Source organism: Pseudomonas sp. NPDC098740 (genome assembly GCF_044760065.1).
GTDB lineage: Bacteria > Pseudomonadota > Gammaproteobacteria > Pseudomonadales > Pseudomonadaceae > Aquipseudomonas > Aquipseudomonas rossensis.
Map to the genome: position 1 here is coordinate 1 of NZ_JBIWAM010000033.1, position 56524 is coordinate 56524.

Below are 56524 nucleotides of genomic sequence, written 5' to 3' on the forward strand. Positions count from 1 at the left end.
TACATAGATGCAACGGGGCGGCGGTTTTTCAAAAGCGGGTAGACAGTGGGGGCGAGTCCATACATAGCAGCTGGCGAAGCCTGCGTTCGGCTGCGGAGCAGTCGTAAAACCTGAGCGCGAGGTTTTCCTGAAGCACCTCGTCGTCTGATTTCACGACTGCTCCGCAGCCGAACGCAGGCTTCGCCAGCTGCTACAAGGTTTGCGTTGCGGCTGAAATGGCTTAACTGATCAGCATTAGCCCTAAGGCTGCCTTTTGTTCATCCGGTAAATCGGATCAGGACAAGAACCCACCATCCACATTCAACGAAACCCCAGTGGTGTAACTCGACGCATCACTGGCCAGATACAACACCGCTCCCGCCATCTCACTCGGATCCGCCACACGCTTGAGCGGAATCTGTTGCAACGCGGTGTTCAAAATAGCCTCGTTTTTCACCAGCGCCGAAGCAAATTTGGTGTCGGTCAGACCCGGCAGCAGCGCATTGCAGCGAATGCCGAACTGCGCGCATTCCTTGGCGAAAACTTTGGTCATGTTGATGACCGCCGCTTTGGTCACCGAATAGATGCCCTGGAAGATCCCCGGCGAGATGCCGTTGATCGAGGCGACGTTGATGATGCTGCCGCCGCCGTTTTCGCGCATCAGCTTGCCGGCTTCCACCGACATGAAGAAGTAACCGCGGATATTCACGTCGACGGTTTTCTGGAAAGCGCTGAGGTCGGTGTCCAGTACATTGCAGAACTGCGGGTTAGTCGCCGCGTTGTTGACCAGGATGTCCAGGCGCCCGAACTGTTCGCGGATGCCGGCGAAGACCTGGCTGATCTGTTCCATTTCACCTATGTGGCAAGCCACTGCAGTGGCTTTGCCGCCAGCGGCGATGATCGCGTCGGCCACGTGCTGGCAGCCGTCGAGTTTGCGGCTCGAGACGATGACGTGGGCGCCTTGCTGGGCCAGCAGTTTGGCGATGGCTTCACCGATACCACGGCTGGCGCCAGACACGAATGCGATTTTGCCGTCGAGGTCGAACAACTGAGTCTTGGACATGGTTTTTCCTTGTTATTGGGGCCAGTGGCGTGATCAGAGGCTGGATTTCGAAATGACTTGCAGGCTCATCTGCTCCAGCAGTTTGTTCATGTGAATGAACTGCGCGAAGCGTTTGTCCTGGGTCTGACCATGGAAGAAGCGGTAGTAGATCTGCTGCACGATGCCGGCCAGGCGGAACAGGCCGTAGGTGTAGTAGACGTCGAAGTTGTCGATCTGGATGCCTGAACGCTCGGCGTAGTAGTCGACGAACTCGCGGCGGGTCAGCATGCCCGGGGCGTGGCTCGGCTGGCGACGCATCAGTTGCACCGGTGCCGGGTCGTCGGCTTCGATCCAGTAGGCGAGGGTGTTGCCCAGGTCCATCAGCGGGTCGCCGAGGGTGGTCAGTTCCCAGTCGAGCACGCCGATGATGTCCATCGGGTTGTTCGGGTCGAGGATCACGTTGTCGAAGCGGTAGTCGTTGTGGACGATGCTGGAGGTCGGGTGATCGGCCGGCATCTTGTCGTTGAGCCAGGCTTTGACTGCTTCCCACTTCGGCGCGTCCGGGGTCAGGGCTTTCTCGTAGCGATCGCTCCAGCCTTTGATCTGTCGCGCGACATAACCTTCGGGTTTGCCAAGGTCGCCCAGGCCATAGGCTTTGTAGTCGACCCGGTGCAGCTCAACGAATTTGTCGATGAAACTCTTGCACAGCGTTTCGGTTTTCGCCGAATCCAGACCCAGTTCCGGCGGCAGTTCGGAGCGCAGGATGATCCCCTTGACCCGCTCCATCACATAGAACTCGGCGCCGATCACCGATTCGTCAGTGCAGTGCACGTAGGCTTTGGGGCAGTACGGAAAGCCATCACGGAGCTGATTGAGGATGCGAAATTCGCGGCCCATGTCGTGGGCGGACTTGGCCTTGTGGCCAAAGGGCGGCCGACGCAGGACGAACTCCTGTTCGGGGTATTCCAGCAAGTAGGTGAGGTTCGACGCACCGCCTGGAAACTGGCTGATCTGCGGCAAACCACTCAGGCCCGGAATGTGGGCCTTGAGGTACGGATCGATCAGGCTGGCATCGAGTTCTTCGCCGGTGCGGATACGGGTGGACTGATCAGTAAGCGCCATGCTTATCCCTTCTGCTTATTTTGGAGGCCTGAGACTATTGGCTAATCTAATGCGCACGCCCGACACCCACAACCACGAACGGCCCTTATAGGTGAGCGTGTTGCCGGGCAATCATTGTTTTTGATACACCTGTTTGAATGGTGGTCAGATCATGCTCGTCGTCGATGGCAGGGCAATCGGGGTCAATACCGGATTGCCGGTGAAGAACGCCACCAGATTGCGACCTACCAGCTCCACGGTGCCTTGAGTGGCTTCCGGGGACAAGCCGGCGACATGCGGGGTGAGGATCACATTGGCCAACGCCTTGAAGGCGTTGGGTATTTGGGGTTCTGTGTCGAAGACATCCAGCGCAGCGCCGGCGATCCTGCGCTGCTCGAGCGAGCTGATAAGGTCTGCGGTGACGATCACGCTGGCCCGGGCGATGTTGACGATGAACCCCTGGGGGCCCAAAGCGTCGAGTACTTGTCGGTTGATCAGGTGCTTGGTGCCCAGGCCGCCGGGGGTGGCGACGACCAAAAAGTCTGATTCCCGTGCCAACTCGGTGGGCGTCGAGCGGAAGCTGTACGGCACATCGCTGCGATGCTGGCGGTTGTGGTAACTGACCGTCATGTCGAAGCCGTGGGCGGCGCGTTTGGCGATGGCCATGCCGACCGCACCGAGGCCCAGAATGCCCAGGTGCTTGCCGGCCAGGGACGGGCGCATGATTTTCGGCCACTCACCCCGGCGCACGGCGGCGTCGCAACGGGGAATGTCACGTACCAGAGACAGCAGCATCGCCATGGCATGGTCGGCGACTGAAGAGGCATTGACTCCGGCGCCATTGGTGACCGTAATGCCCCGGTTGGCGGCCGCTTGCAGGTCGACGTGTTCGTAGCCGGCGCCGATCACGCAGATGATCTTGAGATTGGGCAGGGCGGCGATTTCGTCGGCATACAGGCCCAACGGGCCGCGGGTCAGCACTGCATCGATCTGCGCGCCATGGCGTTTAATGGCATCGGCGCGCTCGGCAGGTGTGGGAGCCAGAATCAGGTGAAAACCCTGATGTTCGAGAATCGGCAGGTAATCATTGATGGTTTCAACCAGTACCAGAACGGTTGCAGGCATGCTGGGCTCCTGTGGGCATCGGAAAGTCGGGGCTCGAAAGTTGCTTCAAAACGGTGCTTCAAATTGCTGATTGCGCAACGGTTTGGCATTTACCAACGATAGCAGGCTTGTGGCCTTCGACCTCAGTGTAGGAACGTTCCGTAGCGCTTACCTATCCACGGTGTTCAACACCTTTGCGAAGGCACCGTTCGGGAGAAACAACAAGGCCCCGTCCATTGCTGGCGGGGCCTTGGGTTCGCTGCGCTGTGTTTATCTCAGCCAGTCGGCGTCGCGGCCTTTTCAACGGCCGTGTCCGAGGTGAGAAATGTCCGGGCTGCGTCGAGAATGTCATCTGACAAGGCGTCACCCCGGGTTGCACGGGCCAGGGTCAGGGCGCCGACCATCAGCGAATAGTCCACCAACGCTTTTTGCCGATTGGTTTCGGGCTGATCTGCGCCCATCAGCGGTGCCAGCATCTGCAACAATGCCTCCAGCCCTTGGGTGTAGGTCTGGTGCAATCCGCTTTCAGCGGTTTCATGGCACATGTCGCCGGCAAACGCGGTCACCGGGCAGCTTTCGCCCGGATTATCGCGATTGGCCGCGGACAGGTAGGGCGCGATGATGCTCTCGCGAGCCGAGAGACTGTCGTCGTTATCCTCTATTTTCTGCTTCCAGCGTTCCATCGATTGGGTGAACGCCCGGCTGCACGCCTCTTGCGCCAGCGCTTCCCTGGATTCGAAGTGACCATAGAACCCGCCATGGGTGAGGCCGGCCGCGCCCATCACATCGACGACACTGATCCCGTGCAGGCCACGTTCGCGAAACAGACGCGTGGCGGCCTCGACGATGATCTCGCGGTTGAGTTCTGCTTGTTTGCGGGAGACTCGGGGCATTGGCGGCTCACAGGTATATAAAAGGTAGAAATCAGCTGGCGTATTGAGCAATGCCGTTGCCAAACGACCAGTTCTCTTTCTTTACCTCCACCAGATTGATGAATACATCTTCCAGGCGCACCGCCAGTTCCGCGTTAAGGCTCTCGGCAATGGTTTTGTAGAGGAGTTTTTTCTGCTCGATGGTGCGTCCTTCGCTCAGGGTGATCTGAATCACCACCAGATTGTCGGTGCGATTGATGCCCAGGTAGCCGGGATCAAAGATGAAATGCTGTTCATCGTGCTCGGCCAGAATCTGGAAGTTATCGTTCTCCGGCACGCCAATGGCGCTGTGCATGGCGGCGTAGATCAATTGCCCGACACGTTTGGCGTGAGTCGGGTCTTGATGCTTCTTGATGTCGACGCGAACGAGTGGCATGAGAGGGCTCCGAAATTAGGGTTGCCGGTCAGCAGTCGGGATCGAAATTACATGACGGCAATCCTTTATTAAATAGATTTTTTAAAACATCTATTTAATAACGGGTGCCAGAGGATCTGATCCGCACAACCACTCCTCAGCTAAGTCTTTGCTTCTGCTCATTAATCCCGGACAATCGCGCCCCTGTTTCGGCCAGGGCGTTGCCTGTCGGATTTTTCCGACTCGTCCTGACCGGGTAGCAACTGACCGGAATGCGGAGATCCCACCGGATGAATGATCAGGCCAATAGCGTCGACGAACGCTATGTATCGGCGACACCAGCGACGCTTGAGAGCTGGAATCGCCATGACACCACCTGGATGCTGGGCCTGTTTGGCACGGCCATCGGGGCTGGCACGCTGTTTTTGCCGATCAACGCGGGTCTGGGCGGCTTCTGGCCGTTGCTGGTCCTGGCGGTGTTGGCGTTCCCTATGACGTTTTACGCACACCGTGGCCTGACACGTTTTGTGTTGTCCGGACGCGAAGGCGCGGACATCACTGAAGTCGTGGAAGAGCACTTCGGGATCAAGGCTGGCGCGCTGATCACCTTGCTTTACTTCTTCGCGATCTTCCCGATCCTGCTGATCTATAGCGTGGCCCTGACCAATACCGTGGGCAGTTTCCTCGAGCATCAACTGCACATCATGCCGCCACCGCGCGCCGTGCTGTCGTTGGTGCTGATCCTCGGCCTGTTGGCGGTGGTACGTTGCGGCGAGCAGGTGATCGTCAAGGCCATGAGCCTGATGGTTTATCCGTTCATTGTTGCGCTGCTGTTCCTCGCGGTGTTCCTGATTCCCCACTGGAACGGCGGCATTCTCGCCACCGCGTCGACGCTGCCAGAACCGTCGGCACTGCTGCACACGCTGTGGCTGGCGATTCCGGTGATGGTGTTCTCGTTCAACCATTCACCGATCATCTCGGCGTTCGCGGTGGACCAGAAACGTCGTTATGGCGATCACGCCGAAGAGCGCAGCTCGCAGATCCTGTCCCGCGCCCACGCCTTGATGGTGGTGATGGTGCTGTTCTTCGTGTTCAGTTGCGTGCTGACACTGTCACCGGCGCAATTGGCCGAAGCCAAGGCGCAGAACCTGTCGATCCTGTCGTACCTGGCCAACCACTTCAGCAACCCGACCATCGCCTTCGCGGCACCGTTGATTGCGTTTGTGGCCATTTCCAAGTCGTTCCTGGGTCACTACATCGGCGCCAGCGAAGGTCTTAAAGGTCTGATCGTGAAGAGTGGCAAGCGCCCGGCACCGAAGACCCTGGATCGCATGACTGCCGCCTTCATGCTGGTGGTCTGCTGGATTGTTGCCACGCTGAACCCGAGCATTCTCGGGATGATCGAAACCCTCGGTGGCCCGATTATCGCCGCGATCCTGTTCCTGATGCCGATGTACGCGATTCGCAAGGTTCCGGCCATGGCGCGTTATCGCGGTCAGGCTTCCAACGTCTTCGTGACGGCGGTGGGCCTGGTGGCGATTTCGGCGTTGATCTATTCGCTGAGCGCCTGATAGGCAAAGATCAAAAGATCGCAGCCTGCGGCAGCTCCTACTGGGATCGGGGTTGTATGCGGTCTGTGTAGGAGCTGCCGCAGGCTGCGATCTTTTGATTCCGGGGCATAAAAAACGCCGCTCATCTCACGATGGGCGGCGTTTTTTATTGCGTTGCAGCGTTAGGCTTGAACGACCGGGATGTTGGCGTTCGCAGCGGCTTCACGGAACTCGGCGATCTGGTCGAAGGACAGGTAGCGGTAAACATCGGCCGCCATGCTGTCGATCTTGCCAGCGTATTCCATGTACTCCTCGACGGTCGGCAGGCGACCCAGGATGGAAGCAACAGACGCCAGCTCGGCCGAAGCCAGGTAGACGTTCGCGCCGTCACCCAGACGGTTCGGGAAGTTACGGGTCGACGTCGACACAACAGTCGAGTTCGGCTCTACACGTGCCTGGTTACCCATGCACAGCGAGCAGCCCGGCATTTCCATGCGAGCGCCGGCCTTGCCGTAGATGCCGTAGTAGCCTTCTTCGGTCAGCTGGTGAGCGTCCATTTTGGTCGGCGGCGACAGCCACAGACGGGTTGGAAGCTGACCTTTGACCTGTTCCAGCAACTTACCGGCAGCGCGGAAGTGGCCGATGTTGGTCATGCACGAACCGATGAACACTTCGTCGATCTTCTCGCCAGCAACGCTGGACAGCAGACGGGCGTCGTCCGGATCGTTTGGCGCGCAGAGCACAGGCTCTTTGATGTCGGCCAGGTCGATTTCGATGATTTCAGCGTATTCGGCGTCAGCATCGGCAACCATCAACTCAGGGTTGGCGATCCAGGCTTCCATCGCTTGAGCACGACGTTCCAGGGTACGCGCATCGCCGTAGCCTTCGCCGATCATCCAGCGCAGCAGGGTGACGTTGGAGCTCAGGTACTCGGTGATCGACTCTTTCGACAGCTTGATGGTGCAACCGGCAGCCGAACGTTCGGCCGAGGCGTCGGACAGCTCGAACGCTTGCTCGATGCTCAGGTTGTCCAGGCCTTCGATTTCCAGAATGCGGCCGGAGAAGGCGTTCTTCTTGCCTTTCTTCTCGACGGTCAGCAGGCCAGCCTGAATCGCGAAGTAAGGAATGGCGTGAACCAGGTCACGCAAGGTGACGCCCGGTTGCATTGTGCCTTTGAAGCGCACCAGGATCGATTCCGGCATGTCCAGCGGCATAACGCCGGTGGCGGCGGCGAACGCTACCAGACCGGAACCGGCCGGGAACGAAATGCCCATCGGGAAACGGGTGTGCGAGTCACCACCGGTACCGACGGTGTCCGGCAGCAGCATGCGGTTCAGCCAGCTGTGGATGATGCCGTCGCCCGGACGCAGGGAAACGCCGCCGCGGGTCATGATGAAGTCTGGCAGGGTGTGGTGGGTGGTCACGTCGATCGGCTTTGGATAGGCCGCGGTGTGGCAGAAGGACTGCATCACCAGATCGGTCGAGAAGCCCAGGCACGCCAGGTCTTTCAGTTCGTCACGGGTCATCGGACCGGTGGTGTCCTGAGAACCGACGGTGGTCATTTTCGGTTCGCAGTAAGTACCTGGGCGAACGCCTTTGCCTTCTGGCAGGCCACAAGCCTTGCCGACCATTTTCTGCGCCAGGGTGAAGCCCTTGCCGGTGTCGACAGGTGCTTCAGGCAGTTTGAACAGGTCGGTAGGGCCCAGGCCCAATTCGGCACGGGCCTTGTCGGTCAGGCCGCGGCCGATGATCAGCGGGATACGGCCGCCAGCACGAACTTCGTCCAACAGCACCGGCGTCTTCATTTCGAAGGTGGTCAGGACTTCGTCAGTGCCGTGTTTGCAGACTTTGCCAGCATGCGGGTACAGGTCGATCACGTCGCCCATGTTCATGTTGGTAACGTCGAACTCGATTGGCAGTGCGCCAGCATCTTCCATGGTGTTGTAGAAGATTGGAGCGATCTTGTTGCCGAAGCAGAAACCGCCAGCACGCTTGTTCGGGATGAACGGAACGTCGTCGCCGAAGAACCACAGCACCGAGTTGGTGGCGGATTTACGCGAAGAACCGGTACCGACCACGTCGCCGACGTAGGCGATCGGGAAGCCTTGACCGCGCATCTCTTCGATCTGCTTCATCGGACCGGTGACGCCCTGGGCGTCAGGCACGATGCCTTCACGGGCCATTTTCAGCATGGCGAGGGCGTGCAGCGGGATGTCCGGGCGGGACCAGGCGTCCGGGGCAGGGGACAGGTCGTCGGTGTTGGTTTCGCCGGTGACCTTGAACACGCGCAGGCTGATCTTGTCGGCCAGGACAGGGCGGTTTTTGAACCACTCGCCGTCAGCCCAGGATTGCAGCACGCCTTTAGCGTGAACGTTGCCGTTCTTGGCTTTTTCAGCGACGTCGTGGAAAGCGTCGAACATCAGCAGGGTGTGCTTGAGTTCTTCGGCAGCGACTGGTGCCAGTTCGGCGTCGTCCAGCAGATTAACCAGAGTCACGATGTTGTAGCCGCCCTGCATGGTGCCGAGCAGTTCAACAGCGCGTTTCTTGTCGATCAGAGGGGATTTTGCTTCGCCTTTAGCAAGGGCAGACAGGAAACCGGCCTTTACATAGGCTGCTTCGTCCACACCTGGTGGAATGCGATTGGTGATCAGGTCAACGAGGAAAGCTTCTTCGCCAGCCGGGGGATTCTTCAGCAGCTCGACCAGGCCTGCAGTTTGTTCGGCGTTAAGCGGCTGGGGAACGATACCCAGTGCTGCACGCTCTTCGATATGTTTGCGGTAGGCTTCAAGCACAGTTATTACCCTCATCAGTGGTCCCAAATGGGTGTCCGGGACGCTCATCCCGAAATTGCCGTACTCATGCGCTGCGTGGCGTTGTGGGCCACTTAGCCAGAATTACCGACAATTCCTTACAGAAGCTGCTTTCAAAGTTTTACGCCTGCAGAACGGGGAGCTGATGAGGGTTGGCGTAGAGCTTTTCCCCGCTGGAAAAACCCTTCGCCAACTCCGCTCTGAAGGAACGACTGTGCTCGTGACGCTTTGAAAACAGCTTCTAACGGACATTGGCGCCTTAAAAGGCTGGCTGATTCTACGGCAAAAAAAAATTAAAGGTAAGTTAGGCCCTCAAGATTGAGGGGTGATGAATGTTAGACAAAGGGCTAACATGCCGACCTGTTCTGCTTTCCCGTGCTCTCCCAACCTATGCCCAATCAGACCATCAAGACCCCCTGCGTCGGCCTCTGCTCCACTGTTTACGGTGATTTGGTGTGCCGTGGCTGCAAGCGTTTCCATCATGAAGTGATCAACTGGAATGGTTACAACGAGGAGGAAAAGCGCGCGGTGTGGCTGCGTCTTGAGCTGCTGCTGTCCCAGGTGATGGCCAGCAAGCTTGAAGTTTTCGATCCCCAGCGCCTGCGTCTGCAACTGGAGCAGCGCAAGATCCGCTTTGTGCCGCATCAGTCGGAATATTGCTGGGCGTATCAGCTGATCGCCCGGGGCGCGCGGGTCATCAACAACCTGGAAGCCTACGGGATGGTGCTGATGCCGGAGTTTCGCGACTGGAACCTGCCGGAACTGCGGGATGCCATTGATCGGGAGTTCTTTTTGCTCTCCGAGGCGCATTACCAGCGCTACATTGCGCCGGGCTTTCTCAAAGACGCCTTCGGCGGCTGATTTTTAAAGTCAAAAGATCGCAGCCTTCGGCAGCTCCTACAGAGGGATGCGATTCATGTAGGAGCTGCCGAAGGCTGCGATCTTTTGATCTTGCTTAATGCTGGGTCACAATCTCCTCCAGATGGTCCATGATCGTATCCGGCTTCAGCACCAGCACATCGCTCTCCACCGCATCCAGCACCACTTCCGCCGTGTTACCGATCAACGCTCCCGACAACCCGGACCGCGCGACAGTGCCAATCACCGTCACCGCCGCCTGCAGCTTGTGAACAATGAACGGAATCAACACATCCGCCGGACCTTCCTCGATATGCAGGTGCTCGTCATCAATGTCGAACTCGGCCTGAAACGATTTGCACTGTTCGCGATAGCGCGCCTCGATGGTTTCGCTGAGCTGCAACGTCGGGTCGGCCGCCGACAGCATCGGCGACGGATGGGCGCTGACCACGTGTAAATGGGCCTTGGCCAGGCTGGCGATGTCATAACCGTGATCGATGATGGCGGCGTGCAGCGTACGGTGTTCGGCGTCGGTATTACCGACATCGATCGCCGCCAGAATGACGCCGCCTGTCCAGGGTTTCGAGGTTTTGACCAGCAGCACCGGCGTCGGGCAGTAACGCAGCAGTTTCCAGTCCGCCGGGGTCAGCAGGGCTTTTTTCAGCGGACTGTCGGGGTAATGCTGCTTGACCACCAGTCCGCAGCCTTCAGCCTGCTGCACATCGACGATGGTTTCGTGCAGGCTTTCGTTCCAGGCCTGCTCGGTGGTGACGCTGTAGCCGTCCTCGATCAGCGCGGCCTTGAGCACGCCCAACATGCCGCTGTGGTCATGCTTGCGGTCGCAGACCAGCAGATGCAAATGAGCCTGGGTCACGCCGGCAATCAGTTTGGCCCGTTTGAGCGCCAGGCTTTCCGAGTGTTCAGGTTCGAGGACCACCAGAATGCTGCGAATGGCTTGCATGATCGGGATCTCCATGAAGTAAAAAATGCTGCGTTGGACAACTATAGTTGCTGGCTGGCCATTCGGGACTTGATGTATATCAACGGTCGCGACTGGTGGTCTGCCGGCAGGCCGGTATAATCGGCGCCCTTCGATTTTGAACCTCTTATCCGTGAGCCCCATGATCCTTCCCGAAATTCACGAGTTCCTCGGCTGCCGCACCCCCGATGGCTGGGTTCAGGCCGCGCTGGCAGATCAGGAAACCCTGCTGATCGATCACAAAAACTGTGAATTCAAGGCCGCCAGTACCGCGTTGAGCCTGATCGCCAAGTATCACTCCCACGTCGATCTGATCAACCTGATGTCGCGTCTGGCCCGGGAAGAGCTGGTGCACCACGAACAGGTCATGCGCCTGATGAAAAAGCGCAAGATCGAGCTGCGTCAGCTGTCTGCCGGGCGCTACGCTTCGGGCCTGCGCAAAGTGGTGCGCAGCCACGAGCCGGTCAAACTGGTGGACACCCTGGTGGTCGGCGCCTTTATCGAAGCCCGCAGCTGCGAACGTTTCGAAGCGCTGGTGCCGCATCTGGACGAAGAGCTGGGCAAGTTCTACTTCGGTCTGCTGAAAAGCGAGGCCCGACATTTCCAGGGTTACCTGAAACTGGCGTACCAGTACGGAGACGCCAAGGACATCGCCCAGGTGATCGACAAGGTTCGCGCCGCCGAGCAAGAGCTGATCGAGTCGCCGGACGTGGAGTTTCGTTTCCACAGCGGTGTGCCAGCCGCGGCATGAAGATCAAAAGATCGCAGCCTCGTTTCACTCGACAGCTCCTACAGGAAATGCATTCCAATGTAGGAGCTGTCGAGTGAAACGAGGCTGCGATTTTTTACGTCTGAATTGTTAAAAACTCTTAAAAGAATGAAACATCTCCGAAAACCGGCCCCCGTGGCCGGTTTTTGCTGCCTGCGATAACCGTCCGGTCACCGATTGGCACCATAATGCCGGCCACTTCACGCAAGGGTTGGCAGACGGGCGTTATGGATAACCTGGGTTTTGGCAAAGTACTGCTGGTGGAAGACGACGAAAAGCTCGCCGGGCTGATCGCGCATTTCCTGTCACAACATGGCTTTGAGGTCCGGCAGGTGCACCGCGGCGACCTCGCATTGGCCGCGTTCCTCGAATTCAAACCGAAAATCGTCGTGCTCGACCTGATGCTGCCGGGCCAGAGCGGTCTGCACGTGTGCCGCGAGATCCGCAGCGTATCCGACACGCCGATCGTCATTCTGACCGCCAAGGAAGACGACCTTGATCACATCCTCGGGCTGGAGTCCGGCGCCGATGACTACGTGATCAAACCGATCAAACCGCCGGTTCTGCTGGCCCGGTTACGCGCCTTGCAACGCCGCCAGACGCCGGACAGCGGCGTGTGCAGCGCTCTGGAATTCGGCCATCTGAGCATCGACCGCAGCTGTCGCGAAGTGCGGCTGGCGGGTGAGGGCATCGAACTCACCACCATGGAGTTCGAACTGCTGTGGTTGCTGGCCAGCGCCGCCGGCAAGATTCTGTCCCGTGACGACATCCTCAACCGCATGCGTGGCATTGCGTTCGACGGTCTCAACCGCAGCGTCGACGTCTACATCAGCAAACTGCGGGGCAAGCTCAAGGACAACCCTCGAGAACCGGTGTGCATCAAGACCATCTGGGGCAAGGGTTACCTGTTCAATCCGTTTGCGTGGGAGTTGTAAATGCTGCGGTTATTTTTGGGGTTGTACCTGGTGCTGGCTGTGGGGTTGGTGTTGGCATTGCAGACGGTTGAGCACACGTTTAATGCACTGCTCGATGGGCAGATGCAGGCCTATAACCGCGAGGCGGTCCGTGGCCAGGCTTATTCGCTGGTGGAACAACTACGCGGGCTCGAAGGCCGGGGACGCGAACAACAGCTGGATGTGTTGCGCCCGCATTATGGCTTGGGGCTGAGCCTGGTCGAGTCCGCGGCATTGGCTCTCGATGATCGTGAAAAAGCCCTGTTGGCCGAAGGGAAACTGGTGATTCGGGAGAAGTACACCCAGTTCATTTCTTCGATCGACGGCGGCTCTCAACTGTTGAGTATCAAGCTGCCGGCCGAGCCGAGCCTGATGCCGTTCTACATCTGCGCCGCGTACCTGATGCTGGCCGGGCTGATCGGCATCGTGCTGTTTTTCTGGGTAAGGCCGCACTGGCGCGACCTGGAAAAGCTGCGTCTGGCGGCCGAGCGTTTTGGTGATAACGACCTGTCGTCGCGGATCCAGCTGTCCAAGCGCTCGAACATTCGCGACCTGGCCGAACACTTCAACCTGATGGCGGCGCGCATCGAAGGTCTGATTGCCAATCAGCGCGAGCTGACCAACGCGGTGTCCCACGAGCTGCGCACTCCGATTGCCCGGCTGTCGTTCGAGCTCGATCAACTCAAGCAGCAACCCGATCCGGCCCAAAACCGTGAACTGATTGCCGACATGTACGCCGACCTCGGCGAACTGGAAGAGATGGTGTCCGAACTGCTCACCTATGCCAGCCTCGAGCGCGGCGCCACGGTGATCACTCGGGAAAACATTCAGGCCAGCAGTTGGCTCGACAGCGTGGTCGGCAGCGTCGCGCTGGAAGCTGAAGCCGCCGGCGTGCAATTGCTGATTGTCGAGTGTCAGGTCGATCAGGTTCGTATCGAACCGCGTTTCATGGCCCGGGCGGTGATCAACCTGCTGCGCAATGCCATTCGTTATGCCGATGAGCGGGTGGAAGTGTCGTTGGTGCTCACCGGTGATGACTACGAAGTGCGGGTCAACGACGACGGGCCGGGCGTGCCGATGGACGGGCGGGAGAAAATCTTCGAACCGTTCTCGCGCCTGGACGCCAGCCGCGACCGCCGCACTGGCGGCTTCGGCCTGGGGCTGGCGCTGGTGCGGCGGGTATCGCAATCCCATGGCGGGCAAGTGGAAGTGGCGGACTCGCCGTGGGGCGGGGCGTCGTTTCGCATGACCTGGGCGCACCTGGATTAATTGTGCCGCTCTTGCGGACCCCTTCGCGGGCAAGCCCGCTCCCACAGGATCGAGTCGTACACAAATTATGCGAACGACACAAACCCCTGTGGTAGCGGGCTTGCCCGCGAAGAGGCCACCAGTAACACCGCATGGTCAGAAGGTGTACACAACCTGCCCAGCCAACGATGTCTGCATCCGCCGCTCAACAATCGGGCTATCCGCCGCATCGTTGGCCAGATATTGCACCGCCAGCACCGTCGTAAAACTCCATTCATCATTGATCGGCAGCGACCAGGTCAAATCCGCCCCGCGACTCACCAGCCCGCCATGTGTGTCATAAGCCCTGAACTGACTGCGCGACGCTTGGGCATCGCTGACGCCGTACCAGGTGCGCACGTAATTACTGTCACCAAACTGGCTATTGAGGCTGCCCACGACCTTGCCATAGTCACCTTCGTAAAACGGCGCGCTGATGCTCAGTTTCAACCGGTTCCACGCCGAGCCGGTGTCATGATCGTCATCGTCTTTTTCCAAGGCGTGCTCAAAGCTCGCACCGAGAATAATCGGCCCCATGTGGTAAGTCCCGTCCAGCCCCAGCGCCGGGCGCGACTTGATCGAGCCCATGCCGTTCAGCTCATCCGAACCTTTGAACCCGGTCTTGCGATCCTTGCGCACATCACTGGCGCCGATGTACACGCTGAGGCCGAAGTCGTCCTCGTCAAACGCCCAGCCCAGACCCTTTTCAGTGTCCAGAAAGAATCCGTAAGGGCTGACGATTTCACCGCCCAGCAGCGGCGCTACCACGCGTTCGTCACTGCCGCTGTAACGGGGCACGCTGGCTGCACCGGCCCGCAAGGTGTAGCGCCAGTCTTCAGCACGCAAAGAGTCAGTGGGAATGAGCAGGCAAAGCGAAGTCAACGACAGAGATAGCGAGCGAAACATGGGAGCACCCGTGGGAGTTTGTATGCGCCCATGCTAGGCGGCTGCCGGGCAGCAATCTTTGACAGCTTTGTCGGAAAACTGTCAAAGACTGTGAACCGGCCTAGCGGCTCAAACCCAGGCGCTCATGCCACTCGGCGATGGATTCTTCGGGAAAAATATCGAACTGTTTGTCGCCAGGCTGCACCTCTGCCTCGACCCAAGGAGCCTTGGAGCCGAGCAACAAATGCGTATGTTCCGGTGGCACCGGCAGCGGGGTGTCGATGGCCGACGCAAACGGGTGAATCAACTCTGGCCACTCGGGGCTGAATATCCATAAGCCCGAGCCGCAGGCCGAGCAGAAATGTCGCTCCAGGCTGCTGCGGTGGGCGCGCTTCTCGCCTTCATCCTTGAGCCGCGCACGGTAAATCGCAACGTGCTTGCGCCCTCGCACTTTCAGGCTGTTGGCATCACCAGCAATATTGATCGCGTAGCCGCCGCCGCCCTGAGTCTTGCGGCAGATCGAGCAGTAACAACGCTGATACGGGTAGGGGTTGGCGCTGGTCAAACTGAACGACACCGCGCCGCAATGGCAGGAGCCTTCGAGCTGCATGGGAACCTCCGGCGGGAGTTGGGCTTGCCCAAGACAGCCTAGACCTTCAGCGCCCCTCGACCGGTACGAGAATCGCATCGCCGGTCGCCACCAGTTTCAGTTGATCGCCGGTTTGCGCGAACAGATCGGCGCGGGCGAACACTTGCTTCTTGCCAGCCTTCACCACCTGACCCCGAGCGATGAACACTTCGCCGATGGCGGGTGCCAGGCAGTTCACTGAAAAATGTGAAGCCAGTACGTTGCCGGCGACCGTTCCGGCTGCGAATCCGCAGGCTGTGTCGAGCAGCGCGCCGATCAGTCCTGCGTGCAGGAAGCCTGCGTACTGCGCCATATCGCTCTCGCGAAAAGCCATCGTGAGCTCGGCTTCGCCGCTCTCGGCGCGAGTGACTTCGAAACCGGCCCAGCGGTTAAATGCTGAGGTTGAGTTGATCTGTTTGAGTGCGTTGAGCATGGCGAATCCCTCCGATTGAGGGGTCAACATGCGCCGGGTTTCGGGGGAAGTCATGGTGGATAAGGGAGGGTGATGGGGCGTTGGATTTGTGGTGAATGTGCCGTCGTCATCGCGAGCAAGCTCGCTCCCACAGGGGATCTCCTGTGAACACAAACTCTGTGAACGACTTAGATCAAATGTGGGAGCGAGCTTGCTCGCGATGAACGATAACGCGGTCCCGCTGGACGCCCGCAAATGACCAAGGCAGCATGAGCGCCTTCATCACTGGGGCTGAACTCATGCGACGACTGCCTTCTCTGGCCGCACTCAGAACCTTCGAATGCGCCGCCCGTCACGCCCATTTCGGCCGGGCAGCGGCGGAGTTGTGCGTCACCGACAGCGCGGTCAGCCACCAGATTCGCCAGCTCGAAGAGCAATTGGGCGTGACGTTGTTCATCCGTGAAGGCCGGCAGATTCGCCCGACGATGGCCGCCGGACGCCTGATGCAAAGTTTGCAGCAGGCCTTCGAACTGATCGGCGATGCCTGTGATGAACTGCGTGACCCGTCATCGCTGGCGGTGTTGCGCCTGGCGGTAACTGCCGAGCTGGCGCAAAAGTGGTTGATGAGTCGCCTGACGGATTTCTACGCGCGCTATCCGCACATCACCTTGCACCTCTACGAACAACCGATCGATGCCACGGCGCCGGGCGAAGACATCGACCTTGCGATCACTTACGGTACCGGCCCGGTGGACAGCAGCGCGTACTTCGTCAGGCCCTTGCCGGCATTGCAGTTCTTCCCGGTGTGCAGCCCCGGCCTGTTCAACCAGGGCACCTTGAAAACCCCAAAGGATCTGGCGCGTCACTGCCTGCTGCACGACGATCAGGACGGCAAGACCTGGACCGCCTGGCTCACCAGCCATGCCGGTGATCAGCGCCCCGAACGGCAGCTGTATTTCGCCCACGCCGGTTTGGCGCTGGAAGCGGCGGCTCAAGGCCAGGGTGTGGCCATGGGCGATAACTTGACCGCGCAGGAGGATTTGCTCAGCGGTCGTCTGGTCCGGCCGTTCACTTCAAGCATGACGGCACTCGGCCAATACGCGCTGGTGTGTGAGCGAGTGAGGCTGGAGCGCCCCGCAGTGGCGCAGATGCTGGAATGGTTCAATGATCAGCTGATCGATTGATGAGTTGAATTCAAGTATTCCGAAATAATCATCGTTGGCGAGGAGGGCGCCGGCGACCGTAGCCTGTGGTCATTCCAATCCCCGCTGATGAGGTTTGACCATGGCACGTTTGCTCGACTCCACCCCCAAACTTGATGGTTTCCGTTTGCCCGGCGAGTTCGAAACCAAGTCCGGCTGCTGGCTCGGCTGGCCGGAGCGCACCGACGTCTGGCGCAATGGCGCCAAGCCTGCGCAGAAAGTCTGGGTGCAAATCGTCACCGCCATCTCCCGCAGCGAACCGGTCACCGTGTGCGCCTCCGCCGCGCAATTCGCCACCGCTCGCCGCCAATTGCCGCCTCAAGTGCGGGTGGTGGAAATGACCTGCAACGACACCTGGTTCCGTGACAGTGGCCCGTGCTTTGTGGTCAACGACGACAGCGGTGAGGTACGCGGCGTGGATTTCGAGTTCAACGCATACGGCGGCCTCGACGGCGGCCTCTATTACCCGTGGGACAAGGACGATCAGATCGCCAGTAAAATCCTCGAAATCGAACGGTTCGACCGCTACCGCGCGCCGCTGATTGCCGAACTGGGCGGTATCCAGAGCGACGGCCAGGGCAGCATTCTCACCACCGAACAATGCCTGCTCAACCGCAATCGCAACCAGCATTTGGGCAAGGAAGAAGTCACCCGGCGATTGACCGATTACCTCGGCGCCGAGCAAATAATCTGGCTGCCACGTGGCTGCAAATTCGACGAAACCGACGGCCATGTCGACGATCTCGCCTGCTTCGTGCGCCCCGGTGAAGTGGTGCTGCAATGGACCGACAATCGCGATGATCCGCAATGGGAAATCTACCAGGAGGCCTACGACATTCTGCGCAGCACCCGCGACAGCCGTGGCCGCGAGCTGAAAGTGCACAAGCTGCCGCAACCGGATGTGCTGGAATGGACCGCCGAGGAAGCCGAAGGCCTGGATCAGCAAGACAGCACTCTCACCCGTCAGGCCGGGACGAAAATCTGCGCCTCGTATATCAACTATTACGCCGGCAATTCCTCGATCGTGGTGCCTTTGTTTGGTGATCGCAACGATCAGGCCGCACAGGCGACCCTCGCCGAACTGTTCCCGCAACACAAAATCGTCGGTATCGAAAACTCCAGGGAAATCCTCCTCGGCGGCGGTAACGTCGCGTGCATCACCATGCCGCAGTACGCAGGCAATGCCTGCAACAAAAAGGGAGTCTGATCATGGGCCTGCACAAACTGACTCAAGCATTACTGCTGGTGCTCGCACCCCTGTGTGTGCAGGCCGCCGACACCGCCAAACCGGTGGTCAATCTGTACATCTGGGGCGAGTACCTGGCCCCGGACACCCTGAGCAATTTCGAGAAGAAAACCGGCATTCACGTGGTGGCCGACCACTTCGACTCCCTGGAAACCGTCGAGACCAAACTGCTCACCGGCCGTAGCGGCTATGACCTGGTGCTGACCGCGGGGCAGCATTTATCCCGGGCGATCCAGAGCGGTGCGATTCAAACCCTGAACCCGCAACAACTGCCGCATTTTGCCGGCGTGGGTGACGAGTTCCGCCAGCACATGGCGGTGTTCGATCCGGGCAATCGCTACGCCGGGATCTACGCCTGGGGCACCACTGGCGTCGGCTATCAGGAAGAGGCGATCAAGCAGCGCCTGCCCGACGCACCAAGAGACAGTTGGGCCATGCTGTTCGACCCGGCGGTGGTGTCGAAATTTGCCGATTGCGGGGTGAGTTTGCTCAACGATCCCAACGAAGTTTTCGCCGCGGTCATGAAGTACATGGGGCTGGACATCAACCGTCAGAACCTCGATGACCTGAAACGGGCCGAGCAGCAACTGGCCAAGATTCGGCCCTACATCCGCTACTTTGACAACGACCTGAACATCAGCGACCTCGCCAACGGCAACACCTGCGTCGCCATGTCGTGGAACGGCAACGTGGCCATCGCCGCCGGACAGGCCGACGCTGCGAACAAGCCGTTCAAGCTGAGTTATCGGATACCGAAGGAGGGCACGTTGATCTGGTTTGACGCGATGGTCATTCCCAAGGATGCGCCGCACCCGCAGGCAGGACTGGCGTTGATGGATTATCTGATGACGCCGGAGGTGATTGCGCCAATCACGGATACCATCCATTACGCCAATGCGATTACGGCGGCGGACGGGTTGATTGATCCTGCGATTCGCAATGACCCGGGGACGTATCCGTCGGCTGAGGTGAGGGCTTCGTTGTATAGCAAGAATGACAATGGCAAGGCGTTTAACCGGGCGTTGATTCGGGCGTTCAGTCGTTTGAAGTCGGGGTTATGACTGGAACAGGCAGCTTTGGAACACGCCACAAATACCACGCCGCCACCGTCCGAAACGGACGCCACCCCAGCCCGATCTCAATCATCTGCTTGCGATTGGGCTGTACCTCCAACCCCTTCATCCGCCGATATCCCTCTCGCACCCCGAAATCATCGGCCGGCAAAATATCCGGCCGTTCCAGGCTGTAGATCAGCAACATCTCAACCGTCCAGCGCCCAACCCCACGCAGGGTGATCAAGCGTTCGATCAACGCTTCATCATCCATCGCCACTGCCTCAGCGTAATCCGGCACCACACCGTCCAGCGCCGCTTGGGCAATGCCCTGAATGGTCGCGATCTTGCTCGCGGAAAACCCGCAACTGCGCAGTTGATCGAACTCAGTCGCGACTATCTGTTCAGGCCTCGGGAACGCGCCCGTCCCAAACAACGCCAGTAGCCGACCGACAATCGCATCCCCGGCCTTCGCATGCAGTTGCTGGTAGGCAATCGCCCGCACCAGCGACTCATAAGGATCGCGAGCCGCATGGGGCTGATGCAGGCAAGGGCCGATGGCGGCGATGTGGCGGCGCCAGTCCTCATCGATGGACGAGAGAAACTCGGTGGCGGGCAGATAGGCGTCGGGCATGGGGTCAAGCTTTCCCGGACGGCGCCAACAGGGCGTTCACTTCGCCATAGGTGAAGGCCTTGAGATCACGGCTGTCGAGTGTCCCTGTTTCCAGAAAGCTCTTGGCCAGTGCGCTCATGGCGCCGTAAAGAAACTCGGCGATGCGTGAACCCGCGCTCAAACGGCGTACGCCGAGCGCTTTCAGCTCTTCGGGCGATGGCAATCCGGGGAGTCCGAGCACGTTCACCGGCAGCGTGGTGCCCTGGCAGAGCGCAGCGATCTCGTACTCGGCGGTGACGCCAGCCGCGAACAAACCATCGGCACCGGCCGCCTGATACAGCGCGGCGCGCTTGAGCGTCTCGGCCACGCGATCTTCGGCGGGCACCAGGCTCTTGAGGTACACATCGGTCCGGGCATTGATGAACAGCTTCACATTTCGGCGACTGGCAACCTGCCGAGCGATTTCGATCTTGCGCACCAGCAGCTCGGGCGGGGACGCACCGTCCTCGATATTGATCCCGACGGCCCCGGCGCCAATCACCGCATCGATGAGATCGGCCACCCGCGTCAGGTCATCGGAATAACCGGCCTCGATGTCCACGGTCAACGGCAGCGAGATCACTCGGGCGATGGACTCGACCGTTGATATCAGGCGCTCAAGGGGCAGGGCATTGCCATCCGGATAACCGTGAGCCCAGGCCACCGCCGCGCTGCTGGTGGCAACGGCTTTGCTGCCCAGTTGCTCCACGATTCGCGCCCCAGCGGCATCGGCGACGTTGGTGAGAATCAGCAGGCCGTCCTGGTGCAGCTGGTGAAATTGATTGTCGAGCGTGTCCATCGAATGTCCTTCCTTATGACTTTTTGAGAAGCCTGCAAGTAATCAGAATGCGAGTGGTTGCGTGATTTGCACTGCCGCTTTTTCCAGCCTTAGCAAGAACGCCTTGCGTGGTTGTCCTCCACCATAGCCGGTCAGCGAGCCGTCTGCGCCGATCACCCGGTGACAGGGCACAACAATCGAAAGACGGTTATGCCCGTTGGCCAGGCCCACGGCGCGACTGGCGCCGGGCTTGCCCAACAACGCCGCAATGGCGCCGTAGGTGCTGGTCTGGCCGTACGGGATCTTCGCCAGTTCGGCCCAGACCTGCCGGGCGAAATCGCTGCCAGGCAAGTGTAGTGGAACGTTGAAGTCAGTGAGTTTGCCGGCGAAATACTGCGTCAGTTCGGCTTCAATCTGCTGCAAATGCGCGTTATGTCCTGGCGCGACGGCATAGCCGTATCGATTCTGCAATTCTTCGACTTCCTTGGTCAGCGCTGGCCGATCAAGAAACTCCAGCAGCACCAGCCCACGTCGTTCGGCCATGGCGATCATCGGCCCCAGCGGTGTGGTCAGGCGAGTGAACAGCAGTGGCTCGCTGTTGGCGGCGCGGCCGGGCGTGATGTTGAAGGACTTTTGAAACGCATCGCGAAACCCGCTCAGGGATTCGTAACCCGAGTCGAACGCCGCATTGTCGATGGAGTTGCCCTGTTTGATCCCGCCCAACGCCATGCCCAGGCGTCGGGTGCGCAGCCAGGCGTGAAAGGTCATGCCGAAATGCTGCTTGAACCAGCGGCGCAGTTTCAGCGGTTCGATGCCCTCGGCCAGCAGTCGGGTATCGGTCCAGCGCTGCTCGGAGTCGGCATCCACCGATTTGAGCAGCTTCTGCACCCAGTCCGGGGCGATGGCCGCCGCGTCCAGTGGTTTGCAGCGCAGACAGGCGCGATAGCCCGCGGACATGCACTCATCGGCATGGGCGAAGAACTCGACGTTCTCCGGTTTCGGTTTGCGCGCCGTGCAACTGGGGCGACAGAAGATGCCGGTGGTTTTGACCGCGGTAAAGAACACCCCCTCGTAGGCGGTGTCTCGTTCGAGCATGGCGCGAACCATCTCGGCGTGGGGCGGAAGCAAAGCGTTTTGTAGGTTCATGGAGTGAGCATAAGACGCGTCGCCCAACGCCTCCACCGGAAAATCGACAGAGAATTCCAGTCATTCGTCATGAAGGCTGCCTAATGGTTATGTCGGTGATGGATGTCCGGAAAATGTGGATGACTGTGGCGCAGCGGCGTGTGTTCATGTTCGTGACTGTGAGGCTCGGTTCCGTCCCACTGAAACGAGTGCTCATGTTGATGATGCTCGTCATGCGCATGGCGATGAGCATGCTTGAGCGCCTCATGTTGATGCTCGTGGGCATGACGTTCCTTGAGGTGAATCCATACCCCAAGGCCCATCAACAGCGAAGCGGCCCAAAAGGTCAGCGTGACGGGTTCATCCAGCAGCAGGATGGCGATTGCCGCGCCGAGGAAAGGTGCCGTGGAAAAGTAGGCGCCGGTACGCGCAGTGCCCAGGCCTCGGAGTGCCAGAACGAACAACACCAGGCTGATGCCATACCCCAGGAAACCGACGATCAACGTAGGCCCCAGCACCGTCATGTGCGGCAGTTTTGCGCCGAGCAACAGCGCCAGAGCGCAGTTCACCGACCCGGCGACCAACCCCTTGATGCCGGCAATAAACAGCGCATCCGAGGCCGATACCTTGCGCGTCAGGTTGTTATCGATCGCCCAGCACACGCAGGCCAGTGCTACCGCCAACGGTCCGATCCAGCCCTGTGACTGCGCCGGGTTCTGGGGCCACGCAAGCAGTAAGCCACCGGCGACGATTGCCAGCATTCCGGCGACGATGCGCCGGTCAGCGTTCTCCTTGAATACCACCCAGGCCAGGACGGCGGTCAATACCGATTCGAGGTTGAGCATCAGCGAGGCCGTGGCGCCGGCGGTCAGGGTCAAACCGAACATCAGCGCCACCGGCCCGAGCACGCCGCCAAAAGCGATGGCGCCGATCAGCCATGGCCACTCCGACGATTTCAGGCCGCTGGGCTGCCAGCCTCGGTCGCGCAAAAGTCTGACGAGCGTCAGGCCCAGACCGCTGCCCAGGTACAACAACCCGGCCAAAAGGATCGGCGAAAGGTTCAAGCCCAGCAATTTGGCCAATGGCGTACTCGCGCCAAAAAGAGCGGCAGCACCAAGGGCGTAGACAACGTTCAGGTTCATTCAAGGCTCGTTGGGTATTGATACGGGATCAAACGCAGTTTGAACCTGCGTTGCGTCCAGTCAATCCATAACCTCAGGCCCGGCGCGCCATCAGCAACACCGAAGCCGCCGCCGACAACAATCCCGCGCAGCAACGATTGAATAGCCGCTTGCCCCGGGGGTCGGCGAACCAGCGGCGCATATGCAGGCCCATGTAGGCGTAGGCACCGATGGCGATCCATTCCAGCACCAGGAACAACGCGCCCAACACGGCGAATTGCGGCGATACGGCTTGGGTCGAGTCGACGAACTGGGGCAGAAACGCGGTGAAGATCAGGATCGCTTTCGGATTACCGGCCGCCACCAGGAACTCCTGCCGCGCCAACGCCAGCATCCCCACCGGCGCGCCCGCCACCACGTTTTCCGCCCCGGAATCGGCGCGCCACAATTGCCAGGCGAGGTAGAGCAGATACGCCGCCCCCAGAATCTTGATCCCGTAGAACAACAACTCCGACGTTTGCAGCACCACCGCCAGCCCCGCCGACGCGAGGGCGATCATGCCGGCGAACGCGAGCAGTCGACCGATCCCGGCGACACAGGCGATGCGATAGCCGTAGCGGGTCGAGTTGCTGACCGACAACAGGTTGTTCGGCCCGGGCGCCATGTTCAGGGCGAAGCAGGCCGGAAGAAAGAGGGTGAGGGTGGCGAGGTCCATGGCGGGGCTCCAAAAGCAGGAGCGGTATTTTTATCACAGGCGTGGGGTGGCTTGACCCATACAGTGGTGGACATCGGTCGCGGTACAGCTGAGGGGTGTTTTGTTCAATACAGCCATCAGGTCGCTCTTTACCTTGAGGCCTCATTCAACTGAATTGAAGAAGGTCTGTGATGAGTCTGATTATCTCGATGGCGGCGTTTGCACTGGTGGCCTCGATAACCCCAGGGCCGGTGAATATCGTGGCGTTGAGTTCCGGCGCGCAATTTGGTTTTCGCGCCAGTCAACGGCATGTGGCCGGGGCGACGCTGGGTTTCGTCGTGTTGTTGGTATTGATGGGATTAGGGCTGTATGAAGTGTTGCAACGATGGCCAGCGCTGACGCAGGTGGTGCAATGGGCGGGTGTGGCGTTCCTGTTGTACATGGCCTTCAAGTTGGCCGCCGACAATGGGCATCTCGATGCGAAGGAGTCAGGCCGTGCGCCGTCGATGTTGTACGGCGCGGTCATGCAATGGCTCAACCCGAAAGCCTGGCTGGCCTGTGTGGCGGGCATGGGCGCTTTTGTGGCGGATGGCGAGGCGCGGCTGGTCTGGCAGTTTGCCGCGGTGTATCTGGTGGTTTGCTACGTGTCGGTCGGCTGTTGGGTCTATGCCGGGACGTTTTTACGTGGGTATTTGAGCAACGCCAAAGGCATGCGGTTGTTTAACCGAAGCATGGCGTTGCTCTTGGTGGTGTGCGCGGGATATTTGATCCGGGCTTAGGCGCTGCGCATCAACCCAGACCGCTCAGTGCATTTTCTACCGGTAGCGGCAGGGCGTTGAACCGATTGGCTCGCAGTTCCGTGATGGCATAGATGGCGCGCGCCGTGCGGCCATTTCCGTCGACAAAACTGTGGTAGCCCAGGAATGCACCCAGCATCTGTTTACCGAAGTGCTCATGAGCCGAATCCAGGGCTGCCAGGTGTTTTTCCAGCATCGCTGCGCCCGAAACGTTGGACGGGTAACGCGCTTGAGCAGTAGGGCTGCGCAAGGCATCTGTAGCTTCGGGCACCAGACGCCGATGCAGTTCTTTGTAAACGGCAGGGTCGGTCAGGGACTTGCCATTACCGCTGAACTCGCGAAGCAAGGTCCTGATGTTATCAACCTCGTTTCGAGAGCTCGACGCTTTGAGAATCCAGGCAGCGGCTCGATCAGCGTTGTCGGTCAAGGGGCCCGGGTTAAAGGACACATCGTCGAGAAAGCCGCTGTAGGGTGCTTTGCCAAGGTCCGAAGCGAGCAATGTTTTTTGATGTTGATTCATGGCCGTCAGGTTTTTGTACTCCACCTCCACAAGGTCGTTGAACAGCTCCGGCAGTGTCGTGTGATCCTTGAACTGTCGCAGGTTATCCAGGGAAAACTTTTGCGCTTGCTGGCGTATCAACGAATCGACAACGTCCGAACCCAGGACCTTCTTCAGCGATTGAGCGGTGTCAGACTGGCGTGCGAGGTCGGTCAACGAGCCTTCAAACAAATGCTGAAGCTCCGTTTGGGGAACGTTCTTGAGCAACTTTGCATCATCGGCTTGCAGGTGCTTGAGCACATGTTCAGCGGTTTCGAGCCCATCGCTTTTAAACAGCGCTCGCGCATGCGCTACGGTGTCGAGGCTCATGCGGATCCGCGCGGCCGCACCGGTGTGGTCGAGGGCGCGCAGCAGGTTGTAGGAATGGGCGCCTGTCAGGCGATACAGCTGCACCCTGACGATATGCGCCGCAGCGGCAGTATGGCCGGCGAGTTTTATCGCGCCTCTGCCAATCAGTTTTACACCGCCCTTGATCAGGGTCGGTATTCCGTCCAGCGGGTTCAACAGGGAAACGACGGTGCGCGTGCCAATCCGGGAGGCGGACAACAATTTTGTGGCCAATGACGCGCTCTTTCCAACGGCCTTGCCCACTTGTGCCGGCACGCTGGCAAAGACAAAGGCAACAACCGCCGCGTCCATCACGCAACTGGCGATCGCGCCCCGCTGCCTGGCCGGAACACCGGAAGACAAACCTTCGATGCATTCCTTGAACGGAATGATCAAATTCAACAGCGTATTAAAGATGACATCGAACTTTTCCGCCGCCAGTTCCTGTTCCGTGCTGTCACGGCCCATGTCCGCCAGTTCACTTTCGGTCAGGAAGGGATGCTGCTCAGCGATCAGGTCGCTGATGGCTTTTATGCGCTCGGCGTTGAAGTAAGCCATCGGTTTATTGGAGTGGGTCGGGTGCGACGCACTGTCGAATTCACCTATCTTGCGCACGAATACCGAAGACGTCGTATCACTGCGCGGCGCAGCGTTTTTAAAGTAGGCATCCAGATCCAGTGGCGCATCCAGAAGGCCGTTGTCTTTGACAAAGTTGCCCCGTGTGCCGTCCTGTTCATAAGTAAACAAGTATTGACCGACTTTCTCCCTGAGTTCCGGCGTGCTCCGGCATTCAGAGCGCAACGGGAACAGCTCGAAGCAGCGAACCAGCGTGCCTTGATATTCCGCACAAATAATCACGCCGTAACGGCCCGTTCGCTCCCGTGTCGCCTCGGGTATTGATCCTAAGTAAATATGCTGTTTGTAGGCTTCTACACGGTAGATAGCCAATCGCCCATGTTCGATAAATCTTTTGTCGGATTTCTCCAACTGTGAAAACACATAGCGAATCGTGGTCGACAGGCCGGATATCAGTTGGTTGTAGTGATTGTGCACGGCTGTTTCATATAGGTCGGCAACCGGGTACAGCTGCTTGAGCCTGGGAAATTCCTGATAAATATCGCGGCCCCTGATACGCCCCCAGTCTTGCGTTTGAAGTTGGTCGCTCATGTACAAGTCCAACACCGACACTTTGCTTGCGCCACCGCCACCGGAGCCCCGCTGTTTGACCAGCCGTTCATGAGGGTCGCAGGCCGGTACGTACGATGTCAGCTCTTTCAATGCGAGGGCTTTGCGCCGGGGAATTGGCTTGTTGATCGCGTCAAGCGCGGTAGACAGCGTCTCGACATGCTCGTTATAGGCCTCGATGCCTTTATTGATCGTTTCGAGGCTCAGGTTGCCGTCAGCGTCGCGTTGGATCAGTCCATTCATCAATGCCCACGTAACGACCGGGTCAATCCCCGCCGTGGCGTGCAAATCATTGAGTTGCGGGGTGAGCCCCGAGATCGGGCTAAAGCCCAGCAAGTGTTCATAGGTCATGCGCCGGGAGCAACCGGGAACAATGCTTTCGGCCAGGCCCACGGCTTGGCAGAGGATGACCCAGCCCGGGGTCCCGAGCTTCAACGACGGGGGTAGTTCGCGCACCAGATACTCCGGTGCCATACCCGCCAATGCCAGTTCTGCCACCAGGGGGGCGATGAGTTTATTGAGCTTGAAGCGCTGAATCAGATGCGCTTCCAGGTCGTTGCGGACATCGCAAGGCCGGCGCTGAACCTGGGCTGAGGAGTAAAGGTTGAACCCTGCAAACGTCGTGTTGGCCGTGTCTACCTCGGGATCGAGGTCCAGCAGCATGGCGGCGATCAGCAACTGATCGACAAATTGTTTCGACGCCTTGGGGCCTGACTCGTCGGTGAACCAACCCAGCGCATCAATGTAGTTTTGCCCGGTTTCATCCAGCAGGCGCGCGTCGCTGATCAGCCGTTGCAAGCGGTACTCGAGGCCCTGCGGCTGCTTGTCCGATCCTGCGTTTTCCATCACCAGCGATGCGCCAAAGTATTCGGCCAACGGCATTTCGTTGCCGGTCAGTTGCGCGGTGATGTCACGAATAATCGCGCGTTTGCTCTTGGTTAACTCGAAGGGCGAATCCTCTGGAGCGTCCAGCAGCTCCCAGTAGTTACCCGTGTCCGGCAGGTCCGGAATAACGGCGAAGTTGAGCAGGTCAATCAGCGCTTTGGTACTTTCTTCATCGGTGGGCAGTGGCAAGTTGTGAAAACGCAGCCATTGGCCAACGGCAATTCGATCATTGGAAGATATGAAGCCGCCCATGAGTCTGGCCATCTTTGCCAGTAACGCCAGATTCTGTTTGAACTCGGCAACGCCGGTAATATGAGAGGTGATGTCGACGCGCGCGAAGAAGCGGTTGGTGGCCTGTTCAGCTACATCGCCAGAGCGACCGAAAGAGCTGATGTCTTCCCGGACGTAATAAAGACGGCCTTCTTGGTCAACATGAAAAGTGGCGTGTTCGCGGATAAATTGTTCGGCGCGGATGTTCATGAAGTCGGGCTGTCGAATCATTCGCGACAAAAGAAAGGCGCTGCTGTGATGAACTTCATGGAAGGCGGAGTTGGGCACGCAGGAAACGGCCAGTCGATCCCACGGCCACGCCAAGGCCTGGTGAAATAACTCATCCCCCATGGCGTTGGTGAGCGCTTCGGTAATCGCCATTCGTTGGCGTTCATCGCCGGAAGTCAGGTTGGCCTGTTCTTGCAATTGCATGATTTAAGTTCCATCTTCGAGTGAGTGAGTAAGTTTCCTGGTTGGCGGGAACTTACCCATTACGCTAATTGAACTGATGCGCGTTGTTGTTTTAGCTATATGTCCATATATGTATAAAACAGACGTGGGGTGAGCAAGGTGTCGGGTGGCGTGCCAAATACCTTAGGGGGGCGATGTGTTGCAGTATGTATATGCGAAAGTTTGCCGCGGGTTCTTTTATTGATGACGGCTGATGTCAACTCCGATATTGCCCCGGTGTCGCCGCCAAATGCTGTTTAAATACCCGTTGAAAATGCGCCTGATCGGCAAACCCGGCTTCAAGTGCCACATCGGCAATCAATTTGCCGCTACGCAACCGCTCCCGGGCGAACTGGATTCGCTGGTTGAGCACAAACGCGTGGGGCGTCATGCCGTAATGCTGTTTGAACGCACGGATCAAGTAGGACGGCGATAGCTGAGCCGCCTCGCAAATGTCTTCGAGCTTGAGCATTTGCGTGCAGTTGTCGCGGATGTAATCGGCCGCCCGTTCCAGTTTGAAATTGGGCTCGCGCAGCGGTTGATCAATCGGATTGAGCCGCTGCTGCACGTCGGTGAAAAACTCCACGGCCGCGCTTTGCTTGCGCAACACGTCTTGCTGCGCATCGACCAGCACGTCGTACAAACCCTTCAGGCCGACAAACAGGTCGCTGTCGTGAGTGTGGGTGATGGAAAATCGGCGAAACGCCAAGTCCTGGCTGAAACCGAACTGGTGCTGCAAATCGGTCAGCCAGGGTGTCTCGACGTACAGCATCAGGTACGACCACGGCTGGTCATCGATGGGATTGCAGGCGTGGACATCACCGGGGTTCATCAGCACCACGGTGCCGGCACTGACCTGAAACTCCGATTGCTCGTGGAGGTAGGTACTGCGCCCGGCCGTGATCGCACCGATGGAAAAGTGCTCATGAGAATGCCGGGTGTAGCAGACCTCGCGGCCGTCGGCGATGGAGCGGGCTTCGATGAAGGGCAGGGCGTCGTCGCGCCAGAAGCGCGGGGCTTTGTCAGCGTCTTTGGCAGCGGCGGGCTTCATGGTCAGCGTCCTCGGCAGGTCAGCGTCGAAGTGTATTAGCTCTCGCCGTTAAAGGCTCGTTGCAGCGCTGCGATGTCGAGTTTTTTCATCTGCAACATCGCCGCCATGGCGCGTTGTGATTTTGCCGTGTCAGGGTCTTTCATCATGTCCATCAGGACCACCGGTACGATCTGCCAGGACACGCCGAATTTGTCCTTGAGCCAGCCGCATTGCTGGGCCTCAACGGGTCCGCCCGCGGACAGACGCCCCCAGAAGTGGTCGACTTCTTCCTGAGTATGGCAATTGACCTGAAATGAAACCGCTTCATTGAACGTGAAGATGGGACCGCCGTTGAGGCCGGTAAAACTCTGTCCGTCCAGTTCGAAACTGACCGTCATCACCGAGCCTTCGGGCCTGCCGTGAATCTCCTGACCGGCCTTGCCGTAGTGGGTGGTGGCGCTGATTTTCGAATGATCGAAGATCGCACAGTAGAGCTTCGCGGCCTCCTCGGCCTGATTGTCAAACCACAGGCAGGGCGTGAGTTTTTGAACGCGGTGCATGGTGTCGCTCCTCTACGGATTACTCAGGCTGGACTTTCAGCGTAGTCAGCCTGCAGTCGATTGGCTGGACCGTAGATCGACAAGTGGGTCTGTAGATTTGCATTCGCTGGAGTCGATATGATGCATGCGATGACCATCATCGGGCCGACCTTGCTCAAAATCGGCTACGTGATGCGTCTTCTGGCGCAGCATCGGCTGGGTAAAAATCTGGTCGGCGCTGTGGCCTGAAGGCGACGGCTCAGCGACGGCCCAGCCCTCCTTTTTCAGCGATCCACCGGGTGGCCAAATCAATAAAGGCCCGCAGTTTTGGCGGTGTCTGGGTGCGGCTGGGGAAGTACAGGTACAACGCCGAGCTGAGTGGCACAAAGGGTTGCAGCACCCTTTCCAGACGTCCATCCGCCAACTCGTCGGCTATCTCCAGATCACAGGCATAGGCCAGGCCTGAACCGCTGCGTGCAGCCGCCACCAACAACCTGCGGTCATTGACGATCACGCCGCCCTCGACGCCCACGGTGAAGTCCCGACCCTCGCGGCGAAACTCCCAGCGATGCGCGCTGCCGGAGGTCGAGAAGCGAAAGCCAATGCATTCGTGTCGGGTCAGGTCTTCCGGGATGGCAGGTTTGCCAGCCTTGGCGAAGTACGCCGGGGAGCCCACCACCGTCCATTGCAGGTCAGGTGACAGGCGCACCGCGATCATGTCTTTTTCAATCGACTCTCCCAGGCGAATCCCGGCATCAAAGCCGCCGGCCATCAGGTCAACCGTGGCCTCGTCCAGGGAAATATCGAGAGTGACTTGCGGGTAGGCCTCGCGGAACAGCGGAATCAGCGGCCCCATCAACAAGGCCCCGGACAATCGCGGTGCCGTGAGTCGCAGCGTGCCCATGGGCTGATCACGGAAACCGCTGAGCACCGCCAGGGCTTCATCGATTTCACTGGCCGCCGGACGCAAGCGGGCAAACAGACTGGCGCCGGCTTCGGTCAGTGCCACTCGGCGCGTGGTGCGCTGAAACAGCAGCACGCCGGTGCTGATTCATATCGGCGCCATTATGAAAGAGCGTTTCATAGTGCTTGTAACACGAGGGCATTTTTCCAACCAATGTTCCTGCGTACCTTGCGCTTACCCCACTGCAAACAAGGATTCGCGAACATGACTACTTCCCAAAACTTCAAACGTGTCTGGCTCATCACCGGCGCTTCTCGCGGCATCGGCGCCAAGATCGCTGCCGCCGCACTGGCCAATGGCGATGCCGTGGTCGCTACCGCCCGTGACGCCAGCAGCATCACCCAGCGTTTTCGCGAGCAGCCAGGCTTGCGGGCCGCCACCCTTGATGTGAACAACGAAGGCCAGGGCGTTGCGGTTGCCAAGTCGGCCATCGACCACTTTGGGCGCATCGACGTGCTGGTCAACAATGTCGGCTTCGGCGTGCTCGGCGCGGTGGAAGAAGCCAGCGCCGATGAAGTGCGCCGCGTGTACGAAACCAACGTCTTCGGCTTACTGAATGTCACGCGCGCCGTTCTGCCGCACATGCGCGCCGCTCGTAGTGGACATGTGATCAATCTTTCCTCCGTGGGTGGTTACACGTCGGGTCCGGGCTTCGGCGTCTACTGCTCGACCAAATTTGCCGTCGAAGGCTTGAGCGAGGCGCTGCACGCCGAGCTGGCACCGCTGGCCATCAACGTGACCATTGTCGAGCCCGGTTACTTCCGTACCGAATTCCTTGAAGGCAATTCGCTGGTCGAATCCCCGGCCTCGATCGCCGACTACGACAGCACGGCGGGCGAGGTGCGTAAAATTGCCAAGGCCGTGACCCTGAATCAGCCTGGCGACCCGGACAAGCTCGCCCAAGCCATGATCACCCTGATGGAAGCGCAAAAAGCCCCGCTGCGCTTACCGCTGGGCAGCGACTGTGTCGCGGCGATCGAAGCCAAGAACACCTTCGTCGCTGAGGAGTTGCAGACGTGGCGTGAGCTGTCGGTGTCCACCGACTTCTAAGCCACCACCCGCTCTGTGTAGCAGCTGCCGAGCCCGCGAGGCTGCGTTCGGCGACGAAGTCGTCGTGAGGTCGGGCGCTGCGGTGTGCCAGAAAAACTGCGTTCGCAGGGTTTACGACGACTTCGTCGCCGAACGCAGCCTCGCGGGCTCGGCAGCTGCTACAGAGCGATCCTGTTCGCCTTCATCGTGTGACCGGTGGTCGATGAACCGGTCTCGCCCGGCAATTTGCGCTTAGCTGTAGGGATAACCCGAGGCGCGCGTGGGTTCTGAATCGCCACAGCGACGCCCCTTCAGAACACCGTGAGTCTGAGGAAATTCGCAATGCTGACCCTCAACATCAATGGCAAGGACCAGGTGCTGGATGCCCCCGCAGACATGCCGCTGCTGTGGGTCCTGCGCGATGTCGCGCATCTGACCGGCACCAAATTCGGTTGCGGCATCGCCCAGTGCGGGGCCTGCACCGTGCACGTCGACGGCGCGCCACTGCGCTCCTGCATCACGCCCGCCACGGCCGTGGCCCACGGGCAAAAAATCCTCACCATCGAGGGCCTGTCTACCGACGGTTCGCACCCGGTGCAACAAGCCTGGGCCGAACTCGATGTGGTCCAGTGCGGTTACTGCCAGTCCGGGCAGATCATGTCGGCGGCGGCCTTGCTGGCGAAGATTCCCAAGCCCACCGACAGCGACATCGATCAGGCGCTCTCCGGCAACATCTGCCGCTGCGGCACCTACCCAAGGATCCGCGCAGCGGTCAAACGCGCCGCCGAGATCGGTTGATGCCACGTTGACGGGAGTCCGAACAATGAACAGCCTCAATCCTCTGTCACGCCGCGGTTTCCTCAAGGGCAGCGCGGTGCTGGGCGGTGGTCTGGTGGTGGCGTTTGTCATCCCCGGTGGTCATCGCTTTGCCATCGGCGCCGAGAATCAAGGCAATGTTTTCGCGCCCAATGCGTTTTTACGGATCGGCAATGACAACAGCGTCACCATACTGCTCGGCCATTCGGAAATGGGCCAGGGCATCTGGACCGGCCTGACCATGCTGATCGCCGAAGAACTGGACGCCGACTGGTCGAAGATCCGTGTCGAACATGCACCGGCCTCGGCCGCCGAGTATGGCCTGGCCGGGTTTGGCGGGATGCAAATCACTGGCGGGTCCACCTCGACCTGGATGGAGTTCGACCGCTACCGGCAGGCCGGTGCAGCGGCGCGTTTGATGTTGATCGATGCGGCGGCCAAACGCTTCAACGTCGCGCCCTCCGGGATTCGCACCGAATCGGGTGTGGTGATTGCCGGCGATCAAAGCGCCACCTACGGCGAACTGGCCGATGACGCCGGCAAGCTGCCGGTGCCGGATCCGGCGACGATCAAGCTCAAGGAGTCCAAGGACTGGAAAATCATCGGCAAACCGACCAAGCGCCTGGACACGCCGGAGAAAATCACTGGCCGCGCCAAGTTCGGCATGGACGTGCAGTTCGACGGGCTGATGACCGCCATGGTCGCGCGCTCGCCGGTGTTCGGTGGCAGCGTCAAATCCTTCGAAGGCGCCGAAGCGCTGGCGATCCCGGGCGTGCACAAAGTGGTGCAGGTGCCCACCGGGGTGGCGGTGATTGCCGACCATTACTGGGCGGCGAAGCTGGGGCGCGATGCGTTGAAGATTGATTGGGACTTGGGGCCGAACACCGGGCTCGACAGTCAGAAGCTGCTGGAAAGCTTCCGCAAACTCGCTGCCACCCCTGGCGCTTCGGCCAGTCAGGCCGGTGATGTCGCGGCGGGTCTGGGGAAAGCGGCGAAGACCATTGATGTCGAGTACAGCGTGCCATACCTGGCCCACGCACCGATGGAACCGCTCAACTGCACGGTGAAAATCACCCAGGACAAATGCGAAATCTGGACCGGCACCCAGTTCCAGACGCTGGACCAAATGGTCGCCGGGAAAATCACCGGGCTCAAACCCGAGCAGGTGGAAATACATACCGAGTTTCTGGGCGGTGGTTTCGGTCGCCGGGCCAATCCAACCTCGGACTTTGTTGCAGAAGCTGTGGAAGTCGCCAAGGCAGCGGGCGCGCCGGTAAAAACCGTCTGGTCCCGGGAGGACGACATTCGCGGTGGGTACTACCGCTCGGCGTTCCTCCATCAGGCCCGCATCGGCCTCGATGCCGGTGGCCTGCCGATCGCCTGGAAGCATGTGATGGTCGGGCAGTCGATCATGGCGGGCACGTCATTCGAGGCGACCATGGTCAAGAATGGCATCGACAAGACGTCTGTCGAAGGGGTCGCCGACAGTCCGTACCTTAAGGGGTTGGCGAATCACCAGGTTGATCTGCATTCGCCGCAAACCGGCATCCGCGTGCTCTGGCTGCGTTCGGTGGGGCACACCCACACCGCGTTCGTGATGGAGTCGCTGATCGACGAACTGGCCGAGGCGGCCGGCAAGGATCCGGTCGAGTACCGACGAACCTTGCTCAAGGACCATCCGCGGCATCTTGGCGTGCTGAACCTGGCCGTCGAGAAAGCCAACTGGAAGGCGCCACTGCCGGACGGCCATGCGTTGGGTGTCGCGGTGCATGAGTCTTTCGGCAGTTATGTTGCCCAGGTGGCCGAGGTGTCCCAGGACAACCTGGCGATCCGCGTACACCGGGTGGTGTGTGCGGTGGATTGCGGCATTGCGGTCAACCCGATGAGCATCGCGGCGCAAATGGAATCGGCCATCACGTTCGGCCTCGGATTTACCTTGCACAGCAAACTGACCTTCAAGAACGGGCAAGTGGTGCAGTCCAATTACCACGACTATCAAGTGCTGCGGCTCAACGAAATGCCGGTGGTGGAAGTGCATATCTTGCCCAGCAGCGACAAACCCGGCGGCATCGGCGAGGCCGGTGTGCCGCCCACGGCGCCGGCAGTGGCCAACGCGGTGTTCGCCCTGACCGGCCAGCGCTTGCGGGAACTGCCGCTGCAACTGTCGGGGGTGTGAGATGAGACGACATCTGATTCTTGGCGCGGTGGTGTTGATCGGCTTGGTCGGCTACGCCGAAGACCTGTTCGCTGATGATAAGGAAGCCATCAAGGCGTTCGATACCGTGCAAAAGGTCTTCCAGAGCCCACGCTGCCAGAACTGCCATATTCCCGGCGATTCGCCGTTGCAATTCGACGCCGGGATTCCTCACGCAATGAACGTCGTGCGGGGCATGGACGGCAAGGGGGCGGCGGGTTTGCCCTGCGCTACCTGCCACGCCGAGAGTAATCCGCCGGCCAGTTACGGCGCTCACGCACCGCCAGGGGCGCCGCACTGGAGCTTGCCGCCAGCCGCGCACAAAATGGCCTGGATCGGTCTGCCGGCCGACCAGTTGTGCGCAATGATCAAGGACCGTTCCAGCAACGGTGACCGCGATTTCGCCGCGCTGATCAAGCATGTCAGCGACGACAAACTGGTGCTTTGGGGCTGGAATCCGGGTCAGGGAAGGGCGCCGGTGCCGGTGCCGCACGACATTTTCGTCACCCAGTTCAAGCTTTGGGCTGACGCGGGAGGGCCATGTCCGGTCGTGGGTAGTTGACCGGCGGTCCGTTAACAGGGAGCCAAACCGGGTATGGACGACTCTAAGCAATATACCCGCCAATGGAGTGAGTAATGCTGATCCCAGGCAAACCGGTAAAACCAGGCGCGTGCACCGACCCGTTGCGCACGCCACTGCAGGAGCGCGAGCTGCTGCGTGACTTGGCCCGCAAGGCCGAGGAGGAGTTGATGGGCGTGCAGATGGCGAGCATGGACGAGTTGACGCTGCTCTCCAACCGACACGGTTTTACAGCGCTGGCCCAACAAGGGCTGGATGTCTGCCAACAGCTGAAAAAGCCAGCGACGCTGCTGCTTTTCAATATTGATGACTTCAAACACATCAACTATCTCTATGGTCGTGCCGAGGGCGACAACGCCCTGAAAACCTTCGCTGATGTGCTGCGCATTGCCTTTCGCGAGAGCGATGTGATCGGCCGTTTGGGCAGCGACAAATTCGTTGCGTTGCTGAACGGCTCAAGCGTCGTGGAGATTCCCGCGATCAGGGCGCGACTCGAAGAAATACTCGAAGAGCGCAATGCCACGGTGCATCGCGGTTATGACATTCGCTTCAGCATCGGACAACTCGAGTGCAACCCTCAGCTCCCCGGCTCGATCGAGGAGCTGCTGGCACAAGCCGACGTATTCACTTGGCAAACAATTGACCTACGTCCTTGAATGCCTTGAACTCAAGCGCGTTGCCGCACGGATCGAAGAGAAACATCGTCGCTTGTTCACCTACCAATCCCTGAAAGCGAATGCCCGGTTCGATCACGAATCGGGTATCGAGGGATTTCAACCGTTCGGCCAGCGCCTCCCATTCCGCCATCCCCAACACCACACCAAAATGCGGCACCGGCACGTCATGACCGTCGACAGCATTGGTGTGCGCGGCTTCTTGAGTGGCGATTTTCGGCGCCAGGTGAATGACCAGTTGATGGCCGAAAAAATTGAAATCGACCCAATGATCGCTTGAGCGACCTTCTTCCAGGCCGAACACTTCGCCATAGAAATTGCGCGCGGCAGTCAGGTCGTAGACCGGGATGGCCAAGTGAAAAGGGGAGAGTTGCATCGGATGTGCCTCGACTGTCTGGATTCAGATTGAGTTTAGCCCTGTGCTTTTTGATTAAAAGACGATAATTTTTGCATCGAGCTCAAAATATTTAGATCAATCGAGAAGGCCATGCTGCGAGAACTGAAAACCTTCATTGCGGTAACGCGCTACGGCACGTTTGCCGCCGCCGGGATGCACATCGGCCTGACCCAGTCGGCCGTCAACGCGCAGATTCGCAATCTGGAACAGGCCCTGGGTATTCGTTTGTTCAACCGCACCGGACGTCAGGCGCTGCTCAATGCGGCGGGCCAGCCCCGTTTGTATTGATCGTGCCAGCGGACCTTGAAGGCGATGAGCCGTTGCAGATCCTCGTGAGCCATCCGCATGTGCGTTACGATCGCAATTCGTTCGGTGGAAGACTGGTGACGCGGTTTTTGCGCGAGCAGCAGATTGATGTGCAGGTGGCTTTGGAGCTGGATGAGCTGGAAGCGATCGTGAAGATGGTTGAATGCGGGTTGGGAGTGTCGCTGCTCCCCGAGGCGGGGCTATGGCTTGAACATGGGGCGAAGGTTCGGATCATCCCGTTGGGGGAGTTGACGTTCTATCGGGAGATTGTGTTGTTGCAGCGTTACAGTCAGCGTACACAACCGATCCAGCAGCTGTTTACGAAATGTCTGGGCGCCCAATAACCCTGTGGGAGCGAGCTTGCTCGCGATGACTGACTGACATTCAAAATTGATGTCGACTGACACTCCGTAATCGCGAGCAAGCTCGCTCCCACAGGGGGGCTGCATCAGGCCACAAATCGCAGGCATAAAAAAACCCGCCTCAAGAGGCGGGTTTTTTAATTGGCTGACCGAAGATTACTCTTCGAGGCTGCCCATGGCCGTGGTGTTGAAGCCACCGTCCACGTACATGATTTCGCCGCTGATGCCGGACGCCAGGTCCGAGCACAGGAAGGCGCCGGCGTTGCCGACTTCGTCGATGGTGACGTTACGACGCAGCGGGGTTTGCGCTTCGTTGGCGGCCAGCATCTTGCGGAAGTTCTTGATGCCGGAAGCGGCGAGGGTGCGGATCGGGCCAGCCGATACGCAGTTGACGCGGGTGCCGTCCGGGCCCAGGGAGCCGGCCAGGTAACGAACGCCAGCTTCCAGGGAAGCCTTGGCCATGCCCATCACGTTGTAGTTCGGCATGGTGCGCTCGGCGCCCAGGTACGACAGGGTCAGCAAGCTGCCGTTGCGGCCTTTCATCATTTCGCGACCGGCTTTGGCCAGGGCCACGAAGCTGTAGGCGCTGATGTCGTGAGCAATGCGGAAACCTTCACGGGTGGTGGCTTCGGTGAAGTCGCCATCCAGTTGGTCGCCCGGGGCGAAGCCGACGGAGTGCACGATGCAGTCCAGGCCGTCCCACTTCTTGCCCAGTTCAACGAAAACCTTGGCGATTTCTTCATCGCTGGCCACGTCGCACGGGAAGCACAGGTCAGGGTTGGAACCCCAGCTTTGTGCGAACTCTTCGACACGACCCTTGAGTTTGTCGTTCTGATAAGTGAAGGCAAGCTCAGCGCCCTCGCGATGCATGGCGGCAGCGATGCCGGATGCGATGGACAGCTTGCTGGCGACACCGACGATCAGTACGCGCTTACCGGCGAGAAAACCCATGTGTTGCTCCTCTCTTTCAGGTTATTGCGCAGTGGCCGGGGCCAGGAAAGCGGCTTCCAGCAACTGCTGTGTATACGGATGTTTGGGGGCCGCAAAAATACTTTGCGCGTCTCCCTGTTCGACCACTTGGCCTTGCTTGACCACCATCAACTGATGGCTCAGCGCTTTGACGACAGCCAGGTCATGGCTGATAAACAGATACGTCAGGTTGTACTTGGTTTGCAGTGAACGCAAAAGCTCCACCACTTGGCGTTGCACTGTCCGGTCGAGGGCCGATGTCGGCTCGTCCAGCAGAATCAACGCCGGTTTTAGCACTAATGCCCGGGCAATGGCGATTCTCTGCCGTTGCCCGCCGGAAAATTCGTGGGGGTAGCGGTGCCGGGTTTCCGGGTCCAGACCTACCTCCTTGAGTGCCGCAATAATCGCTTGTTCCTGTTCCGCCTCGGTGCCCATCTTGTGGATCCGCAGGCCTTCGCCGACGATCTGGCTCACGCACATCCGTGGGCTCAGGCTGCCGAACGGGTCTTGAAACACCACCTGCATCTGCCGACGCAGCGGCCGAACCTGTTGCTGCGTCAGGCAGTCTAGCTGCTTGCCTTCAAAACGGATCGAGCCTTTGCTACCGATCAGCCGCAAAATCGCCAAACCCAGTGTCGACTTGCCGGAACCGCTTTCTCCCACGATCCCCAGGGTCTGGCCCTGAGGCAGGCTGAAATTGATTCCGTCCACCGCTTTGATGTGGTCGACGGTCTTTTTCAGAAAGCCCTTCTTGATCGGGAACCAGACTCTCAGGTCCTCGACTTGCAGCAATGGCGGGCCGATAACGTTAGTTGCCGGCTTGCCGCTGGGCTCCGCTGCCAGCAGTTCCCGAGTGTACGGATGCTGCGGTGCGCGGAACAACTCTTCGCACGATGCCTGTTCGACGATGCAACCGCGCTGCATGACACATACGCGATGCGCAATTCTTCGTACAAGGTTCAAATCGTGACTGATCAGTAGCAGCGCCATGCCCAATCGGGCCTGTAATTCCTTGAGCAATTCGAGGATTTTCAGCTGAACGGTTACGTCCAGCGCGGTGGTTGGCTCGTCGGCGATCAGCAGTTCCGGCTCGTTGGCCAGGGCCATGGCAATCATTACCCGCTGACGCTGGCCGCCAGACAATTCATGGGGCAGGGCCTTGAGGCGCTTCTCGGGCTCCGGGATGCCGACCATTTCCAGCAGCTCCAGCGTGCGCTTGGTCGCGACTTTGCCGATCAGGCCTTTGTGGGTGCTCAACACTTCATTGATCTGCTTCTCGATCGAGTGCAGCGGATTGAGCGAGGTCATTGGCTCCTGGAAGATCATCGCGATCCGGTTGCCGCGGATGTGGCGGATGGTTTTCTCTTTCAGGCTCAGCAGATTTTGCCCGGAGTACTCGATGGTCCCGGACGGATGCCGGGCGAGCGGGTAAGGCAACAGCTGCAGGATCGAGTGGGCGGTCACCGATTTGCCGGAGCCACTTTCGCCCACCAGCGCCAGGGTTTCGCCGCGCTTGATATCGAAGCTCACGCCTTCGACCACCCGTTGAACGCGCTCGCCGACGACAAATTCGACGGCCAGGTCGCGCACTTCGATCAGATTGTCCTGATTCATTTCACTTCCTCGGGTCGAAGGCATCGCGAGCGGACTCGCCGATGAACACCAGCAAACTCAACATCAACGCCAGCACGGCAAACGCGCTCATACCGAGCCACGGCGCTTGCAGGTTGGATTTGCCCTGGGCCACCAGCTCACCGAGGGACGGTGCGCCAGGCGGCAAACCGAAGCCGAGGAAATCCAGGGCGGTCAGGGTGCCGATCGCGCCGGTCAGGATGAACGGCATGAAGGTCATGGTCGAGACCATGGCGTTGGGCAGGATGTGGCGGAACATGATCGCCCCGTTTTGCATCCCCAACGCCCGCGCGGCGCGCACGTATTCCAGATTACGCCCTCGCAGGAATTCGGCGCGGACCACATCCACCAGGCTCATCCACGAGAACAGCAGCATGATCCCCAGCAGCCACCAGAAATTCGGCTGCACGAAGCTGGCGAGAATGATCAGCAGGTACAGCACCGGCAGCCCGGACCAGATCTCCAGAAAGCGCTGCCCGGCCAAATCCACCCAGCCGCCGTAGAAACCCTGCAAGGCCCCGGCAATCACACCGATGATCGAGCTGAGAATGGTCAGCGTCAGGGCAAACAGCACCGATATCCGGAAGCCATAAATCACCCGCGCCAACACGTCGCGGCCCTGATCGTCAGTGCCCAGCAGATTGTCGGTGGAAGGCGGCGCTGGTGCCGGGACTTTCAGGTCGTAGTTGATGCTTTGATAGCTGTAGGGAATCGGCGCCCACAGGACCCAGGCGTCTTTTTCCTTGAGCAATTCGCGGATGTACGGGCTCTTGTAGTTGGCTTCCAGCGGGAACTCGCCGCCGAAGGTGGTTTCCGGGTAACGCTTGAGCGCCGGGAAGTACCAGCCGTTGTCGTAATGCACCACCAGCGGTTTGTCGTTGGCGATCAACTCGGCGCCGAGGCTCAGCCCAAACAGCAACAGAAACAGCCACAGCGACCACCAGCCACGCTTGTTGGCCTTGAACAGTTCGAAGCGTCGGCGATTGAGAGGGGACAGATTCATCTCAATGCTCCCGGCTTTCGAAGTCGATACGCGGATCGACAAAGGTGTACGTGAGGTCACCAATGAGTTTCACCACCAGCCCCAGCAGTGTGAAGATAAACAGCGTGCCGAAGACCACCGGGTAATCGCGGTTGATCGCCGCCTCGAAACTCATCAGCCCGAGGCCGTCGAGGGAGAAGATCACCTCCACCAGCAACGAGCCAGTGAAGAAGATGCCGATAAACGCCGACGGGAACCCGGCGATCACCAGCAGCATGGCGTTGCGGAACACATGGCCGTAGAGCACGCGGTGATTGGTCAGGCCCTTGGCTTTGGCGGTGACCACGTACTGTTTATTGATTTCATCGAGGAAGCTGTTCTTGGTCAGCAGCGTCATGGTCGCGAAGTTGCCGATCACCAGCGCCGTCACCGGCAATGCCAGGTGCCAGAAGTAGTCGAGAACCTTGCCGCCCATGCTCAACTCATCGAAGTTGTTGGAGGTCAGCCCTCTGAGCGGGAACCAGTCGAAATAGCTGCCGCCGGCGAACACCACGATCAGCAGGATGGCAAACAGAAATGCCGGGATCGCGTAGCCGACGATGATCGCCGAACTGGTCCAGACGTCGAAGTGGCTGCCGTGTCGCGTCGCCTTGGCGATCCCCAGCGGGATCGACACCAGGTACATGATCAGCGTGCTCCACAGCCCTAGGGAGATCGACACCGGCATCTTTTCCTTGATCAGGTCGATGACCTTGGCATCGCGGAAAAAGCTGTCGCCGAAATCCAGGGTGGCGTAGTTCTTGATCATGATCCACAAGCGTTCCGGCGCCGATTTATCGAAGCCGTACATGTGCTCGATTTCCTTGACCAGCATCGGGTCCAGGCCTTGGGCGCCGCGATAGGCGGAGCCCGCCACCGAGACTTCGGCACCGCCACCGGCAATGCGGCTGGTGGCGCCTTCGAAGCCTTCGAGCTTGGCGATCATCTGCTCCACCGGCCCGCCGGGAGCGGCCTGGATGATCACGAAGTTGATCAGCAAAATGCCGAGCAAGGTCGGGATGATCAGCAGCAGTCGCCGAAAAATATACGCCAGCATCTGATTACTCCGTGCCCGCAGGGTCGGCTTGCAGTTTGGTTTCGATTTCTACCGCAGGTTTGGCATCGGGCTTGACCCACCAGGTGTTGATGCCGATGTCGTACTTGGGGGAGATTTTCGGATGACCGATGTGATTCCAGTACGCCACGCGCCAGGTTTTGATGTGCCAGTTTGGGATCACGTAATAACCCCATTGCAGCACGCGGTCCAGCGCGCGTGCATGGGCCACCAGACTTTTGCGCGAATCGGCGTTGATCAGTTGCTCGACCAACTGGTCCACCACCGGGTCTTTGAGGCCCATGGAGTTGCGGCTGCCGGGTTTGTCGGCGGCAGCGGACATCCAGAACTCGCGTTGCTCGTTGCCCGGCGAGTTGGACTGAGGGAAGCTGCCGACGATCATGTCGAAGTCCCGTGAACGCACGCGGTTGATGTACTGCGAGACGTCGACCCGGCGGATCACCAGGTCAATCCCCAAGTCGCTCATGTTGCGCTTGAACGGCAGCAGCACCCGCTCGAATTCGGTCTGGGCCAACAGGAACTCGATGGACACCGGTTTGCCATTGGGGTCGACCATCTTGTCATCGACGATCCGCCAGCCCGCCTCTTGCAGCAGTTGATAAGCTTTGCGCTGTTGGGCGCGGATCATGCCGCTGGCGTCGGTCACCGGGTTCTGGAACGCCTCGCTGAATACCTGCTCGGGAATCTTGCCGCGGAACGGATTCAAAATTTCAAGCTGATTGGCGTCCGGCAGGCCGCTGGCAGCCATTTCCGAGTTCTCGAAGTAACTGCGGGTGCGCGCGTAGGCGCCGTTGAACAGTTGCTTGTTGGTCCATTCGAAATCCAGCAACAGGGTCAGGGCCTGGCGCACGCGCACATCCTGGAACACCGGGCGGCGCAGGTTGAATACAAAGCCTTGCATGCCGGTGGGGTTGCCGTTGGGGATCTGCTCCTTGATCAACCGGCCCTCGGTGACGGCCGGAATGTTGTAGGCGTTGGCCCAGTTCTTTGCTGCCATTTCGAGCCAGTAATCGAACTGCCCGGCCTTGAGTGCTTCCAGGGCCACGGTGTTGTCGCGGTAGTAGTCGGTGGTCATCACGTCGAAGTTGTAGAACCCGCGATTCGCCGGCAGGTCCTTGGCCCAGTAATCCTTGACCCGTTCATAGCGCACCGAACGCCCTGCCTTGACTTCGCTGACCTTGTACGGGCCGCTGCCCAACGGCATTTCCAGGTTGCCCTTGGTGAAATCGCGCGTCGCCCACCAATGCTTGGGCAACACCGGCAACTGGCCTAGGATCAGCGGCAACTCACGGTTGTTGTTGTGTTTGAACTTGAACAGCACCGTCAGCGGATCTTCAGCGACCACTTCCTCGACATCGCTGTAGTAACCGCGGAATAGCGGCGCGCCGTCCTTGATCAGGGTCTGGAAGCTGAACACCACGTCCTCGGCGCGCATCGGATGCCCGTCGTGGAAGCGCGCTTCGGGGCGCAGGTAGAAACGCACCCAGCTGTTGTCCGGGGATTTTTCGATCTTGCCGGCGACCAGGCCGTACTCGGTGAACGGTTCATCCAGGCCCTGTTTGGCCAGGGTGTCGTAGATCATGCTGATGTCGTCGGCCGCGACACCCTTGTTAATGAAGGGATTGAGGCTGTCAAAGCCGCCGAAACCGGCCTGACGGAAGATCCCGCCCTTGGGCGCGTCGGGGTTCACGTAATCGAAATGTTTGAAATCGGCCGGGTATTTCGGCGGCTCGTTGTACAGGGTCAGGGCATGTTGCGGGGCGGCAACGGCCAGCCCGGCGAACAACAGACCGCTGGCCTGCAAGAGCAGGGCGCGTACGGGTTTCATCGATCTTTCTCCGAAGATTTCAGCCACCACGCGCTCAGGCCCAACGTGTAGGGCGGCGTAGTGACGAAGGCGAACCGGTTGCGGTAGGCCAGGCGGTGATAATTGAGGTACCAGTTGGGAATGATGTAGTGCTGCCACAGCAACACCCGGTCCAGGGCCTTGCCGGCGGCCACCTGTTCATCGCGGGTCTGGGCGGCGAGCAATTGTTCGAGTAAATGGTCGACCACCGGATTGGCGATGCCGGCGTAGTTTTTGCTGCCCTTGACCCCGACCTGGCTGGAATGGAAGTACTGCCATTGTTCCAGGCCCGGGCTGAGCGTCTGGTTGAGGGTCATCAGGATCATGTCGAAATCGAACTGATCAAGGCGTTGCTTGTACTGGGCGCGATCGACTGTGCGCAGCCGAGCGTCGATGCCGATGCTGGCGAGGTTCTCGACGTAAGGCTGAAGGATGCGCTCCAGGTTCGGGTTGACCAGCAGAATCTCCAAACGCAACGGTTGGCCTGCGGCGTTCTGAACGTGCTGGCCACTGAGCTTCCAGCCGGCCTCGGCAAGCAGGCCCAGGGCCTTGCGCATGGTTTCCCGGGGGATGCCGCGCCCTTGGGTCTGCGGCAGGCTGAACGGCTCGGTGAAGAGCTTGGCGGGCAATTGCTCGCGATACGGCTTGAGCATCAGCCATTCATGGCCGACCGGAAGGCCCGTCGCGGAGAACTCGCTGTTGGGGTAGTAGCTCATGGCGCGTTTATAGGCGCCGCTGAACAGCGTGCGGTTGGTCCACTCGAAGTCGAACATCAGGCCCAGCGCTTCACGGACTTTGGTCTCGGAGAAGGTCGGGCGCCGGGAGTTCATGAACAGACCCTGGCTCTGGGTCGGGATCTGATGCGGGATTTGCGCCTTGATGACGTCACCGCGGCGCACTGCCGGGAAGCTGTAGCCGTTTTCCCAGTTCTTCGCCTGGTGCTCGATATAGATGTCGAATTCGCCGGCCTTGAAGGCTTCGAAGGCGACGTCACTGTCGCGGTAGAACTCGACTTCCATGCGATCGAAGTTGTACTTGCCGCGATTGACCGGCAGGTCCTTGCCCCAGTAATCCTTGACTCGTTCGAAAATAACCCGCCGTCCTGGCTCCGCCGAAGTGATGCGATAAGGCCCGCTGCCCAGTGGCGGTTCGAAGGTGGTGGCCTTGAAGTCGCGACCTTTCCAGTAATGCTGGGGCAGCACCGGCAACTCGCCCAGGCGCAGGATCAGCAACGGATTGCCGGCGCGTTTGAAGACAAAACGAATGCGCTGCGGGTTGAGGATGTCGACCCGCGACACTTCCTGAAGATTGGTGCGGTACTGCGGATGGCCTTCCTTGAGCAACAAACGGTAGGAGAACGCCACGTCATAGGCGGTAATCGGTGTGCCGTCGTGGAAACGCGCTTCGGGGCGCAGGTTGAACACCACCCAGCTACGGTCCTCGCTGTACTCCACCGATTGGGCGATCAGGCCATAGCTGGAGGTCGGCTCATCGCCGGACGGCGCGTACTGGCCGGTGCCGACCATCAACGGTTCGTTGAGCTCGTTGATGCCGTATTGCAGGAAATTCGGTGTGGAAACCGGACTTGAACCCTTGAAGGTGTAGGGATTGAGCGTATCGAAGGTGCCAAACGCCATCACCCGCAACGTACCGCCCTTGGGCGCTTGCGGGTTGACCCAGTCGAAGTGGGTAAATCTGGCCGGGTACTTGAGCGTGCCGAACTGCGCATAACCATGGCTTTCGCTGATCGTCGCGCTTGCGGGGGAGCTCAAGGCCAGGCTGATCAGGAGCAGGAGGAGGGGACGCTTCAAGTCAGGGATCCGATCCAGGCGGCTTGGGCTTTGTGGCTCGTACAGTAACAGCTTGTATCGACAGGAAAAAGACGGGTGCTGAAAGCGGTGTTGGGGCGTAAAAAAAGATCGCAGCCTGCGGCAGCTCCTACCTGCGTTTACATTCGTAGGAGCTGCCGAAGGCTGCGATCTTTTTGGGTTTCACATCAATCAGCGCGGGGAAGCCACCGTCAGCATCTGACCCGGCTTCAGCGCCTGGCCAACACGCGGGTTCCAGCGCTTGAGGTGCTGCATTTCAACGTTGAAACGCTTGGCTACCATGTACAGCGAGTCGCCTTGTTTGACCTTGTACTGGGTCTGCGGCTTCTGTTTGTCAGCTTTACTGTTTGCTTTGCTGTTCGCCGCCACGACGGTGTTGACCCGACCGCTGCTGCGCTTCGTGGTGTCCTGCATGACCAGTGTCTGGCCGACCTTGAGGTTCTTGCCGGTCAGCTTGTTCCAGCGCTGCAGGTCCTTGATGTCGACCTTGTTGGCCTTGGCGATGGTGCCGAGGTTGTCGCCGCGTTTAACGCGGTAAGCGCGTTTGAGACTGGCGAGTTCGGAGTCGTCCGAGCCTTCGAATACCGGCTTGAGCGGCTTCTTGCTGATCAACTCTTCAGGACGCATGGTCGACAGGCTGGCCGTCAGCAGTTGCGCCTTGGACGTTGGCACCAGCAAATGCTGGGGGCCATCGATGGTGGTGCGCTGCTTGAAGGCCGGGTTGAGCTGGAACAGTTCGTCTTCGTCGATGTTAGCCACCGCGGCGACCTTGGACAGGTCCATGCGCTGGTTGATTTCGACGACCTGGAAGTACGGTTCGTTGGCGATCGGGTTCAGGTTCACGCCGTAGGCTTCAGGTGCCAGCACCACTTGCGACAGGGCCAGCAGCTTTGGCACGTAGGCCTGGGTTTCGGCCGGCAGCGGCAGGTTCCAGTAATCGGTCGGCAAGCCGAGCTTTTCGTTGCGCTCGATGGCCCGGCTGACCGTGCCTTCGCCAGCGTTGTACGCCGCCAGGGCCAGCAGCCAGTCGCCGTTGAACATGTCGTGCAGGCGGGTCAGGTAATCCATGGCCGCGGTGGTCGACGCGGTGATATCGCGACGGCCATCATAGAAACGGGTTTGACGCAGGTTGAAGTAACGCCCGGTGGAGGGGATGAATTGCCACAAGCCAACCGCGTTGGCCCGGGAATAGGCCATCGGGTTGTAGGCGCTTTCAATCACCGGCAACAGCGCCAGTTCCAGCGGCATGTTGCGCTCTTCAAGGCGTTCGACGATGTAGTGAATGTAGAGGCTGCCGCGTTCGCCGGCGTTTTCGAGGAAGGACGGGTTGCTGGCGAACCACAGGCGCTGTTGCTCGATGCGCGGGTTGACGCCCAGGTTGTCCTGCAACTGGAAGCCCTGGCGCATGCGCTCCCAGACATCCTGTGGAATTTGTGGAGTCGGTTTTTCGCTGAGCCAGATAGGCTTCTGCTTGGCTCGCGCCGCAATGTTCGGAGTGTGTGTCGCTTCGGTCTGCGGCACATGGCTTGAGCAGCCCGCCAGAGTGGCGGACACAGCCACCGCGATGGCTTGAGCCAAGCGGGTCAATGCGTCTGAATTGATGGCTTTGCGAATAGATGACGACATTGGCTGGAAGTAAGTTCCGGGCAAAAATGTCGGGCGATTCTAGAAAGCGCACCCCCTGCGGTCAACCATTCAGAATTTTTGTACCAGCGTGATGGCTATTTAGAACTTATCTTTCCAAGCACGCAGAGCAGCAAAAACCGCACTCGGAGCACGGTTTTGGGTTCCATTCCGTTCGTCCACTTTTTCTTTAACGGATGTTTCGTCGACACGTAAAAACGGGTTGGTAAGCTTTTCAAGCGCCAGAGTAGAGGGCAGCGTCATGATTCCGGCTTCACGTTGTTCGGTGACTTTTTCCAGACGTGCGGTGGTGTCCGGATTGCCTGGTTCGACCGCTGCGGCAAACTTCAGGTTGCTCAGGGTGTATTCGTGAGTGCAGTAGACCAGCGTATCCTCAGGCAGCGCGGCAAGGCGGGTCAGAGAGGTATGCATTTGCTCCGGCGTGCCTTCGAACAAGCGCCCGCAACCGGCGGCAAACAGGGTGTCACCGCAGAACAGCAAACCATGATGGTAATAGGCGATATGCCCCAAGGTATGGCCGGGGACGGCAAAGACATCAAAGTCCCAGCCCAGCACGCTGACGCGGTCGTTGTCCTTGAGGGCCACGTCCCGGAGCGGGATGGTTTCGCTGGCCGGACCGTAGACTGTCGCGTCTGTCGCTTTTTTCAGCTGCTCGACGCCGCCGACGTGGTCATGATGATGGTGAGTGATCAAAATATCACTCAACACCCAACCCGGATGCGCTGCGAGCCAGGCCTGCACCGGCGCGGCATCGCCCGGATCGACCACCGCGCAGCGCTGGGTGCGGTGGTCTTGTAACAACCAGATGTAGTTGTCGGTGAAGGCGGGCAGGGCACTGATCTGTATCATCGTCGGATTCGCCAAGCGGAAAACAATGGCGCATCTTAGAACTTCCTGGCGCGTTGGAGAATGCAATGACCGATAAAGCGTTCGCTCAGGCTGATCCTGAGTGGCTGACATTGATCAGCGCGGCCCGTGAATGGCTGTCCGGCCCCATCGGGCAATTTCTGCTGGACGAAGAACGTCGCATGCTCGAAGACGAGTTGGGACGGTTCTTTGGTGGTTACCTGGTGCATTACGGCCCGTCGGCCCAGACGCCGCCGTCGGCGCCGCAAGTCCAGCGCAATGTGCGGCTCGGCGCGCCGTTGCCGGGTGTCGAGATCGTCTGCGAAGAGCAGGCGTGGCCTTTGAGCGAGCATGCCGCCGATGTGGTGGTGTTGCAGCATGGGCTGGATTTCTGCCTGTCACCCCACGGTTTGCTGCGTGAAGCGGCGAGCAGCGTGCGGCCCGGCGGGCATCTGCTGATCGTCGGGATCAACCCCTGGAGCACCTGGGGCTTGCGTCACGTTTTTGCTCACGACGCCTTGCGCAAGGCTCGCTGCATCTCCCCGTCGCGAGTCGGTGACTGGCTGAACCTGCTGGGTTTCGCGCTGGAGAAACGCCGCTTCGGGTGCTATCGTCCGCCGCTTGCGTCACCCGCCTGGCAGGCTCGCCTGGCCGGTTGGGAGCGCAAGGCCGGTGACTGGCAACTGTCGGGTGGCGGCTTCTATTTATTGGTTGCGCGCAAGATCGTGGTGGGCCTGCGGCCCGTCCGTCAGGAGCGGCGCGAACCGATGGGCAAGCTGATTCCATTGCCGATGGCCAAGGTCAATCGTCGCCGCATCGATCCGTAATACACTTTTTATTTTCCCGGCCGGGTTTGCCCCGGCCTCGGGCATCGTCGATCACCGATCGGCGAGCCACCGCATTTTCTGGATAGATTGGCATGAGCGATAGCGTAGAACTCTTCACCGACGGCGCCTGTAAAGGCAACCCTGGCCCTGGCGGCTGGGGCGCTTTGCTGGTGTGCAAGGGCATTGAAAAAGAACTGTGGGGCGGCGAAGCCAACACCACCAACAACCGCATGGAGCTGATGGGCGCGATCCGTGGTCTTGAAGAACTCAAGCGCTCCTGCGACGTGCTGCTGGTCACCGACTCGCAGTACGTGATGAAAGGCATCAACGAGTGGATGGACAACTGGAAGAAGCGCGGCTGGAAAACCGCCGCGAAAGAGCCGGTAAAAAACGCTGATCTGTGGAAGTTGCTGGATGAGCAGGTCAATCGCCACAACGTCACCTGGAAATGGGTGCGCGGGCACATCGGTCACCATGGCAACGAACGCGCCGACCAACTGGCCAATCGCGGCGTGGATGAAGTGCGCGGTTACAAGCAGGCTTAATCCCTGTGGGAGCCGAGCTTGCTCGCGATGAACGATGACGCGGTGTTCCTGAAAGACCGTATCGCCTGCATCGCGAGCAAGCTCGGCTCCTACAAGACCTTCACAGCATCAAGATCGCAGTGGCCAGTTGTTGGTCTGAGTACTGATCCGTTACCTCCCCACGAATCCGCACAAACGCCGCTTCAATCCGCACCCCGCGAATCTCCCCGTCACTGGCCACAAACGCCGCCGCATCATCCTTCGCCGCCAACACAATCTTGTCGTCGCTGAACGACCCGCTGGTGCCTTTGCTCGAGCTCAACGTCAAACTCACCGTCACATCTGTGCTGATCACGAAACTGGTGGCCTGGGCGCCCGTACCCAGCAGGCAGGTACTCAATAATAGAAACCGTGCGGTCTTCATGACGAAATCAAACCCATAGGAAACAAGCACCGCACGCTAACAAGCCGTTCTGCTCCAGACTTTATGAACTTTGCTAATGATTGTTAAAAACTGCATGAACGCCAGTCATTTACCTGTGCGCGCGCCTGATCCCGCGGGCGTGTTAACATCGCCGTTTTTGCACGAATGACCCGTTGAGAGCTGAGCACTGATGGCCACCAGATCCGTTGTACTCGATACCGAAACCACCGGCATGCCGGTGACCGACGGCCACCGGATTATCGAAATCGGTTGTGTCGAGTTGATCGGTCGGCGCCTGACGGGCCGGCATTTCCACGTTTACCTGCAACCGGACCGTGAGAGTGATGAAGGCGCTATTGGCGTCCACGGCATCACCAACGAATTTTTGGTCGGCAAGCCGCGCTTCACTGAAGTGGCCGATGAATTCTTTGAATTCATCAAGGGTGCGCAGCTGATCATCCATAACGCGGCGTTCGACGTTGGCTTCATCAACAACGAATTCGCCCTGATGGGCCAGCACGATCGTGCGGACATCACGCAGCACTGCTCGATCCTCGACACCCTGATGATGGCCAGGGAACGTCACCCCGGGCAGCGCAACAGCCTCGACGCCTTGTGCAAACGCTATGGCGTCGACAACTCCGGTCGTGAACTGCACGGCGCCTTGCTCGACTCCGAGATCCTCGCCGACGTTTACCTGACCATGACGGGCGGCCAGACCAGCCTGTCCCTGGCCGGTAATGCTTCCGACGGCAACGGTTCCGGGGAAGGGGCGGACAATTCCGCCACCGAGATCCGCCGCCTGCCGGTCGATCGTCAACCGACGCGTATCATCCGTGCCAGCGAAGATGACCTGGCCCAACACGTGGCACGCCTGGAAGCCATCGCCAAATCGGCTGGCGCCCCGTCGCTGTGGCAGCAACTGGCCGAGGCCAAGGCTCAGGCGTAGGCCCTTCGAAAAAGATCGCAGCCTCGTTTCACTCGACAGCTCCTACAGGTTACGCATTCCGTTGTAGGAGCTGTCGAGTGAAACGAGGCTGCGATCTTTTGATCTTTATAAAGCGTGCCGCGCCCGATGACCCATTTCAGTGCATGACACTCGCCACATCCGCCTCAACCCTCTACCCTGAGGTGATTGGCGGACCACGGTCTGCCGCCTCAGGACACTGAGCCTCATGTATAAAGATTTGAAATTCCCGGTCCTGATCGTCCATCGCGACATCAAGGCCGACACCGTCGCCGGTGATCGCGTGCGTGGCATCGCCCGGGAGCTGGAGCAGGAAGGCTTCAGCATTGTCTCGGCGGTGGATTACACCGAAGGGCGTCTGGTTGCCTCGACCCATCACGGTCTTTCCTGCATGTTGATTGCAGCCGAAGACGCCAGCACTCACTCTCATCTATTGCACAACATGGCCGAGCTGATTGGCCTGGCGCGGGTGCGTGCGCCCGACTTGCCGATCTTCGCGCTGGGTGAGCAGGTGACCCTGGAAAACGCTCCGGCCGACGCCATGGCCGAACTCAATCAGCTGCGCGGGATTCTTTATCTGTTCGAAGACACCGTGCCTTTTCTGGCCAGACAGGTTGCTCGAGCGGCACGCAAATATCTGGATGGTCTGCTGCCGCCGTTTTTCAAAGCGCTGGTGCAGCACACGGCTGACTCGAATTATTCCTGGCACACGCCCGGCCATGGCGGCGGCGTGGCGTACCACAAGAGCCCGGTGGGTCAGGCGTTTCACCAGTTCTTCGGGGAAAATACCCTGCGTTCCGATTTGTCGGTGTCGGTGCCCGAATTGGGCTCTTTGCTCGATCACACCGGTCCGCTGGCAGAAGCCGAGGCCCGTGCTGCCCGCAATTTCGGCGCCGATCACACTTTCTTTGTGATCAATGGCACCTCGACCGCCAACAAAATCGTCTGGCATTCGATGGTCGCTCGCGATGACTTTGTGTTGGTGGATCGCAACTGCCACAAGTCGATATTGCACTCGATCATCATGACCGGCGCCATTCCGCTGTACCTGTGCCCGGAGCGCAATGAGCTGGGGATCATCGGCCCGATTCCCTTGAGCGAATTCAGCCGCGAATCGATTCAGGCCAAGATCGACGCCAGCCCACTGACCAAGGGCCGGGCGCCCAAGGTCAAGTTGGCGGTGGTGACCAATTCGACGTACGACGGCCTCTGCTACAACGCTGAGCTGATCAAGCAGCAGTTGGGCAACAGCGTCGAGGTCTTGCACTTCGATGAGGCCTGGTACGCCTACGCGGCGTTTCACGAGTTCTTCGCCGGGCGTTACGGCATGGGCACTTCCCGCAGTGACGATGGCCCGCTGGTGTTCACCACCCATTCCACCCACAAACTGCTGGCGGCGTTCAGCCAGGCATCGATGATTCACGTGCAGGACGGCGGCGCGCGGCAGCTGGATCGGGATCGCTTCAATGAAGCGTTCATGATGCACATCTCTACCTCGCCGCAGTACAGCATCATCGCTTCGCTGGATGTGGCGTCGGCCATGATGGAAGGCCCGGCCGGGCGATCGCTGTTGCAGGAAATGTTCGACGAGGCGCTGAGTTTCCGCCGGGCGCTGGCCAATTTGCGCCAGCACATCGCCGCTGACGATTGGTGGTTTTCCATCTGGCAACCGCCGTCGGTGGAGGGCATCAACCGTGTGGTCACCGATGACTGGCTGCTGCAACCCGACGCCGACTGGCACGGCTTTGGCGGCGTGACCGACGACTACGTGCTGCTTGATCCGATCAAGGTCACGTTGGTGATGCCGGGCCTGACGGCAGGCGGCGCCCTTAGCCCGCGCGGGATTCCGGCGGCGGTGGTCAGCAAATTCCTTTGGGAACGTGGGTTGGTCGTTGAAAAGACCGGGCTGTATTCGTTCCTGGTACTGTTCTCCATGGGTATCACCAAGGGTAAATGGAGCACGCTGCTGACCGAGTTGCTGGAGTTCAAGCGCAGCTACGATGCCAATGTCAGCCTCGCGACGTGCCTACCGTGCGTGGCGCAAGAGAATGTCACGCGCTATCAGGGCATGGGGTTGCGCGATCTGTGCGATCAACTGCACGCCTGCTATCGCAGCAATGCCACGGCCAAACACCTGAAGCGCATGTACACAGTGCTGCCGGAAATCGCCATGAAGCCGTCTGACGCCTATGATCAATTAGTGCGTGGCGAGGTTGAAGCGGTGTCGATCGATGCTCTGGATGGGCGGATCGCCGCGGTGATGCTGGTGCCGTACCCACCGGGGATTCCGTTGATCATGCCCGGCGAGCGCTTTACCGAGTCGACGCGCTCGATCATCGATTACCTGGCGTTTGCCCGCACGTTCGATAGCAGCTTCCCGGGGTTTGTCGCTGATGTGCACGGATTGCAACACGAAGACGAGGGCAATGGACGGCATTACACCGTTGATTGCATCAAGGAATGAGGACCTTTCCCAGTATGCAACCGATCATGAATCCGAAATACCCAGGGCTGTCGGTGCGCGTTGCCGACGATGGTTTTGCAGCCTACATCTGGGGCAGTGATTTCAGTTTTGAAGTCGCGGCCTACGGTGCCGCCGAAATCGGAAAACCGGTGGAGCAGTGGCCGGTGACGCCGATCACGCCCTATCGTAAGTGCTACGGCATTGATCCCGAAGAGTTCAGCAGTTTCCGCGATGCCGCTGACAGCGCGATTTTCATGGCTTATCTCGATGATGAACCCGTGGGTCACCTGGTGGTCAGCACCAACTGGAACGGCTTTGCCCATATCGACGAGTTGGCGGTGCATGCGCCGGCGCGTCGTCATGGCGTGGCCAAGGCGTTGCTGGATGTGGCGCAGTTCTGGAGCCGAAAAAAGAAACTGCCGGGCATCATGCTTGAAACCCAGAACAACAACCTGGGGGCCTGCCGGCTCTATGAGCGCCGCGGTTATGTCTTGGGCGGAATCGATCATTTACGTTATCGCGGGATCGATCCGAACACCGCCGAAGTGGCACTGTTCTGGTATCGATTGTTCGATAACCCGCTGGAAACCCCGCTTAGGTCGCCAACATCGCCACGGCTTGTTCCGTGATAATGCCCAGCAGTGCCTGAATCGCCGGTGATGGCTCGCCGTTCTTGAGGGTCAAGGCATACAGGCTGATCGGCACGGCCGGCGCCAGCGGGCAGGCATCCAGCCCGGCCGATTTGGCCCCGAGGGCGGTGAAAGGGTCGACGATGGCCAGACCTTCACCGGCCTCGACCATGCTGCGCATCATCTGATGAGTCTGTACCCGGGTATGAATGACCGGGGCAGGGCGCAGGGCATGCAGCTTGTTTTCCAGCGCCGGACTCAGGGGATCATGACCTTCCAGGCCCACCATCGATTGGCCGGCCAGGTCCTGCAGTGAGATGTACTTTTGTTTAGGTTGCAACCAGCCGTGGGGTGCCAGCAGCTGAAGTTTGCCTTGGGCGATCACGTGGCAATGAATGTCGGCGTGATCGGGGTCATGCAGGCTCAGGCCCAGATCGCTTTCACGCAGCAGCAGGTTTCTGACGATCTCGCGGGTAGGTTGACTCAGAAGGGTGCAAGGCGCGTCAGGAAGGCGTCGGCGCAGGGCGGCAATGCTCTGTGGCAATAGCTGCTGCGCCAGGGGCGGCGTGCAGACGATCCGCAAGGGCGGAGCCTGATATTGCTTGAGGCTGTTGGCCAGCCGCTGAACCGGCTCCAGCGCTTCGTAGACGTGGGCGATCTGGACCTGCAACTCCCGCGCCTCGCGCGTGGCCTGCAGGCGTCCACGCACGCTGGAAAACAGCATGAAACCCAACTGATCCTCGGCGTCGCGCAGAATCCCTTCGACTTCGGCCACAGGCAACTGCAGCCATTCGGCGGCGGTGCCCAGGTGACCGGTCTGCAGGAGCGCCTGTATCACTTCGATATGACGTAAACGCATGCGTGAAGTCCATGTTCAGCAGGTGAGGGAGTCAGTGGCTGAATCCTAACTCAAGTGCGCGCATATGACTTCTGCTCATAACACGGGGTTATGAAGCGACGTTGGTTTCCGGCAGGTTGCCGACATAGGTGTCGGGTTCGCGCACGATGGTCACGTCCGACTGCACCAGCAAAAACTGGTTGTCATCGAGTTTCCGCACGCGGTCGCCAATGGCCAGCTTATAAGTGGTGACAGGCACCGAGCCAGTGAGACCGTCTGCCGACGGGGTGGATTCCTGGAACTCATGCACGGAATAAACGCGGCCTTCCGCGTCTCTTGCATGGAACTGACCGACGAGTACTGCTGCCATCTGCTTAGAACCTCTGGGGATAAATCACTCAATTTGCGGCTCTGTAGACCGTGGTTGGGCGAGGTAAGTTTTCCTACAGGAAAAAAATAGTCAGGGGCGGCGTTTTTCAGTCGCCCACTGGTTGAATCGTCATCTATAACTACAAGCTCTTTCCATCGGACAGTCGAGAATCTTCCATGAGCAACGTCTATACGATCGCTGTACTGGTCGGCAGCTTGAGAAAGGAATCGATCAATCGCAAGGTGGCGCTGGCCCTGGCCGAGCTGGCGCCTGCCAATCTCAAACTGGTTATCGTCGAAATCGGCGATCTGCCGCTCTACAACGAAGACATCGATGGTGCTTCACCGCCGGCAGCCTACAGCACTTTCCGGCAACAAGTGAGCTCATCCGACGCGGTGCTGTTCGTGACCCCCGAATACAACCGTTCGGTGCCGGCGCCGATGAAGAATGCGATCGATGTGGGTTCGCGTCCCTATGGAAAAAGTGCCTGGAGCGGCAAGCCTGGTGCCGTGATCAGTGCCTCGCCGGGCGCTATCGGCGGTTTTGGCGCCAATCACCACCTGCGTCAGTCGATGGTGTTTCTGGATGTGCCGTGCATGCAGCAACCGGAAGCTTATTTGAGCGGCGCCGGTTCAGCGTTTGACGAGGCGGGTAACCTGTCCGAGTCGCTCAAACCGTTCCTGCAAAAGTTCATCAATGCTTACGGGCAGTGGGTCGAACAACACAAGAAGATGTGACAAGTCCCCAAGGAGCAAAGCTTGCTCGCGACGGCAGTGTTTCAGTTGGCATTGATTTGACTGACACGCCGCCATCGCGAGCAAGCTTTGCTCCTTGGGGTTACAGGGTGCTGGCCAGTCGACTACAGATCATCGCTTCCATTTCCGACCGTCAAGCGGCGGTTTGCTCCGCCGCCGGTTGTGCGGTGATGCAGTAACGACGGCCACTCCAGGCCATGATCACCCAGGCATCAATGGTTGCGGGTGGCGGTTGAACGGGCAAGTCCTCGCAGGAAGCGAAGGCTTCACGCCATTTCTGCGACAGCTCTTGGAATACCCGCCGGTGATGTGGTCAACCCCGACCAGCCGCCGCGTTGCCAAATCCGAACAAACGCTACGTAAATCGCCTCTACGGTGAAAATCGCCCGGGCGTGACTCGGCGAGGTGATTTTCAAGATCAACCGGTGCGCGTTGACCACCAACAACATTACGTATGCCGCGTATGGCGATTCGATGAACTACTGGGGATTCTTTCCTACAGGGTTGACGGAATGGGGTCACATCCCTGCGTGGGGTTTTGCCGATGTCGTGGCGTCTGATGTGGCCGGTATCAAAGTCGGGGAACGCTTCTACGGGTATTTCCCGATTGCCAGCCATCTGTGGATGGGCCCGGAACGGGTGACTGAACGTGGGTTCTATGACGCCGCCGAGCATCGGCAGGCACTGACGTCGGCTTACAATCAATACACCCGTTGCAGTTGGGATTCGTACTACAGCCCAGAAACCGAAAACCTGCAGATTTTGCTCAAGCCACTGTTCCTGACCTCGTCGATGCTGGCGGATTTCCTTCAGGACAAGCAGTTCTTTGGCGCCACCCGGCTGGTGTTCTCCAGCGCTTCGAGCAAAACCGCGTTTGGCACGGCGGTCTGCCTGGAAAATCATCCTGACCTTGACGAGCCTGGCCAATGACTGTCCTACGTTGTATGTGGACTTTTCCGGCGACCTGGATTTACGTGATCAGGTCC

The 56524-nt window shown here is 59.4% G+C and carries 52 protein-coding genes and 3 pseudogenes (1 of these 55 cut by a window edge); 24 read left to right on the forward strand and 31 right to left on the reverse strand.

What is annotated here, in order from left to right; all coding sequences use genetic code 11:
• Positions 1–274: 274 nt before the first annotated feature.
• The 5 genes from ACIQU2_RS26400 to ACIQU2_RS26420 form a co-directional block, all read right to left on the reverse strand.
• On the reverse strand, positions 275–1042 hold the full coding sequence (locus ACIQU2_RS26400; RefSeq protein WP_008149805.1) for an SDR family oxidoreductase: 768 nt from the start codon (positions 1040–1042) through the stop codon (positions 275–277).
• Between the two features lie 33 nt (positions 1043–1075).
• Positions 1076–2143, reverse strand: a complete 1068-nt coding sequence (locus tag ACIQU2_RS26405; RefSeq protein ID WP_403145109.1) for a phosphotransferase family protein — start codon at positions 2141–2143, stop codon at positions 1076–1078.
• A gap of 144 nt (positions 2144–2287) precedes the next feature.
• Positions 2288–3247, reverse strand: coding sequence for a 2-hydroxyacid dehydrogenase (locus ACIQU2_RS26410; protein ID WP_403145112.1), 960 nt, complete (start codon positions 3245–3247; stop codon positions 2288–2290).
• A 254-nt stretch (positions 3248–3501) separates the two neighbouring features.
• The gene (locus ACIQU2_RS26415; RefSeq protein WP_403145114.1) at positions 3502–4119 is read right to left on the reverse strand and encodes a TetR/AcrR family transcriptional regulator; all 618 of its coding nucleotides are present in this window, start codon (positions 4117–4119) and stop codon (positions 3502–3504) included.
• Between the two features lie 31 nt (positions 4120–4150).
• On the reverse strand, positions 4151–4534 hold the full coding sequence (locus ACIQU2_RS26420; protein ID WP_046048875.1) for a tautomerase family protein: 384 nt from the start codon (positions 4532–4534) through the stop codon (positions 4151–4153).
• A gap of 269 nt (positions 4535–4803) precedes the next feature.
• Here ACIQU2_RS26420 and ACIQU2_RS26425 point away from each other — a divergent pair, with 269 nt between their 5' ends.
• Entirely contained in the window at positions 4804–6084 is a 1281-nt protein-coding gene (locus ACIQU2_RS26425) for a serine/threonine transporter (RefSeq protein WP_347805533.1), read from the forward strand.
• Between the two features lie 161 nt (positions 6085–6245).
• Here the strand turns inward: ACIQU2_RS26425 and acnB are convergent, their stop codons facing one another.
• Positions 6246–8855: a bifunctional aconitate hydratase 2/2-methylisocitrate dehydratase gene (acnB, locus tag ACIQU2_RS26430; RefSeq protein WP_403145173.1), complete on the reverse strand. Its 2610-nt coding sequence runs from the start codon at positions 8853–8855 to the stop codon at positions 6246–6248.
• Between the two features lie 408 nt (positions 8856–9263).
• On the opposite strand from acnB, the gene ACIQU2_RS26435 reads away from it, so the two are divergent.
• Positions 9264–9734: a DUF1289 domain-containing protein gene (locus ACIQU2_RS26435; protein ID WP_008149863.1), complete on the forward strand. Its 471-nt coding sequence runs from the start codon at positions 9264–9266 to the stop codon at positions 9732–9734.
• A gap of 94 nt (positions 9735–9828) precedes the next feature.
• On the opposite strand, the gene ACIQU2_RS26440 is transcribed toward ACIQU2_RS26435, so the two are convergent.
• Entirely contained in the window at positions 9829–10692 is an 864-nt protein-coding gene (locus ACIQU2_RS26440; protein ID WP_347805534.1) for a universal stress protein, read from the reverse strand.
• Positions 10693–10852: 160 nt separating this feature from the next.
• On the opposite strand from ACIQU2_RS26440, the gene ACIQU2_RS26445 reads away from it, so the two are divergent.
• The 3 genes from ACIQU2_RS26445 (at position 10853) to ACIQU2_RS26455 (ending at position 13701) form a co-directional block, all read left to right on the forward strand.
• Positions 10853–11461, forward strand: a complete 609-nt coding sequence (locus tag ACIQU2_RS26445; protein WP_046032069.1) for a tRNA-(ms[2]io[6]A)-hydroxylase — start codon at positions 10853–10855, stop codon at positions 11459–11461.
• 245 nt (positions 11462–11706) lie between these two features.
• Entirely contained in the window at positions 11707–12414 is a 708-nt protein-coding gene (locus tag ACIQU2_RS26450) for a winged helix-turn-helix domain-containing protein (protein WP_403145174.1), read from the forward strand.
• On the forward strand, positions 12415–13701 hold the full coding sequence (locus ACIQU2_RS26455) for an ATP-binding protein (RefSeq protein ID WP_403145117.1): 1287 nt from the start codon (positions 12415–12417) through the stop codon (positions 13699–13701).
• A 135-nt stretch (positions 13702–13836) separates the two neighbouring features.
• Here the strand turns inward: ACIQU2_RS26455 and ACIQU2_RS26460 are convergent, their stop codons facing one another.
• From ACIQU2_RS26460 to ACIQU2_RS26470, 3 genes are all read right to left on the reverse strand, one after another.
• The gene (locus ACIQU2_RS26460; protein WP_403145119.1) at positions 13837–14625 is read right to left on the reverse strand and encodes a MipA/OmpV family protein; all 789 of its coding nucleotides are present in this window, start codon (positions 14623–14625) and stop codon (positions 13837–13839) included.
• 100 nt (positions 14626–14725) lie between these two features.
• Complete coding sequence (locus tag ACIQU2_RS26465) at positions 14726–15214, reverse strand: GFA family protein (protein ID WP_403145121.1); 489 nt, start codon at positions 15212–15214, stop codon at positions 14726–14728.
• Between the two features lie 46 nt (positions 15215–15260).
• Positions 15261–15665 (reverse strand): PaaI family thioesterase, encoded by a 405-nt coding sequence (locus ACIQU2_RS26470; protein WP_347805538.1) that lies wholly within the window; start codon positions 15663–15665, stop codon positions 15261–15263.
• 278 nt (positions 15666–15943) lie between these two features.
• Here ACIQU2_RS26470 and ACIQU2_RS26475 point away from each other — a divergent pair, with 278 nt between their 5' ends.
• From ACIQU2_RS26475 to ACIQU2_RS26485, 3 genes are all read left to right on the forward strand, one after another.
• Positions 15944–16828, forward strand: coding sequence for a LysR substrate-binding domain-containing protein (locus tag ACIQU2_RS26475; protein WP_033054579.1), 885 nt, complete (start codon positions 15944–15946; stop codon positions 16826–16828).
• A 100-nt stretch (positions 16829–16928) separates the two neighbouring features.
• Complete coding sequence (gene aguA / locus ACIQU2_RS26480; RefSeq protein ID WP_403145124.1) at positions 16929–18053, forward strand: agmatine deiminase; 1125 nt, start codon at positions 16929–16931, stop codon at positions 18051–18053.
• Positions 18054–18055: 2 nt separating this feature from the next.
• Entirely contained in the window at positions 18056–19153 is a 1098-nt protein-coding gene (locus ACIQU2_RS26485; RefSeq protein ID WP_347805581.1) for an extracellular solute-binding protein, read from the forward strand.
• Here the strand turns inward: ACIQU2_RS26485 and ACIQU2_RS26490 are convergent.
• The 5 genes from ACIQU2_RS26490 to ACIQU2_RS26510 form a co-directional block, all read right to left on the reverse strand.
• Positions 19128–19778: a DNA-3-methyladenine glycosylase gene (locus ACIQU2_RS26490; RefSeq protein WP_347805582.1), complete on the reverse strand. Its 651-nt coding sequence runs from the start codon at positions 19776–19778 to the stop codon at positions 19128–19130. The two genes, ACIQU2_RS26485 and ACIQU2_RS26490, sit on opposite strands and share 26 nt — an antisense overlap.
• 4 nt (positions 19779–19782) lie before the next feature.
• Positions 19783–20595, reverse strand: coding sequence for an isocitrate lyase/phosphoenolpyruvate mutase family protein (locus ACIQU2_RS26495; RefSeq protein ID WP_403145126.1), 813 nt, complete (start codon positions 20593–20595; stop codon positions 19783–19785).
• Between the two features lie 42 nt (positions 20596–20637).
• Positions 20638–21720 carry a bifunctional transcriptional activator/DNA repair enzyme AdaA gene (locus ACIQU2_RS26500; RefSeq protein WP_403145128.1) on the reverse strand — a complete coding sequence of 361 codons (1083 nt, stop codon included), beginning with the start codon at positions 21718–21720 and terminating at the stop codon, positions 20638–20640.
• A gap of 80 nt (positions 21721–21800) precedes the next feature.
• Positions 21801–22841, reverse strand: coding sequence for an EamA family transporter (locus ACIQU2_RS26505; protein WP_403145130.1), 1041 nt, complete (start codon positions 22839–22841; stop codon positions 21801–21803).
• Between the two features lie 73 nt (positions 22842–22914).
• Positions 22915–23535, reverse strand: coding sequence for a LysE family translocator (locus ACIQU2_RS26510; RefSeq protein ID WP_403145132.1), 621 nt, complete (start codon positions 23533–23535; stop codon positions 22915–22917).
• Positions 23536–23705: 170 nt separating this feature from the next.
• Between ACIQU2_RS26510 and ACIQU2_RS26515 the strand changes: the two genes are divergently transcribed.
• Entirely contained in the window at positions 23706–24293 is a 588-nt protein-coding gene (locus ACIQU2_RS26515; protein WP_403145134.1) for a LysE family translocator, read from the forward strand.
• Between the two features lie 10 nt (positions 24294–24303).
• On the opposite strand, the gene ACIQU2_RS26520 is transcribed toward ACIQU2_RS26515, so the two are convergent.
• The 3 genes from ACIQU2_RS26520 to ACIQU2_RS26530 form a co-directional block, all read right to left on the reverse strand.
• Complete coding sequence (locus tag ACIQU2_RS26520; RefSeq protein ID WP_403145137.1) at positions 24304–27969, reverse strand: hypothetical protein; 3666 nt, start codon at positions 27967–27969, stop codon at positions 24304–24306.
• 235 nt (positions 27970–28204) lie between these two features.
• Positions 28205–29038, reverse strand: coding sequence for an AraC family transcriptional regulator (locus ACIQU2_RS26525; RefSeq protein ID WP_347805589.1), 834 nt, complete (start codon positions 29036–29038; stop codon positions 28205–28207).
• Positions 29039–29073: 35 nt separating this feature from the next.
• Positions 29074–29577: a VOC family protein gene (locus ACIQU2_RS26530; RefSeq protein WP_347805590.1), complete on the reverse strand. Its 504-nt coding sequence runs from the start codon at positions 29575–29577 to the stop codon at positions 29074–29076.
• Between the two features lie 120 nt (positions 29578–29697).
• Between ACIQU2_RS26530 and ACIQU2_RS26535 the strand changes: the two are divergent.
• Positions 29698–29805: pseudogene (locus tag ACIQU2_RS26535) on the forward strand (transmembrane sensor/regulator PpyR); the annotation flags it as partial.
• A 10-nt stretch (positions 29806–29815) separates the two neighbouring features.
• Here ACIQU2_RS26535 and ACIQU2_RS26540 read toward each other — a convergent pair.
• Positions 29816–30611, reverse strand: a pseudogene (locus ACIQU2_RS26540) (LysR substrate-binding domain-containing protein).
• A gap of 113 nt (positions 30612–30724) precedes the next feature.
• On the opposite strand from ACIQU2_RS26540, the gene ACIQU2_RS26545 reads away from it, so the two are divergent.
• The 5 genes from ACIQU2_RS26545 (at position 30725) to ACIQU2_RS26565 (ending at position 35795) form a co-directional block, all read left to right on the forward strand.
• Positions 30725–31570, forward strand: a complete 846-nt coding sequence (locus ACIQU2_RS26545; RefSeq protein ID WP_403145140.1) for an oxidoreductase — start codon at positions 30725–30727, stop codon at positions 31568–31570.
• A 321-nt stretch (positions 31571–31891) separates the two neighbouring features.
• A complete protein-coding gene (locus tag ACIQU2_RS26550) occupies positions 31892–32347 on the forward strand; it encodes a (2Fe-2S)-binding protein (protein ID WP_347806515.1) in 456 nt (151 codons plus the stop codon).
• A 25-nt stretch (positions 32348–32372) separates the two neighbouring features.
• Positions 32373–34541 (forward strand): molybdopterin cofactor-binding domain-containing protein, encoded by a 2169-nt coding sequence (locus tag ACIQU2_RS26555; protein WP_403145143.1) that lies wholly within the window; start codon positions 32373–32375, stop codon positions 34539–34541.
• Between the two features lies 1 nt (position 34542).
• Positions 34543–35121, forward strand: coding sequence for a hypothetical protein (locus ACIQU2_RS26560; RefSeq protein ID WP_403145144.1), 579 nt, complete (start codon positions 34543–34545; stop codon positions 35119–35121).
• A 74-nt stretch (positions 35122–35195) separates the two neighbouring features.
• Positions 35196–35795 (forward strand): GGDEF domain-containing protein, encoded by a 600-nt coding sequence (locus ACIQU2_RS26565; protein ID WP_347805451.1) that lies wholly within the window; start codon positions 35196–35198, stop codon positions 35793–35795.
• Here ACIQU2_RS26565 and ACIQU2_RS26570 read toward each other — a convergent pair.
• A complete protein-coding gene (locus ACIQU2_RS26570) occupies positions 35764–36189 on the reverse strand; it encodes a VOC family protein (RefSeq protein ID WP_347805452.1) in 426 nt (141 codons plus the stop codon). The two genes, ACIQU2_RS26565 and ACIQU2_RS26570, sit on opposite strands and share 32 nt — an antisense overlap.
• 111 nt (positions 36190–36300) lie before the next feature.
• Here ACIQU2_RS26570 and ACIQU2_RS26575 point away from each other — a divergent pair.
• Positions 36301–36860, forward strand: a pseudogene (locus ACIQU2_RS26575) (LysR family transcriptional regulator).
• 174 nt (positions 36861–37034) lie between these two features.
• Here the strand turns inward: ACIQU2_RS26575 and fabI are convergent.
• The 8 genes from fabI to gloB all read right to left on the reverse strand — a co-directional run bounded on the left by fabI (position 37035) and on the right by gloB (position 47743).
• Positions 37035–37829, reverse strand: a complete 795-nt coding sequence (gene fabI, locus ACIQU2_RS26580; protein WP_008152082.1) for an enoyl-ACP reductase FabI — start codon at positions 37827–37829, stop codon at positions 37035–37037.
• A 21-nt stretch (positions 37830–37850) separates the two neighbouring features.
• Entirely contained in the window at positions 37851–39461 is a 1611-nt protein-coding gene (locus ACIQU2_RS26585) for an ABC transporter ATP-binding protein (RefSeq protein WP_347805453.1), read from the reverse strand.
• Position 39462: 1 nt separating this feature from the next.
• Positions 39463–40482, reverse strand: a complete 1020-nt coding sequence (locus ACIQU2_RS26590) for an ABC transporter permease (RefSeq protein WP_095128240.1) — start codon at positions 40480–40482, stop codon at positions 39463–39465.
• Between the two features lies 1 nt (position 40483).
• The gene (locus ACIQU2_RS26595) at positions 40484–41557 is read right to left on the reverse strand and encodes a microcin C ABC transporter permease YejB (RefSeq protein ID WP_033054607.1); all 1074 of its coding nucleotides are present in this window, start codon (positions 41555–41557) and stop codon (positions 40484–40486) included.
• 4 nt (positions 41558–41561) lie between these two features.
• Positions 41562–43403: an extracellular solute-binding protein gene (locus ACIQU2_RS26600; protein ID WP_403145149.1), complete on the reverse strand. Its 1842-nt coding sequence runs from the start codon at positions 43401–43403 to the stop codon at positions 41562–41564.
• Positions 43400–45232 carry an extracellular solute-binding protein gene (locus ACIQU2_RS26605; RefSeq protein WP_403145152.1) on the reverse strand — a complete coding sequence of 611 codons (1833 nt, stop codon included), beginning with the start codon at positions 45230–45232 and terminating at the stop codon, positions 43400–43402. Before ACIQU2_RS26605 ends, ACIQU2_RS26600 begins: the two co-directional genes overlap by 4 nt.
• A 189-nt stretch (positions 45233–45421) precedes the next feature.
• Entirely contained in the window at positions 45422–46876 is a 1455-nt protein-coding gene (locus ACIQU2_RS26610) for a transglycosylase SLT domain-containing protein (protein WP_347805457.1), read from the reverse strand.
• A 99-nt stretch (positions 46877–46975) separates the two neighbouring features.
• On the reverse strand, positions 46976–47743 hold the full coding sequence (gloB, locus tag ACIQU2_RS26615; RefSeq protein WP_347805458.1) for a hydroxyacylglutathione hydrolase: 768 nt from the start codon (positions 47741–47743) through the stop codon (positions 46976–46978).
• A 65-nt stretch (positions 47744–47808) separates the two neighbouring features.
• Here gloB and ACIQU2_RS26620 point away from each other — a divergent pair, with 65 nt between their 5' ends.
• Together ACIQU2_RS26620 and rnhA are read left to right on the forward strand one after the other, a co-directional pair.
• A complete protein-coding gene (locus ACIQU2_RS26620; protein ID WP_008152097.1) occupies positions 47809–48567 on the forward strand; it encodes a methyltransferase domain-containing protein in 759 nt (252 codons plus the stop codon).
• A 92-nt stretch (positions 48568–48659) separates the two neighbouring features.
• Positions 48660–49112: a ribonuclease HI gene (rnhA, locus tag ACIQU2_RS26625; RefSeq protein ID WP_008152099.1), complete on the forward strand. Its 453-nt coding sequence runs from the start codon at positions 48660–48662 to the stop codon at positions 49110–49112.
• A 100-nt stretch (positions 49113–49212) separates the two neighbouring features.
• Here the strand turns inward: rnhA and ACIQU2_RS26630 are convergent, their stop codons facing one another.
• The gene (locus ACIQU2_RS26630; RefSeq protein WP_403145156.1) at positions 49213–49515 is read right to left on the reverse strand and encodes a DUF2388 domain-containing protein; all 303 of its coding nucleotides are present in this window, start codon (positions 49513–49515) and stop codon (positions 49213–49215) included.
• 190 nt (positions 49516–49705) lie between these two features.
• Here ACIQU2_RS26630 and dnaQ point away from each other — a divergent pair, with 190 nt between their 5' ends.
• The 3 genes from dnaQ (at position 49706) to ACIQU2_RS26645 (ending at position 53575) form a co-directional block, all read left to right on the forward strand.
• Complete coding sequence (dnaQ, locus tag ACIQU2_RS26635) at positions 49706–50464, forward strand: DNA polymerase III subunit epsilon (protein ID WP_347805460.1); 759 nt, start codon at positions 49706–49708, stop codon at positions 50462–50464.
• A 226-nt stretch (positions 50465–50690) separates the two neighbouring features.
• Positions 50691–52946 carry an Orn/Lys/Arg decarboxylase N-terminal domain-containing protein gene (locus tag ACIQU2_RS26640; RefSeq protein WP_403145158.1) on the forward strand — a complete coding sequence of 752 codons (2256 nt, stop codon included), beginning with the start codon at positions 50691–50693 and terminating at the stop codon, positions 52944–52946.
• Positions 52947–52960: 14 nt separating this feature from the next.
• A complete protein-coding gene (locus ACIQU2_RS26645; RefSeq protein WP_403145161.1) occupies positions 52961–53575 on the forward strand; it encodes a GNAT family N-acetyltransferase in 615 nt (204 codons plus the stop codon).
• Here ACIQU2_RS26645 and ACIQU2_RS26650 read toward each other — a convergent pair.
• Positions 53541–54434: a LysR family transcriptional regulator gene (locus ACIQU2_RS26650; protein WP_403145164.1), complete on the reverse strand. Its 894-nt coding sequence runs from the start codon at positions 54432–54434 to the stop codon at positions 53541–53543. The two genes, ACIQU2_RS26645 and ACIQU2_RS26650, sit on opposite strands and share 35 nt — an antisense overlap.
• An 88-nt stretch (positions 54435–54522) precedes the next feature.
• Positions 54523–54783 (reverse strand): hypothetical protein, encoded by a 261-nt coding sequence (locus ACIQU2_RS26655; RefSeq protein ID WP_074876303.1) that lies wholly within the window; start codon positions 54781–54783, stop codon positions 54523–54525.
• A 176-nt stretch (positions 54784–54959) separates the two neighbouring features.
• Here ACIQU2_RS26655 and ACIQU2_RS26660 point away from each other — a divergent pair, with 176 nt between their 5' ends.
• The 3 genes from ACIQU2_RS26660 to ACIQU2_RS26670 all read left to right on the forward strand — a co-directional run.
• Positions 54960–55520 (forward strand): NADPH-dependent FMN reductase, encoded by a 561-nt coding sequence (locus ACIQU2_RS26660; RefSeq protein ID WP_347806392.1) that lies wholly within the window; start codon positions 54960–54962, stop codon positions 55518–55520.
• A 423-nt stretch (positions 55521–55943) separates the two neighbouring features.
• Positions 55944–56468, forward strand: a complete 525-nt coding sequence (locus ACIQU2_RS26665) for a DUF2855 family protein (protein WP_403145167.1) — start codon at positions 55944–55946, stop codon at positions 56466–56468.
• Positions 56449–56524: the 5' end (the start) of a DUF2855 family protein gene (locus tag ACIQU2_RS26670; RefSeq protein WP_403145170.1), read on the forward strand. It continues 260 nt past the right edge of the window; the window shows 76 of its 336 coding nt (coding positions 1–76); its start codon is at positions 56449–56451; the stop codon falls past the right edge of the window. Before ACIQU2_RS26665 ends, ACIQU2_RS26670 begins: the two co-directional genes overlap by 20 nt.

Bases quoted from the DNA above. Each gene is read 5' to 3' on its own strand.
- ACIQU2_RS26420 (WP_046048875.1), bottom strand. From the start codon at position 4,534: ATGCCACTCGTTCGCGTCGACATCAAGAAGCATCAAGACCCGACTCAC.
- ACIQU2_RS26545 (WP_403145140.1), top strand. From the start codon at position 30,725: ATGACTACTTCCCAAAACTTCAAACGTGTCTGGCTCATCACCGGCGCT.
- ACIQU2_RS26550 (WP_347806515.1), top strand. From the start codon at position 31,892: ATGCTGACCCTCAACATCAATGGCAAGGACCAGGTGCTGGATGCCCCC.
- ACIQU2_RS26410 (WP_403145112.1), bottom strand. From the start codon at position 3,247: ATGCCTGCAACCGTTCTGGTACTGGTTGAAACCATCAATGATTACCTG.
- ACIQU2_RS26415 (WP_403145114.1), bottom strand. From the start codon at position 4,119: ATGCCCCGAGTCTCCCGCAAACAAGCAGAACTCAACCGCGAGATCATC.
- ACIQU2_RS26490 (WP_347805582.1), bottom strand. From the start codon at position 19,778: ATGCCCGACGCCTATCTGCCCGCCACCGAGTTTCTCTCGTCCATCGAT.
- ACIQU2_RS26500 (WP_403145128.1), bottom strand. From the start codon at position 21,720: ATGAACCTACAAAACGCTTTGCTTCCGCCCCACGCCGAGATGGTTCGC.
- aguA (WP_403145124.1), top strand. From the start codon at position 16,929: ATGGCACGTTTGCTCGACTCCACCCCCAAACTTGATGGTTTCCGTTTG.
- ACIQU2_RS26465 (WP_403145121.1), bottom strand. From the start codon at position 15,214: ATGCAGCTCGAAGGCTCCTGCCATTGCGGCGCGGTGTCGTTCAGTTTG.
- gloB (WP_347805458.1), bottom strand. From the start codon at position 47,743: ATGATACAGATCAGTGCCCTGCCCGCCTTCACCGACAACTACATCTGG.
- ACIQU2_RS26470 (WP_347805538.1), bottom strand. From the start codon at position 15,665: ATGCTCAACGCACTCAAACAGATCAACTCAACCTCAGCATTTAACCGC.
- ACIQU2_RS26405 (WP_403145109.1), bottom strand. From the start codon at position 2,143: ATGGCGCTTACTGATCAGTCCACCCGTATCCGCACCGGCGAAGAACTC.
- ACIQU2_RS26435 (WP_008149863.1), top strand. From the start codon at position 9,264: ATGCCCAATCAGACCATCAAGACCCCCTGCGTCGGCCTCTGCTCCACT.
- ACIQU2_RS26495 (WP_403145126.1), bottom strand. From the start codon at position 20,595: ATGGACACGCTCGACAATCAATTTCACCAGCTGCACCAGGACGGCCTG.
- ACIQU2_RS26630 (WP_403145156.1), bottom strand. From the start codon at position 49,515: ATGAAGACCGCACGGTTTCTATTATTGAGTACCTGCCTGCTGGGTACG.
- ACIQU2_RS26595 (WP_033054607.1), bottom strand. From the start codon at position 41,557: ATGCTGGCGTATATTTTTCGGCGACTGCTGCTGATCATCCCGACCTTG.
- dnaQ (WP_347805460.1), top strand. From the start codon at position 49,706: ATGGCCACCAGATCCGTTGTACTCGATACCGAAACCACCGGCATGCCG.
- ACIQU2_RS26655 (WP_074876303.1), bottom strand. From the start codon at position 54,783: ATGGCAGCAGTACTCGTCGGTCAGTTCCATGCAAGAGACGCGGAAGGC.
- ACIQU2_RS26485 (WP_347805581.1), top strand. From the start codon at position 18,056: ATGGGCCTGCACAAACTGACTCAAGCATTACTGCTGGTGCTCGCACCC.
- ACIQU2_RS26520 (WP_403145137.1), bottom strand. From the start codon at position 27,969: ATGCAATTGCAAGAACAGGCCAACCTGACTTCCGGCGATGAACGCCAA.
- ACIQU2_RS26475 (WP_033054579.1), top strand. From the start codon at position 15,944: ATGCGACGACTGCCTTCTCTGGCCGCACTCAGAACCTTCGAATGCGCC.
- ACIQU2_RS26585 (WP_347805453.1), bottom strand. From the start codon at position 39,461: ATGAATCAGGACAATCTGATCGAAGTGCGCGACCTGGCCGTCGAATTT.
- ACIQU2_RS26590 (WP_095128240.1), bottom strand. From the start codon at position 40,482: ATGAATCTGTCCCCTCTCAATCGCCGACGCTTCGAACTGTTCAAGGCC.
- ACIQU2_RS26505 (WP_403145130.1), bottom strand. From the start codon at position 22,841: ATGAACCTGAACGTTGTCTACGCCCTTGGTGCTGCCGCTCTTTTTGGC.
- ACIQU2_RS26620 (WP_008152097.1), top strand. From the start codon at position 47,809: ATGACCGATAAAGCGTTCGCTCAGGCTGATCCTGAGTGGCTGACATTG.
- ACIQU2_RS26645 (WP_403145161.1), top strand. From the start codon at position 52,961: ATGCAACCGATCATGAATCCGAAATACCCAGGGCTGTCGGTGCGCGTT.
- ACIQU2_RS26610 (WP_347805457.1), bottom strand. From the start codon at position 46,876: ATGTCGTCATCTATTCGCAAAGCCATCAATTCAGACGCATTGACCCGC.
- ACIQU2_RS26565 (WP_347805451.1), top strand. From the start codon at position 35,196: ATGCTGATCCCAGGCAAACCGGTAAAACCAGGCGCGTGCACCGACCCG.
- fabI (WP_008152082.1), bottom strand. From the start codon at position 37,829: ATGGGTTTTCTCGCCGGTAAGCGCGTACTGATCGTCGGTGTCGCCAGC.
- ACIQU2_RS26440 (WP_347805534.1), bottom strand. From the start codon at position 10,692: ATGCAAGCCATTCGCAGCATTCTGGTGGTCCTCGAACCTGAACACTCG.
- ACIQU2_RS26450 (WP_403145174.1), top strand. From the start codon at position 11,707: ATGGATAACCTGGGTTTTGGCAAAGTACTGCTGGTGGAAGACGACGAA.
- ACIQU2_RS26400 (WP_008149805.1), bottom strand. From the start codon at position 1,042: ATGTCCAAGACTCAGTTGTTCGACCTCGACGGCAAAATCGCATTCGTG.
- ACIQU2_RS26515 (WP_403145134.1), top strand. From the start codon at position 23,706: ATGAGTCTGATTATCTCGATGGCGGCGTTTGCACTGGTGGCCTCGATA.
- rnhA (WP_008152099.1), top strand. From the start codon at position 48,660: ATGAGCGATAGCGTAGAACTCTTCACCGACGGCGCCTGTAAAGGCAAC.
- ACIQU2_RS26460 (WP_403145119.1), bottom strand. From the start codon at position 14,625: ATGTTTCGCTCGCTATCTCTGTCGTTGACTTCGCTTTGCCTGCTCATT.
- ACIQU2_RS26445 (WP_046032069.1), top strand. From the start codon at position 10,853: ATGATCCTTCCCGAAATTCACGAGTTCCTCGGCTGCCGCACCCCCGAT.
- ACIQU2_RS26425 (WP_347805533.1), top strand. From the start codon at position 4,804: ATGAATGATCAGGCCAATAGCGTCGACGAACGCTATGTATCGGCGACA.
- ACIQU2_RS26455 (WP_403145117.1), top strand. From the start codon at position 12,415: ATGCTGCGGTTATTTTTGGGGTTGTACCTGGTGCTGGCTGTGGGGTTG.
- ACIQU2_RS26525 (WP_347805589.1), bottom strand. From the start codon at position 29,038: ATGAAGCCCGCCGCTGCCAAAGACGCTGACAAAGCCCCGCGCTTCTGG.
- ACIQU2_RS26555 (WP_403145143.1), top strand. From the start codon at position 32,373: ATGAACAGCCTCAATCCTCTGTCACGCCGCGGTTTCCTCAAGGGCAGC.
- ACIQU2_RS26570 (WP_347805452.1), bottom strand. From the start codon at position 36,189: ATGCAACTCTCCCCTTTTCACTTGGCCATCCCGGTCTACGACCTGACT.
- ACIQU2_RS26650 (WP_403145164.1), bottom strand. From the start codon at position 54,434: ATGCGTTTACGTCATATCGAAGTGATACAGGCGCTCCTGCAGACCGGT.
- ACIQU2_RS26660 (WP_347806392.1), top strand. From the start codon at position 54,960: ATGAGCAACGTCTATACGATCGCTGTACTGGTCGGCAGCTTGAGAAAG.
- ACIQU2_RS26600 (WP_403145149.1), bottom strand. From the start codon at position 43,403: ATGAAACCCGTACGCGCCCTGCTCTTGCAGGCCAGCGGTCTGTTGTTC.
- ACIQU2_RS26510 (WP_403145132.1), bottom strand. From the start codon at position 23,535: ATGGACCTCGCCACCCTCACCCTCTTTCTTCCGGCCTGCTTCGCCCTG.
- ACIQU2_RS26640 (WP_403145158.1), top strand. From the start codon at position 50,691: ATGTATAAAGATTTGAAATTCCCGGTCCTGATCGTCCATCGCGACATC.
- ACIQU2_RS26560 (WP_403145144.1), top strand. From the start codon at position 34,543: ATGAGACGACATCTGATTCTTGGCGCGGTGGTGTTGATCGGCTTGGTC.
- ACIQU2_RS26530 (WP_347805590.1), bottom strand. From the start codon at position 29,577: ATGCACCGCGTTCAAAAACTCACGCCCTGCCTGTGGTTTGACAATCAG.